Below are 53,876 nucleotides of genomic sequence, written 5' to 3'. Positions count from 1 at the left end.
GAGGGGGTAAGGCTCCCAGTAGACGACTGGGTTGATAGGCCGGAGGTGGAAGCATCGTAAGGTGTGGAGCTGACCGGTACTAATAGGCCGAGGACTTGACCACAAAGCTAGTGTTCTGCTGTGTGGTGTCGATTGTGTGTGGTGGTGTGCTGCCGCCCCGGTTCTCTTCGCCGGGTCCCGGGAGCAGGCGCGATCACCGCATGGTTTTGATCCTGCAGCAGGGCTGATTGCTCGCGTCCACTATGTAACTCAGAGGCAGCAAACTCTGGCCCGTGGCCTGGTTTGTGTGTTTCAAGGGGTTACGGCGGTCATAGCGGAAGGGAAACACCCGGTTACATTCCGAACCCGGAAGTTAAGCTTTCCAGCGCCGATGGTACTGCACCGGGGACGGTGTGGGAGAGTAGGACACCGCCGGACAAAATTTAATGCATCAGCAGGGAAGCCATCCACGTTGTGGGTGGCTTTCCTGCGTTTCAGGGCCGGTTCGTTCCAGGGCCAGTTCGTTCCGGGACTAGTCCGTTCCAGGCCTAGTCCCGGGACCGTTTTCCTGCGCTCCGCGACCATTTGGCATCCAGGACCATCGTCGTTCTGGACCGTCTTCCTTCTGGACTCTTTCTCCACTCCCGCTCCTTTCCGCGGCACGACTTCCAAGCGCACCCGCTCGTCCGCATCCGCTGGTCGGAGTTGTTCACAGGGGTGGGAGGGGCGGTACGGGGGGCGGGCGGTGGTAAGTAGGCTTCAGGTGTGGAATACCAGGCGGTCGAAAAGGCGATCTTGCAGCGTGGTGTGGAGTGGGACATCGACCCCACTCTGGACCGGATCAACGTCCTGATGGATCTGCTGGGTCAGCCCCAGCGGGCCTATCCGGTCGTCCACATCACCGGCACCAACGGCAAGTCGAGCACGGCCCGCATGATCGACACCCTGCTCCGCGAGCGCAACCTCCGCGTCGGCCGGTTCACCAGCCCTCACCTCACCTCGATGCGCGAGCGCATCACCATCGACGGAGAGCCGCTGAGTGAGGAGCGGTTCACCGAGGTCTATGAGGACGTTCAGCCCTACCTGCAACTTGTCGACCAGCAGCAGGGCAGGCTGTCGTTCTTCGAGACGCTCACGGCCATGGCCTACGCCGCCTTCGCCGACACCCCGGTCGACGTCGCCGTCATCGAGGTGGGCATGGGCGGCACCTGGGATTCGACCAGTGTGGCCCAGGGCGCGGTGGCGGTCGTCACTCCCATCTCTCTCGACCACGTCGACTACCTGGGCCCCGACATCGAGTCGATCGCGCGCGAGAAGGCCGGCATCATCAAGCCCGGCTCGATGGCCGTGCTGGCGCAGCAGCCGCTCGCGGCGGGCGAGGTCCTGATGCGGCGGGCCGCCGAGACGGGTTCGACGGTGGCGCGTGAAGGGCTGGAGTTCGGGGTGGTGCACCGGGAGCTCGCGATGGGCGGCCAGATCCTTCGCCTGCAAGGGCTCAAGGGCATCTACGAGGACATCTTCCTCCCGCTCTATGGCGAGCATCAGGCCGGCAACGCCGCCTGCGCTCTCGCGGCGGTGGAGGCGCTGACAGGCGGTGACGATCCTCTCGATGCCGACCTGGTGCGGCGAGCGTTCGCCCTGGTGACCTCGCCGGGCCGCCTTGAGGTGATCCGGCGGGGTCCGACGGTCCTCGTCGACGCGGCGCACAATCCCGGCGCGATGGAGTCGGTCGTCCAGGCCCTGGAGGAGTCGTTCGGGTTCACCAGGCTGATCGCCGTGGTCGCGGTGATGGCCGACAAGGACGTGGCCGGCGTGCTGGAGCTCCTCGAGCCCCTCGTCGAGGAGATCGTCGTGACCCGCAACTCCTCACCGCGCTCGATGGATCCCGAGGAGCTCGCCGCGCTGGCCGAGAGCATCTTCGGGAACGAGCGGGTGCATCAGGTGGCACGCATCGACGACGCCATCGATCTCGCGATCGGCCTGGCGGAGGAGACCGGCGAGTTCGCGGGAGCCGGGGTGCTGATCACCGGTTCCGTCGTCACCGTCGGCGACGCTCGCCTCCTGCTGAAGGCCGGCGGAGCACAGTGAGCCGGTGGCCTGTGGAAGTCAGGCCGGCGGAAGTCTGGGGGAGTGGCGGAGTGGAGGGATCGCGGGCGTGAACATCACCGTGACGCCGGGGATGCGGCGTCTGTGCGCCAGCGTGCTCGGCATGGAGGCCATCGTTCTCGGGCTGATCACTCCGGTGGCCATCATGGTCAACCGCGTCTCCCCGGCCGTGGCGGTCACCGTCGGCATCGGGCTCGCGCTGGCCTGCGTGGTGGTGACGGGCCTGCTCAAGCGGCCCTTCGCCTACATCGCCGGCAGTGTCGTGCAGGTGCTCGCCATCGCCACGGGGTTCCTCGTCCCCATGATGTTCTTCCTCGGCGTGATCTTCGCCGCGCTTTGGGTGACCGCAATATTCGTCGCTCGTCGTGTCGAGGGCGTGACTTAACGCTAAAGTCGGCCAGTATGGCCGTACCCCCCATCCAGGCCGCAGGCCTCGCGAGTCTGGGCCGCGTCAACCGTTTGCCGCTCGTGCTCGATGTGATCGTCGGGCTCCTGGCCGTGGTCGCGCTTCCACTGGCGATCGTCGCCGTGCCCAACACCATTTCCGTGGTCTCAGCGCTGCTGCCTCCCGACATCGCCGGAGTGTGGATCCTGAGAGCCCATGGGCTCGCCCTGCCGGTGATGCTCTGCACGGTGCCGCTCGCCGCGGCGGTGCTGAGGCGGGTCCCGGCGGCGCCGATGCTCGTGACGGGGCTCGCATGCCTCGCCGTGGCCGATGTGGCCGGAGGTTTCGCCGGCTCGACCCTCGGCGTCGGCGCGTTGCGCGCCCTGCATGGCATCGGCGCCGGCGTGCTCGTCCCGGCGACCCTCGCCGCGGTGGGTGAACGTCCAGGTGCGTCCCGGAACGTCCTGCTACCGGTCTGGGCGGGCGCGCTGGCCGTCGGCCTGCTGGCCGCCCAGGCGCTGGCCCTCTGGCCGCTCGACGAGGTGACGTCGTGGCGGGTCACCCTCCAGCCGTATCCGCTGCTGACCGGCGTGGCGCTCGCCCTGGCCGCGGTCCACTTCACGCTCTCGCGCCTGTCCAGGGAGCCGGGGCGGGAGGGCGGCACGCTCGCCCGCGAGATCGCGGAGACCACCGAGAGTGCGGAGACCGCGGCCGCCACCGTGGCGGCCGGCTCGCCGACCGCATCCGGGACCGCCGAGAGCGCCGCCCAGGCGTCCGGCTCGCGGAAGCCGGTGGACCGGGGTCATCTGGCGCTGGCGGCGGGGCCTTCCGCGGGCATCGCCGTCCTCGCCGTCGGCACCACCTTCGACTGGCCCTCGGGGCTGATCATGGTCGCCGCGGCGATCGGCGTGGTGACGCTGCTGGCGATGGCCTACCTCGGCCGCGTCGAGGGTCCCGGCGGCCGGCTCATCGCGTTCGTCATGGTCGCCGTCGGTCTCGTGGTGCTGCCGACCGCCGCGCAGGTGACCTACGTGGAGCTGGGCGGCCTCGGCGGGCCGGGGCTGTCTGGCCTGTGGATCCCCTTCGGGCTCGCCGCCTTGATCGCGCTCGCCGCCGCGTCGGTGGCCGCGCGGCTGAGTGCCGGGCTCGTGCCCAAGCTGGTCGGAGGCGGCTTGGTGGCCATGGTCGTGGGGCTGTGCGCCGTGCGACTGCTGGTTCCCTCCCCCTCGGGCATGCCGCTCGTCGTGCCGTTCGTGCTGCTCACGGCGGGCGCGGCCGTGGCGGTCACGTCGGCAGTCCGCTGCGCCGGATACCGGGCGGCGCTGTTCGGGCTGTCCCTCTGCTTCCCCGCCGTCCTGTCCGGCTTCCTGCTGGGCACGGGCATCCAGGTGGGCTGGCTGCGTGCCGTCAGCATGTCCGGAAAGGTGACCTCCGAGGCCATGGTCGAGGGGTTCGTCGGAGCGCTGCATATCTGGGCGCTCGCCGCGGGTTTCACGGTGGTCATCGTGTTGATCCTGGGCGCCGTGCTGGTCCGCCGGTCCTACGACAGCGCGCCCCCCGACACGGTGGAGTACGCCGAACCGCGCCACTCCGCCCCGTCCGATGTGAAGGTGGCGCCACGCGAGGCCACCGGCCCGGCGAGCCCTCCGGCCCCCGCGGCCGAGCCCGCGGACGGGGCATCCTCGGCGGCCGACTCCGGCACCGCGGCGCCTCCGGTCGTCCCTCCGCCCACCAGGTCTCCCGAGGGCGCCACAGGTGAGGACGGTGACGGGGCCGCCGCCCGGTAAGCTCGCACACGCTTCCCCTCATCCGCCGGTCGTCCTGTGCGACGGCCGGTGACACAACGAAGGAGATTACTCGTGTCCGAGCGCACGCTTGTCCTGATCAAGCCCGACGGTGTCCGCCGCGGCCTCATCGGTGACGTGATCGCCCGCGTGGAGCGCAAGGGCCTCAAGGTCGTGGCCATGGACCTCCGCACGCTGGACGCCGAGACCGCCAAGGCCCATTACGCCGAGCACGCCGAGAGGCCGTTCTTCGGGGAGCTCGTCGAGTTCATCACCTCCGGCCCGCTGGTGGCCATGGTTCTGGAGGGCCCGCGCGCCGTGGAGGCGTTCCGCGCCCTCGCCGGCGCCACCGACCCGGTGAAGTCGGCTCCCGGCACGATCCGCGGCGACCACGCGCTGGAGATCGGTGAGAACATCGTCCACGGTTCCGACTCGCCCGAGTCGGCCGCCCGTGAGGTCAAGATTTTCTTCCCTGACCGTTTCTGACGGCTGACCTAAGGCCCCGGCGCATCGCGCGTGCCGGGGCCATGAGGCATTTCAGGCAGGCATAAGCGCAGGTCGGCGGCTTGCCGGCCTGGAAAGCGCGACAACTTTTTCCTCGGCCGCACGGCTCGTTGCCCTCGCGAGTGGGTACGTCACGTTACGATTCGAATGCGAATCGTAATCTCTCGCGAACGACCTGAAGGAAGGTCTCCTTCCCCATGGGCAGCAAGCTGGCATTCCTCGGCCGTGACATGGCCGTCGACCTGGGCACCGCCAACACTTTGGTCTACGTGCGCGGGCGCGGCATCGTGCTCAACGAGCCGTCGGTGGTGGCGATCAATACGACCACCGGCAAGATCGTGGCAGTGGGCATCGAGGCCAAGAGGATGATTGGCCGAACGCCCGGAAACATCGTGGCGATACGCCCGCTGAAGGACGGCGTGATCGCCGACTTTGACGTGACTGAGCGCATGTTGCGCTATTTCATCCAACGGGTGCACAAACGCAGCCGTTTCGCCAAGCCCCGCATCATCGTGGCCGTTCCCAGCGGCATCACGGGAGTGGAGCAGCGCGCGGTGAAGGAGGCGGGTTACCAGGCCGGGGCGCGCCGGGTGTACATCATCGAGGAGCCCATGGCCGCCGCCATCGGCGCCCGGCTGCCCGTCCACGAGCCCACCGGCAACATGGTGGTCGACATCGGCGGTGGCACCACCGAGGTCGCCATCATCTCGATGGGCGGCATCGTGACGAGCCAGTCCATCCGCGTCGGAGGCGACGAGCTCGATCAGGCGATCATCGCCTTCGCCAAGAAGGAGTACTCCCTGATGCTCGGGGAGCGCACCGCGGAGGAGATCAAGATCGCGATCGGCTCCGCGTGCCCGACGGGGGACGACTGCCATGCCGAGATCCGCGGGCGTGATCTGGTCACCGGGCTGCCCAAGACGATCGTGGTCTCGGCCGACGAGATCCGCAAGGCCACCGAGGAGCCGCTCAAGTCCATCGTCGACGCCGTCAAGTCGACGCTGGACAAGTGCCCTCCGGAGCTCTCGGGCGACCTGATGGACCGTGGCGTGGCCCTCACCGGCGGCGGCGCCCTGCTCAAGGGCATGGACGACCGGCTGCGGGACGAGACCGGCATGCCCATCCACCTGGTGGAGAACGCCCTCGACTCCGTGGCGCTCGGCTCTGGCAAGTGTGTGGAGGAGTTCGAGGCCCTGCAGCAGGTGCTGGTGCCCGAGCCGAGACATTGATGGAGCAGAGACACTGATGAGGGATACCCGCCGTGCGCGGTTGATCCTTGGCCTGCTGCTGGCCGCGGCGCTCGTCCTGATCACCATCGATCACCGGCAGCGCGAGGACTCCCTGTTCGAGCCCGTCCGCGGGGTGGCGTCGTCGCTGTTCGGGGTCGCGGAGGAGGCCGGCACGGGCGTCGTGCGCCCGGTCGGCGATCTCATCGACACCTTCTCCTCCGCTCCGGAGTACAAGCGGCAGATCGCGGTGCTGCGGGCGGAGAACTCCCGGCTGAGACGCGAGGCGACCGCCGCCGGCCTCGACCGGCACAGGTCGGCCGAGCTGTCGCGCATGCTGGGTCTCTCGGGGCTCGGCGGGTACCGCGTGGTCGCGGCCCAGGTGATCGCCAGGCGAGGCGTCCCGGGGTTCGAGGACGCCGTCGAGATCGACGCGGGCCGCCAGGACGGCGTCCGGACGGAGATGACCGTGCTCAACGGGGACGGCCTGGTCGGGCGCGTCGTGCACACCGGCCCGTCCACCTCCACGGTGGTGCTGCTGACCGACCCCGCGTCGGCGGCGGGGGCGCGGATGGAGGGCGGCAACCAGATCGGCGTCGTCACCGGCCTCGGGCCGGCGGCCGAGGGGCGCCTCGTCCGGTTCCGGCTGCTGGATTCGGCGGCGACGCTGACGGCCGGGCGCCGCATCGTGAGCTTCGGCTCGCAGAACGGCACGCCGTACGCGCCGGGCCTGCCGGTCGGCACGATCGAGCGCGTGGAGGCGACGCCCGGTGAGCTGACCCGCGTGGCCTATGCCAGGCCGTTCGTCGACTTCACGGCGCTCGACGTGGTCGGGGTGGTCGCACGGGCGCCACAACGCGATCCCAGGGACGCGATGCTGCCTCCACCGCCCCCGGTGGCGACGCGGGCCCGTGCCACCCGGCCGCCCGCCGCGGCGCCCTCGGCTCCACCTCCCTCCTCGCCGGCGCCGTCGGCCGCGCCGTCGTCGTCGCCGTCCGCTTCGTCCTCGCCGTCACCGGACGAGGGAGCCGGCGATCGCGAGAGGACGCGCGGCATCGGGCGGCACCCGGCGCACATGCGCGGCCGGCCCGCTCACGCCGACCGGCGGACGGGCGGCGGCCCGCCCGCGCGGGCGGGCGCCGGGGCGGCGAATCGTACGGGCGCGGCGAGGCGTACGGACGGGGCGAGGCGTACGGGCGGGGCCAGGCGTACGGGCGGGGGCCATGGGCCTGGCCAGGAGAAGCGGGCGGACGGGCGAAAGCGCGACCGCCCGGGCGGCAGGACATGAGGCAGCGGGCATCCAGCGGGCGAAAGGACATGAGGGCGTGATGCGAGGGATGGCGGTGGTACTGCTCGCCGGCCTCATCATGATCGTGCAGGTGACCGTCGTGAACCGCCTTCCGCTGCCCGGTGGCGGCGCGCCCGACCTGGTGCTGATGGGCGTGGTGACCTTCGCTCTGGCGCGCGGCGCGGTGGCCGGCGCCCTGACCGGGTTCATCGTGGGCCTGGTCACCGACATCCTGCCGCCGGCCGCCCATGTCATCGGGCAGTACGCGCTGGTGTTCTGCCTGGTGGGCTACATGGTGGGACGCGCGGCCGAGCGGGCGCCCGGCTTCGGGGCGGTCACGGTGATCATCGCGGTGATGGTCGCGCCACTGCTGTCGGCGGGCGTCGGCGGCCTGCTCGGCGACCCCCGGGTCGACTGGACGGAGCTGCTCGGCGTGTGGCCCTCGCTGGTGATGTACAACCTCGCCATCGCGGCGCTGGTCTTCTGGGCGGTCGCCCGCGCCTCCGGCGAGCGCCGGAGGCGCGAGGCCGTGCCCACGGGGGCCTACCCGGTCCGGAGGCGCGTGTGAACCGTGTCCGCGCCCGGCTGGTCGTACTGCAGTTCCTCGTGTTCCTGCTGCTCGCGGTGCTCGCCCTGCGGCTGTGGCAGGTGCAGGTGGTGCGCGGGCCACAGTTCGTGGCGGCGGCCACCGAGACGCGCACCCGTGACGTCATCGTCCCCGCGGTGCGGGGGCCGATCCTGGACGCCAGCGGGCGGCCTCTGGTGCGCAACCGCACGGCGCTGGTCGTCTCCGTCGACCGCGCAGAGATGGAGCGCATGCGCGACGGCGGCGTGGCGGTGCTGAAACGGCTCGGCGCGGTGCTGGACCGTCCGGTGAAGGAACTGCGGGAGCGCATCCGCCCCTGTGGTCCCCATGTGACCCGTCCCTGCTGGCCCGGTTCCCTGTACTCGCCGATCCCCATCGACGACAAGGTCAGCCCTCGGCAGGCGCTGCAGATCCTCGAGCGGCAGGAGGACTTCCCGGGCGTGATGGCCGAGGTGCAGGCCGTCCGCGACTACCCGCTCGGCACGGGCGCCTCCCAGACCCTCGGCTACCTCCAGCCGGTCACCGAGGAGGAGCTGAAGAAGCGGTCCAAGCTCAAGGCCAACTTCTCCGGCGTCGACCTGGTCGGCAGGGACGGCCTGGAGTACGTCTACGACGAGGCGCTGCGCGGGTCGCCGGGGCTGCGCAGGGTCCAGGTCGACCGCATGGGCAAGGTGCTCGGCGTCGAGCGGCAGACCTCGCCGGTGCCCGGCGACATCCTGATCACGAACATGGACGCCAACGTGCAGAAGGCCGTCGACCAGGCGCTCGCGAACGCCATGAAGAACGCGCCCAAGGCCGACGGAGCGGCCGCGGTCGTGCTCGACGTCAAGACCGGCGGGGTGATCGCGATCGGCAGCATGCCCACCTACGACCCGGCCGTCTGGGCGGGCGGCATCTCCGAGAAGGACTACCAGCGGCTGCTGTCGGAGAAGACCGGGCTGCCGCTGATCTCACGGGCGACCCACGGCCAGTACGCGCCGGGTTCGACGTTCAAGGTCTCCTCGGTCTCCTCGATGGTCAGGGACGGCTACCCGCTGAAGGGCAAGTACGACTGCCCGGGGGTCTACGACGTCGCCGGCACGGCGTTCCACAACTTCCACGGCATCGGCATGGGAGTCATCGATCTCCACACGGCGCTGGTGAAGTCCTGTGACACGATCTTCTACCGGGCGTCCTACGAGATGTGGCAGCGGGACGGCGGCCTCAAGCCGGTGAAACATCCCAAGGAGCCGATGACCAACACGGCCAAGGCGTTCGGGTTCGGCAAGAAGACCGGCATCGACCTGCCGGGCGAGGTGCCCGGGCGCATCCCCGGCCGCGGGTGGAAGAAGCAGATGTGGGCGGCGACGCGGCATCTGAGCTGCACGCGGGCCAAGACCGGCTATCCCGAGGTGGAGAAGAAGGACCCTGGCCGGGCCGCGTACCTGAAGAGGCTGGCCAACGAGAACTGCCTGGAGGGGTTCGAGTGGAAGGCCGCCGAGGCCGCCAACCTCTCCATCGGACAGGGCGACGTGCTGGTGACGCCGCTGCAGCTGGCGGCCGCCTACGCCGCGCTGGTCGGTGACGGCAAGCTGCGCAGCCCCCGCATCGGCAAGGCGCTGGTGCGGCCCGACGGCACCCAGGTGCAGGAGATCAAGGCCCCGGTGACCGGCCGGCTGCCGATCGACAAGGGCACTCGTGACTACATCCGTGCCGCCCTGAGCGAGGTGACCTCCGACGGAACGGCCGCCGGTGCCTTCAGTGGCTTCCCGATGAACGTGGTGAAGATCGGCGGCAAGACCGGTACGGCGGAGGTGTACGGCAAGGAGGACACCTCCTGGTTCGCCTCGTTCGCGCCGGCGGCCGACCCGAGGTTCGTGGTGGTCGTCACGATCTCCCAGGGCGGCCAGGGCGCCATGGCCGCGGCCCCCGCGGCACGAGAGATCTACGAGGGCATCTACGGCATCAAGGGCCCGGCGGCGCTGCCCGGGGGCAAGCCCGTCGAACGCCTCCCGAAGATCAGTAAAGACGGGACGGTCGTGCATTGACGCCCGACCACGGCTTGGCGGCCGGAGATTCGCGCGCGCGGCCCTCCTTCGGGGCCTGCCGGTTCGCGGTTCACCGGCCGGGCGGCCCCGGCCCCTCCCCGCGCAGGCACCGCGCGCCGCACGGTGTTTCGAGCAGAAAGCACAGATCTCGCATGTCCCGCTTCGCCATCGCAGAACGCGCCGCCCCCAGCGGACGGGGCCGGCGCGACACGAAGGGCCCGGGCACCACCGCCCAGAAGGTCGGGGTCTCGGCCCCGGATGCCCCGTGAACCAGGCTCTCGTCCCGCGGAGCCGCTCCATCGTCCGCAGGGCCATGGGGGCGCACTCGGCGGTGTGGCGCGTCGACGGCGTCCTGCTCGTGGCCGTCATGGCGCTGTCGGTGATCGGCACGCTCCTGGTGTGGTCCTCGACCCGTACCTGGGCGGCCGGGGCGCCGACCGGCATGGTGAAGAAGCACATACTCAACCTCGCCATCGGCTGGGTGCTCTGCGGCATCGCCATGCTGGCCGACCAGCGCACGCTGCGGATCTACGCGCCCGCCGTGTACGGGGTGTCCCTTCTCGGCCTCCTTGCGGTGATCACCCCGCTCGGGTCGACGATCAACGGCTCCCATTCGTGGATCCTGCTGGGGGGAGGGTTCGCCGTCCAGCCGTCCGAGCTCGCCAAACCGGCGCTGATCCTCATGCTGAGCGCGCTGCTCGCCGAGCCCGCCCGGGGCGCCGACCGGCCGCGCCCGCTGGACCTGCTGCTCTGCGCCGCGGCCGCCGCCATCGCGATGGGGCTGGTGATGCTGCAGCCCGACTTCGGCACGACCATGGTCCTCGCCGTCATCACCGGAGCGTCCATGATCTTCGCGGGCCTCCGGAAGCGCTATATCGCCGGGCTCGCCGTGCTGGCGATGGCCGGGGCCGCCGCCGTATGGCTTTTCGGCCTGCTCAAGCCGTACCAGATCGCCCGGTTCACCGCCTTCATCAATCCGGCGAACGATCCACGCGGAGCGGGATACAACAGCACGCAGGCGCTGATCGCCATCGGCTCGGGGGAGCTCTTCGGCAAGGGGCTCTTCCAGGGAGGCCAGACCACCGGGCGATTCGTACCGGAACAGCACACCGACTTCATCTTCACCGTGGCGGGGGAGGAGTTCGGGTTCCTCGGCGCGGTCACCGTGGTGGCGCTGCTGGGCGTGGTCTTGGTGCGGGGCCTGCGCATCGCCCGCCAGTCCGACGAGCGGTTCGGCGCGCTGGTGGTGGCGGGCATCGTGTGCTGGTTCGCCTTCCAGACGCTGGTCAACGTCGGGATGACGATCGGGATCATGCCGATCACCGGAGTGCCGCTGCCCTTCGTGTCCTACGGTGGCACCGCCACGTTCGCCAACATGATCGCCGTCGGGCTGCTGCAGGCCGTCCACATTCGCGAGCGGCCGTTCTGAGCCGCCCGCCCTGATCCCCGCCCGCCTGATCCCACCCGAGATCGCCCACCCGGGTGGGGTCCGCTGGCGTGAGAGGCGGCGGGCAGCAACTAACCTTGTTCACATGTCTGTCGAGTCGCTGTTTCCCCGTCTGGAAGCGCTCCTGCCCAGCGTGCAGAAGCCGATCCAGTATGTCGGTGGTGAGCTCAATTCGACCGTCAAGGATTGGGACGAGGCGAGCGTCCGCTGGGCGCTGATGTACCCCGACGCCTACGAGGTGGGCCTGCCCAACCAGGGCGTCCAGATCCTCTACGAGATCCTCAACGAGCTGCCCGAGACGCTGGCCGAGCGCACCTACGCCGTCTGGCCCGACCTCGAGGCGCTCATGCGCGAGCACGGCTTGCCGCAGTTCACCGTCGACGCGCACCGCCCGGTGCGGGCCTTCGACGTGCTCGGCGTGTCGTTCTCGACCGAGCTCGGCTACACCAACCTGCTGACCGCGCTCGACCTGGCCGGCATCCCGCTCGACGCCGTCGAGCGCGGCGAGGACGACCCGATCGTGCTGGCGGGCGGCCATGCCGCGTTCAACCCCGAGCCGATCGCCGACTTCCTGGACGCCGCAGTGCTGGGCGACGGAGAGCAGATCGCCATCGCCATCTCCGAGGTGATCCGCGAGTGGAAGGGCGAGGGCAGTCCCGGCGGCCGTGACGAGCTGCTGATGCGCCTCGCGTCCACCGGCGGCGTGTACGTCCCGAAGTTCTACGACGTGGAGTACCACCCGGACGGGCGGATCAAGCGGGTCGCGCCGAACAGGTCCGGCGTGCCGTGGCGCGTGCAGAAGCACACCGTCATGGATCTCGACGAGTGGCCGTATCCCAAGAAGCCGCTGGTCCCGCTGGCCGAGACCGTGCACGAGCGCTTCAGCGTGGAGATCTTCCGCGGCTGCACCCGCGGCTGCCGGTTCTGCCAGGCGGGCATGATCACGCGCCCGGTGCGCGAGCGGTCGATCACCACGATCGGCGACATGGTCGAGGCGGGGATCAAGGAGTCCGGCTTCAACGAGGTCGGCCTGCTCTCCTTGTCCAGCGCCGACCACTCCGAGATCGCCGAGGTCGCCAAGGGGCTGGCCGACCGATACGAGGGCACCAACACCAGCCTGTCGCTGCCCTCGACCCGTGTCGACGCCTTCAACATCGACCTGGCCAACGAGTTCTCGCGCAACGGCCGCCGTTCGGGCCTGACGTTCGCGCCCGAGGGCGGTTCCGAGCGCATGCGCAAGGTGATCAACAAGATGGTCACCGAGGAAGACCTGATCCGCACCGTCACCACGGCGTACAGCCAGGGCTGGCGGCAGGTGAAGCTCTACTTCATGTGCGGCCTGCCCACCGAGAGGGACGAGGACGTCCTCGGCATCGCCGATCTGGCCAAGAAGGTCATCGCGGCGGGCCGCGCGGCCACCGGTTCCCGGGACATCCGGTGCACGGTGTCCATCGGCGGCTTCGTGCCGAAGCCGCACACCCCCTTCCAGTGGGCCTCCCAGTGCGACCACGAGACCGTCGACCGCCGGCTCAAGCAGCTCAGGGACTCCCTGCGCTCCGACAAGCAGTACGGCAAGGCCATCGGCTTCCGCTACCACGACGGGCAGCCGTCCATCGTGGAGGGCCTGCTGTCGCGCGGCGACCGCCGGGTCGGCGCGGTGATCAGGGCCGTGTGGCAGGACGGCGGGCGCTTCGACGGCTGGAGCGAGCACTTCTCCTATCAGCGCTGGATGTCCGCCGCCGAGAAGGCGCTGGCCGGCGAGCCGGTCGACGTCGACTGGTACACCACGCGCGAGCGCGACGAGGTCGAGGTGCTCCCGTGGGACCACCTGGACGCCGGTCTCGACCGCGAGTGGCTCTGGCAGGACTGGCAGGACGCCACCAGCGAGACCGAGGTGGAGGACTGCCGGTGGACTCCCTGCTACGACTGCGGCGTCTGCCCCACCATGGGGACCGAGATCCAGATCGGCCCGACGGGCAGGAAACTGCTGCCGCTGACGGTCGTCTGACCCGCCGGATGGAAGCAAACACCCGCCGTAACCGTTGACCAGATAGGACATCCGGTCCCGGTGGTCTAGCCTCGTGCCTGCGACGTGCGACCGGGTGGGCCGTGGTGGCCCCTATCCTGGGAAGACGACCACCGAGACAGGAAGGATGACTTAGCTGAAGAACCCCGTTCCTGATGGACCCCCGCCCGCGCCTGTGGTGCAGCGCCTTCGCGTGCGCTATGCCAAGCGTGGCCGCCTGCGGTTCACCAGCCACCGAGACATCTCGCGCGCCATCGAACGAGCTGTGCGCCGGGCCGGCATTCCGGTCGGCTTCAGCGCGGGATTCACCCCCCATCCGAAGATCTCCTACGCGGGAGCCGCCCCCACAGGAGTGGCCAGCGAGGCCGAATATCTCGAGATCGGCGTCGTCTCGCCGTGCGAGCCGACGCGGCTCCGTGACGATCTCGACTCATCGCTACCACCGGGGCTCGACGTGCTCGACGTCGTCGAGGCGGGTCCTGGGAGCCTGGCCGAGAGGCTGGAGTGCTCGGTCTGGGAGATCAGGCTGGCCGGCGCGGAGCCGGAGCGGGCGAAGGCGGCGGTCGAACGCTTCATGGCCGCCGAGCGTGTCGAGGTCGAACGCCTGACCAAGAAGGGCTTGCGCCGCTTCGACGCGAGGGAGGCCGTCGTCGCCCTGACGGCCGATGAAGGAACGGGCGAAACGGCGGGCCGGGAGCCGAGCCCGCCATATGCGATACTTCGTATGGTTGTTCGGCACGTTACGCCCGCCGTTCGACCCGACGACGTGCTCACGGGTCTGCGTCTTGTGGCTGATTTCGCGCCGCCGTCACCCCCCGCGGTGACCAGGCTGGCGCAGGGTCCGCTCGACGCGCGCACCGGTGGGACCGCCGACCCGCTCGACCTGGACCGCGACATTCGCGGCGGCGAGCCGGGACCGGCTGTGCAGCACGTCGGTGACCACAAATAGGACTTGGCGTCGGGCCCCGCGAGGCGGCCCGGCGCACAGCGAGAGACGAGAGCTCCCGCGCGGCGCGGCGACGTGCCCGGGAGCCTGACGGGAGAACGCCCGCATGCTCGACAACGAGCCCATTGTCGGGGCCTACGGCTCTGACGGGGATACAACAGCACAGCAAGAAGCGAAGCCGGTCCGCCGGCGCCGGGCGGCGAGCCGCCCGGCCGGTCCGCCGCCCGAGGAGGCGGAGCGTGCCGCCGGTCTGGTGAGCACGCCGGAGGAGACTGCGGCCGCCGGAGAGATCCCGGCCCCGAGGCAGGAGCCCGGAGCGGGCACCACGTCTCTCGCGGGGCAGGTCCCGGCCGCGAGGCCGGAGGCGGACGCGCGGTTCGCCGCGCCGGACGCCGCGCTTCCCGTGGCCGAGCCCGCCGGGGAGACCGAGCCGGCGACCGAGCCGGCCGAGGCCCCCGCGAAGCGCGCCACGCGGTCGCGCCGCGCCGCGGCCAAGGACACCGGCGCGCCCGCGACCACGCGGCGCACGCGCGCCAAGAAGGACACCGCCCAGGCCGAGGACGTCCCGGTCGCGCAGGCCGAGGACGCCGCGAGCCCTGAGGTCTCCGGCCCGGCCGAGCAGGCCGTGCGCGCCGAAGAGGCTCCGGCCGTGGAGTCCGCTCCTGTGCGGCGCCGGCGCACCAGGAAGGTCGCCGAAGCCCCCGAGGCCGCGGAACGACCCAGCACCGAGCCGGTCGCCGCTCCGGCGATCCAGGAGCCGCCGGCCGCGCAGGCGCAGGTCACCCCGGAGGTCCTCGAGTCGTTGCCGGAGGAGGAGCCTCTGGACGACGAGCCCGCCGGCGAGGACGTCGCCGAGGAGGCGCGGCCGCAGGGCGCGGTGTTCGCCGACCCGTTCGGCCTGACCGCCGTCGCCGAGGCCCGCGTCGCCCCGGCCGTCACCTTCCAGGCGCCCGCCGCGGTGTTCCAGCCGATCTTCCAGGCTCCCGAGCCGCGCGCGGCCGTGCCGCCCGTCGTGCCCGAGCCCCGGCAGCAGCCCGAGCCCGAGCCCGAGGCGGAGCCCGCCGAGGCCGAGGACGCCGCGGAGACCGACTTCGACGAGGACGACGAGCAGGACGACGCGAGCGGCCGCCGTCGTCGCCGCCGCCGCGGTGGCCGCGGCCGGGGCAAGCTACGCGAGCAGGACGAGGCCGAGGAGACCGGGGACGCCGGCGACGAGGCCCGCGCCGCCTCCGCCGACCAGGCGCAGCCTGCGGCCGAGGCCGAGACCGCGCGCGACCACGACCAGGAGGACGAGGAGTCCGGCTCTTCGCGTCGCCGTCGCCGCCGTCGCCGCAGGGGCGGGGACGACGGCGAGACGCCGGTCGACGACCCGCCGAACACGGTGGTGCGCATCCGCGCGCCCCGGGCCGGGCGCACGACCTCGGTCGACGAGGTCCAGGGCTTCCGCGGCTCCACCCGCCTCGAGGCCAAGAAGCAGCGCCGCAGGGAAGGCCGCGAGCAGGGCCGCCGCCGCCCGCCGGTGATCACCGAGTCGGAGTTCCTGGCCCGCCGCGAGTCCGTCGAGCGCGTGATGGTGGTGCGCCGCCAGGGCGGCCGCACCCAGATCGCGGTGCTCGAGGACGGCGTGCTGGTCGAGCACTACGTCGACCGTGAGGCCAGTCAGTCCTACGTCGGCAACGTCTACCTCGGCAAGGTGCAGAACGTCCTGCCGTCGATGGAGGCCGCCTTCGTCGACGTCGGCAAGGGCCGCAACGCCGTGCTGTACGCCGGTGAGGTCAACTTCGACACCGCCGGCCTCGAGGGCCAGCCCAAGCGCATCGAGTCGGCGCTGAAGTCCGGGCAGTCGGTGCTCGTCCAGGTCACCAAGGACCCGATGGGCCACAAGGGCGCCCGGCTGACCAGCCAGATCAGCCTTCCGGGCCGCTACCTGGTCTACGTGCCCGACGGGTCGATGACCGGCATCAGCCGCAAGCTGCCCGACAAGGAGCGCAGCAGGCTCAAGGCCATCCTGAAGAAGGTCATGCCGGAGAACGCCGGCGTGATCGTGCGGACCGCGGCCGAGGGCGCGTCCGAGGACGAGCTCAGCCGTGACGTGGCCCGCCTCTCGGCGCAGTGGGAGAACATCCAGCGAAAGGCCAAGTCGGCCAGCCCGCCCGAGTTGCTGTACTCCGAGCCCGACCTGACCGTCCGCGTGGTCCGGGACGTCTTCAACGAGGACTTCTCCTCGCTGGTCGTGGCCGGGGACGAGGTCTGGGGCACCGTCGACGAGTACGTCCGCTATGTCGCGCCGCACCTGGCCGACCGGCTGACCAAGTGGGAGGACGGCGACGTCTTCGCCGCCTACCGCATCGACGAGCAGATCTCCAAGGCGATGGAGCGCAAGGTGTGGCTGCCGAGCGGCGGCTCCCTGGTGATCGACCGCACCGAGGCGATGACCGTCGTCGACGTCAACACCGGCAAGTTCACCGGCCAGGGCGGCAACCTGGAGGAGACCGTCACCAGGAACAACCTGGAGGCGGCCGAGGAGATCGTCCGGCAGCTGCGGCTGCGGGACATCGGCGGCATCATCGTCATCGACTTCATCGACATGGTGCTCGAGAGCAACCGTGACCTGGTGCTCCGGCGCATGCTGGAGTGCCTGGCCCGCGACCGCACCAAGCACCAGGTGGCCGAGGTGACCTCTCTGGGCCTGGTCCAGATGACCCGTAAGCGGGTCGGCCAGGGCCTGCTGGAGGCATTCTCGACCCCCTGTGACTGCTGCAACGGCCGAGGCCTGATCGTCTCGACCGAGCCGGTCGAGTCCAAGGCCATCGAGCCCCGCCCCACGCAGGGCAAGATGGCGGTGGAGAAGGCCGTGGCCGAGAAGCTCGAGAAGACCGGTGCCGACAAGTCCCTCAAGGACGGCGGCATCCCGGTCGTCGCGAACGGCGAGGGCGGTCGTGATAGCGTGACGGATGCGCTAGACGGCTCCGCCGGCGACGACGGGCAGGCCGCACAGTCTTCCGCCCGGGGGCGGCGACGCACCCGAAAGGCGACCAGGCCGGCTGGGCCGGCCGAATAGACCCGCACCCGGCGTACCGTCCGGTTCGACCAGGGCACCAGCAATCCGGTATCCTAGTGAATCGGTGCGTCCGGTGGCGCGCCTAGCTTCGCGCGCCTACCCGGTTCGCCGGTCGTGTGTATCGACGGGAGCTGGATGCAAGAGGCGCAGCGTTCAGCGAGCAATTAGCCAGAAGAAGGGTTCCGCGGTGTACGCGATCGTTCGTTGCGGCGGCAGGCAGCAGAAGGTCTCCGTCGGTGACGTCCTCGAGGTAGACAAGGTCGCCGGTGAGGTCGGCTCCACGGTGTCGCTGGCGCCGGTGCTCGTCGTCAACGACGGCGATGTCACCACAGACGCTGCCACGCTTGGCAAGTTCGAGGTGACCGCCGAGATTCTCGGCGAGACCAAGGGCCCCAAGATTCGTATTCTCAAGTACAAGAACAAGACCGGTTACAAGAAGCGCCAGGGGCACCGCCAGCGGTACACCCAGGTGAAGGTGACCGCCATCAACCCCGGGAAGTAGTGGTAGCGAACCATGGCACACAAGAAGGGCGCATCGTCCACCCGGAACGGTCGTGACTCCAACGCCCAGCGGCTCGGTGTCAAGCGTTTCGGTGGCCAGCTCGTCAACGCCGGCGAGATCATCGTCCGCCAGCGTGGCACCCACTTCCACCCGGGTGACAACGTCGGCCGTGGCAGCGACGACACGCTGTTCGCGCTGATCGCGGGCCACGTGCAGTTCGGCAACAAGCGCGGTCGCCGCGCCGTGAGCATCGTCCCGGCCGCGGAGTAGATCCGCCGGTCGAGATGGGCCGCCGGGCCACGCGAGCGCGTGGCGGCGGTGGCCGAGACAGAACGTTGATGAGGCGGATCGACTTCTTCGATCCGCCTCATCGTCGTGAAGGGGCACCATCGCGCGGGGAGTGCGACGGTGGCACGGCGTGGGCCGGACGGCCACGCTGGAGGAGGAGTGACGGTGGCTGAGTTCGTCGACCAGGTTGTCCTGTACATCAAGGCCGGTGACGGGGGAAACGGCTGCGCCTCGATCCACCGTGAGAAGTTCAAGCCGCTCGGTGGCCCCGATGGGGGGAACGGCGGGCGCGGGGGTGATGTGATCCTGGAGGTCGACCCCAACACCTCGACCCTTCTCGACTACCACCACAGGCCGCACCGCAACGCCGCGAACGGCAAGCAGGGCATGGGGTCCAACCGGGACGGCGCCAATGGCGACGACGTGGTCCTCAAGGTGCCGAACGGCACCGTCGTGAAGGACGCCAAGACCGGTGAGGTGCTGATCGACCTGGTCGGCGCCGGCACGCGGTACGTCATCGCCCAGGGCGGGCACGGGGGGCTCGGCAACGCCGCGCTCGCCTCCGCCAAGCGCAAGGCCCCCGGGTTCGCGCTGCTCGGCGAGAACGGCCTCGAGCTCGAGGTCATCCTGGAGCTGAAGACGGTCGCCGACGTGGCGCTCGTCGGCTTCCCGAACGCCGGCAAGTCGTCGCTCATCGCGGCCCTGAGCGCGGCCCGGCCCAAGATCGCCGACTATCCGTTCACCACGCTGGTGCCGAACCTCGGGGTGGTCACGGCGGGGGAGACGGTGTTCACCGCCGCCGACGTGCCGGGGCTGATCCCGGGCGCCTCGGAGGGACGGGGGCTCGGCCACGAGTTCCTGCGCCACGTGGAGCGCTGCTCGACGATCGTCCACGTGCTCGACTGCGCGACGATCGAGCCCGGCCGCGACCCGCTGACCGACTTCTCGGTGATCGAGTCCGAGCTGGCCGCCTACGGGGAGCTGGACGACCGCCCGCGCCTGGCGGTGCTGAACAAGACCGACGTCCCCGAAGCGCGCGAGCTCGCCGACATGGTGCGGCCGATGCTGGAGGAGAAGGGCCTGACGGTCTTCACGATCTCCGCGGCGACCCGCGAGGGCCTGCGCGAGCTGTCGTTCGCCATGGCCGAGATGGTGTCGGCCGCCCGGGCCGCCAAGCCGGTCGAGGAGCCGACCAGGCTGGTGATCCGTCCGAAGCAGTTCGGTGACGCCGGCTTCACGGTCAAGCGGATCGACGCCAACACCTTCCAGGTCACCGGCGAGAAGCCCGAGCGCTGGATCCGGCAGACAGACTTCAGCAACGACGAGGCCGTCGGCTACCTCGCCGACCGGCTCGAGCGGCTGGGCATTGAGAAGGCCCTCAGCGAGGCCGGAGCCAAGGACGGCGCCGAGGTGGTCATCGGTTCGATGGACGGCGGTTACGTCTTCGACTGGCAGCCGACCCTGGACGCCGACGCCACGCAGGGCCCCCGCGGCTCCGACGACCGCCTCGGGTAGCCGGCGGGAGACGAGCGGGGCGCGGTCCGGGCGGCCACCGGACCGGCAGGTCGTGCGGATCACGGCATCCGGCGGCAGGTGAGCGAGGGAAGCGCGGGAGGAGTGCGATCGTGGTGGACCACACCGGCAGGAAGCAGGTGGCGGCCGCTTCACGCCTGGTCGTCAAGGTGGGGTCGTCGTCGCTGACGACCCCGCGGGGCACCATCGACATCGACCGGGTGGACGCGCTGGTCGACGTGCTCGCCGCGCGGAGCGGGACCGGCACGCACATCGTGCTGGTGTCCTCCGGCGCCATCGCGGCCGGCCTCGGCCCGCTCGGCCTGAGCGCCCGGCCGCGTGACCTGGCGACGCAGCAGGCCGCCGCCTCGGTCGGGCAGGGAGTCCTCATCGCCCGCTACACCTCCTCGTTCCACCGGTACGGCCTGCGCGTGGGGCAGGTGCTGCTGACCGCCGACGACATGATGCGCCGCTCGCATCACCGCAACGCGCAGCGGACCCTGCTGCGGCTCCTGGAGCTCGGCATCGTGCCCGTGGTGAACGAGAACGACACGGTGGCCACCGACGAGATCCGCTTCGGCGACAACGACCGCCTGGCGGCGCTGGTGGCCCACCTCATCCACGCCGACGCGCTCGTGCTGCTGTCCGACGTGGACGCCCTGTACGACGGAGATCCCCGCCAGCCCGACTCCCGGCGGATCCCGAACGTCAGGGGGCCCGAAGATCTCGAAGGCGTCGAACTGGGCAGGTCCGGCCGGGTGGGCACCGGGGGCATGATCACCAAGGTGGAGGCGGCGCGCATCGCCACGGGGGCCGGGGTCCCCGTCGTGCTGACGTCCACCGCCCAGGCCGCGCAGGCCCTCGCCGGGCGGGACGTCGGCACCTTCTTCCACCCGGACGGCCGCCATCCCGGCACCCGCCTGCTGTGGCTGGCGCACGCCACCACCGGCCGAGGCCGCCTGCACCTGGATTCCGGAGCGGTCGAGGCCGTGGTGAGCCGGCGCAAGTCGCTGCTGCCGGCCGGGGTGACACTGGTGGAGGGTGACTTCACCGCCGGAGACCCGGTCGACCTGTACAGCCCGCACGGCACGCCCGTGGCCCGCGGCCTGGTCAACTTCGACGCGGCGGAGATCCCCGAGCTGCTCGGCCGCTCGACGCGGGAGCTGGCGGCGACGCTCGGGCCCGAGTACGAGCGAGAGCTGATCCACCGCGACGACATCGTCATACTGGATCCCACCACCGAGAGCAGGAGCGCGAGGCATGTCTGAGGCCGAGGACTTTCTGAGGGTCGCCCACGCCGCCCGGGAGGCCGCCGCGGAGCTGGCCCCGCTCGCGCGTGCCCCCAAGGACGCCGCTCTGCGCGCCGTGGCCGACGCCCTGGTGGCGCGCACCGAAGAGATCGTCGAGGCGAACGCCCTGGACGTCGCCGCCGCACGCGAGAGCGGCACGCCCGAGACCATGATCGACCGCCTGCGGCTCGACCGCGAGCGGGTGGCGGCCATCGCGGACGCCGTCCGCGAGGTGGCCGACCTGCCCGACCCGGTCGGCGAGGTCGTCCGGGGCGGCACCCTGCCGAACGGCCTGGAGCTGCGGCAGATCCGCGTCCCGCTCGGCGTCGTCGGCATCATCTACGAGGGCCGCCCGAACGTCACGGTCGACGCCGCCGCCCTGTGCCTGAAGAGCGGCAACGCCGTCCTGCTGCGCGGCTCCTCCAGCGCCTACCGGTCCAACACCGTCCTGGTGAAGGTCATGCAGGACGCTCTGGCCGGCACCCACGTCCCCGCCGGAGCCGTGCAGCTGGTCCCGGGGACCACCCGCGACTCGGTGAAGCACCTGATGCGGGCGCGCGGGCTGGTCGACGTCCTGATCCCGCGCGGCGGCGCGTCCCTGATCAACTCGGTGGTGGAGGAGTCCACGGTGCCGGTGATCGAGACGGGCGTCGGCAACTGCCACGTGTACGTGGACGCGGACGCCGACCTCGACCTGGCCATGGAGATCCTGGTCAACGCCAAGACCCAGCGCCCGTCGGTGTGCAACGCGGCCGAGACCCTCCTGGTGCACGCGGCGGTGGCCGACGAGTTCGTGCCGGCGGCGCTGGCGCGCCTGGCCAAGGAGGGCGTGACCGTGCACGGCGACGAGCGCGTCGCCTCCTACGGCGCCGCGGTCGTGCCCGCCACCGAGGAGGACTTCGGCGAGGAGTACCTCTCCCTGGACATTGCCGCGGCGGTCGTGGACACGCTGGAGGACGCCGTCGCGCACATCCGGCGGTACGGCTCGGCGCACACCGACGCCATCGTCACCCGCTCCCAGAAGGCGGCCCGGCGGTTCGTCTCGCTGGTCGACTCCGCGGCGGTGGCGGTGAACGCCTCCACCCGGTTCACCGACGGCGCGGAGTTCGGCTTCGGCGCCGAGATCGGCATCTCCACCCAGAAGCTGCACGCCAGGGGCCCGATGGGCCTGCCCGAGCTGACCTCCACCAAGTGGGTCTACACCGGCGACGGCCACCTGCGCACCTCCTCCGGGACCGTGATCGCCGGAGCGTGACGATGCGGGGCGAGGGCGGGCGGTGACCTGCGCGCACCCCGGTCGCCCCGCCCGCGGGCCGGTTCATCCCTTACGTCGGTCTCAGCGGTGATCCGACCGGTATGCAGGGGTGTGCCGTCGCCCGTCCGGTCGAACCCGTGCCGTCGCTTCCGGCGCGTCGCCGATGCCCGGGGCCGCAATCAACGCTATGGTGGCGTCTCCTATGGGCGGACGGCGAGTGGGCGGGCTCGGGCGAGTCGGCCCGTACACCATGGTGGAGCGCCTCGGTCGTGGCGGCATGGGCGAGGTCTACCTCGCCATCGGCAGGCGCGGGGTGAAGGTCGCCGTCAAGATCCTGCGTGACCCGATCGGAGACGATCCCGAGTCGCGATTACGGCTCGACCGCGAGGTGCGGGCGCTGCGGCGGGTGGAGAGCCCGTACGTCGCCCGCGTGCTCGACGCCGATCTGTCCGGTGATCGCCCCTATCTGGTGATGGAGCACATCGAGGGGGAGACCCTCCTCGACGCGGTGCGGCGCGGCGGGCCGCTGTCGGGTCCCCAGCTGATCGACCTCGCGCGGGGGCTGGCCACGGCGATCGCCATCATCCACGCGGCCGGGGTCATCCACCGTGACGTCAAGCCGGCCAACGTGGTGCTGGGCCCCGACGGCCCGGTCCTGATCGACTTCGGCATCGCCCAGGTGTCCGACGCCACCCGGCTCACCATGACGGGCACCTTCCTCGGCACGCCCGGGTACTCCGCCCCTGAGGTGTTCGCCGAGGAGGCCGTCGGCGAGCCCTCGGACGTCCATTCCTGGGCCGCCTCGGTGGCGTTCGCGGCCACCGGGCGGCCGACGTTCGGCAGGGGCACGGTCGAGGCGCAGATGTACGCCGTGCTGAACGGGCGGGCCGACCTGGCCGGAGTGCCGGGCGCGTTACTGCCCTTGATCAGGGCGGCGCTGCACCGGGAGCCGGCCAAGCGCCCGACCGCGGCGCTGCTGTCCGACCGGCTGTCGCGCCTCGCCAGGGCCACGGCGCCCGCCGGTTCGCCGGCGGGGGGCACGCGCGGCGACGAGCCGCCGCCGAGCGCCCGCACCAGGGCCGACGGCACTCCGGCCGGCCGTGGCAAGGCCGACGACGCGGCCGGAGCCCGGGCCCGTGAGGACACCCCTGCCGGCGAGCGCGCCCGTGGGGAGGAGCCCGCGGCCGGCCGGCTCCGCGGCGAGGCGGCCGAGCCCGCGGGGAACCTCTCGCCGGCGGCGCGGAAGCAGACGCCCGCGGCGCGGCGCGTTCCGCGCACGGCGGCCACCGGTGAACGGGTGCGCGTCCGAGGGCCCAAGGCGGACGCCGCCGAGCGGCGCGCGAAGGCCGAGGGCGCCGAGCGGCGGGCGACGGGCGAGGGCGGCAGGGTGCGGCGTGCCGCCACCGATGTGAAGGAGTCGCTGCTCGCCGCCGAGGCGGTGCGGGGCGCGTCGGTCTCCTCGCCGCCGGGCAGCGCCGTCCTGATCATGCTGGCCATGCTCGCGGTGCCCTGCGTGGTCGCCTCGGTGATCTGGCCGCTGGCGACGTTCATCATCACGGCGGCCTTCTGCGTGCTGGCCCGCGCGTGGTGGAGCGGGCACTGGCTCGTCAGGAACCGCAGGTCGGCCCGGGTGCGGGCCTCGCTGCGGGTCGTGTCCTTCCCGGTGACGCTGGCCGGGTCCGTCCTCAGCGCGGCGGTGTGGCCGGGACTGCCCGCGTCCGCGATCGCCGCCTCGGCGTTCTGGGTGGCCGCGGGCGGGAGCATGGAAGGCGAGTGGTGGGTGCAGCCCGGCCCGATGACCGTCGCCGGGGTGGTGTTCGGGGTCGTGTGCGGCGGTATCGTCGGCCGGGAGGTCGAGCGGGTCGGCGTCCACGTACCCGAGTTGCGCAGGGAGGGTCTTCGGGCGCTGTCCGTCCTCGGCGGCTTCGTCGCCCTGTGCGCCGCGGCCGTCCGCGTCCTGGCGTGGGTCCTGCCACACGCCTTCTAACGGCGGCCGGGCTCCCCGGCCGCGAGCCGCGGCGGCACGTCAGGTGACCGCCCCCGTGCGCGGCTCGGCGGCGTCCGGATCGGCGCCGCGGCGCTCGGCCGCGGGTCCATCGCCGGGCGGCCATGGACCTCGCGCGTGCGTCAGTTGTCCCTGCGGGCGAACCGGTTGAAGATGCGCTCCCCGGCGTTGACCGCGCCCTCGGCGACATCGCGCAGGACGCCGATGAACGGGTCCTGGGACTGGGCCCACGACTCGCGGTAGGAGCGGGCGGCGGCCTTGACCTCCTCGGAGACCTTGGCGTTGGCGTCGTCCTCGCGGCGCGGGTAGTTACCCGCCAGGATCGCCTCATACTCGCCGTCCCGGCGCCAGCGGTCCAGCTCGGCCACGCGCATCACCGCGAACGGGTGGGTGCTGCCGAGGAGGTTGAGCACCTTGAGCAGGCCGTCGCGCACGTCACCGGCGGTGTCGTACTCGCGGGCCTGGTCGAGGAAGGCCTCGATGTTCATCTCGTGGAGGCGGGACCCTCCGGCGAGCTTCATCAGGGCGCGCATGGCGGCCTCGGGGTCCTGGCCGCAGAGCAGGCCGCCGCGGTCGGCCGACAGCTCGGCCTTGCGGTGCCACTCCTCCAGCGCGGTCACGATGATCCGCAGCCCGATGTAGCCGAGGGGGATCCACGCCACGCGGGTGGCGAGCCGGGTGAGGATCGCCAGCATCGTGCCGTACACCGCGTGGCCGGACAGGATGTGGGCGGTCTCGTGCCCGACGACGAAGCGGAGCTCCTCCTCGTCCATCAGGTCGAGCAGGCCGGTGTTGATCACGATGAACGGGTCGTCGAAGCCGATGGCCATGGCGTTCGGCCGGGGGTCCTGCTGGACGTAGATCTCGGGAATGCGGTGGAGGTCCAGGAGGTAGGCGCTGTCGCGGCCCATGTCGTACAGGGAGCGGAACTGCGTCTCGCTGGCCCGCACAGAGGAGGCGAGGAACATCAGCCGGAGGCGGCGCTCGCTGAACAGGCCCGACATGCGCTTGAGCACCGAGTCGAATCCCGACAGGGAGCGCATCGCGACCAGGGCCGACCGGTCAGCTGGATGCTCGTAGGCCCGGGAGCTGATGCCGGGCAGCTGTACACGGTTGCGATCCGGGGTGGTGGTGGTCATGGTCGGCATGCTACGTCGGGGCGGATGCCCGCGCGCGGCCTTGCAGCATGCTTCCTGCCGCTCGAGCCCCTGTACGGGGTCCTGCCTGGGGTTGCCGGAGGGCGAGGGGGCGGGGACCTCGCGCGCGGCGCGGCACGTTAGGGTTTCCTCGCATGAGGAACGGGACTCCCACCAGGCGGCTTGGCATCATGGGCGGGACGTTCGACCCGATCCACCACGGTCACCTTGTCGCGGCCAGCGAGGTCGCCCATCACTTCGACCTGGACGAGGTGGTGTTCGTCCCGACCGGGCAGCCGTGGCAGAAGGCCGAGCAGCAGGTCTCCGCGGCCGAGGACCGCTATCTGATGACGGTCATCGCCACCGCGTCCAACCCCCGGTTCTCGGTGAGCCGGATCGACATCGACCGCCCGGGGCCGACGTTCACGATCGACACGCTCCGCGAGATCGCCGGCAGGTACGAGCCCGATGTGGAGCTGTACTTCATCACCGGCGCCGACGCTCTGGCGCAGATTCTCAGCTGGCGTGATGTCGACGAGCTGTTCACCATTGCGCATTTCGTAGGCTGTACTCGTCCGGGTCATCTGTTGCACGACCCGGGGCTCCCCGAGGGAAAGGTCAGCCTCATCGAGATACCGGCGCTCGCGATCTCCTCCTCGGAGTGCCGGCAGCGTGTGGCCGCCGGAGAACCCATCTGGTATCTCGTTCCCGACGGGATTGTTCAGTACATCAACAAGCGGGGTCTTTACCGGGCATCCTCATAATGGGAATGCTGACCTCGTACCCTTCACAGGAGGAACAACCCACATCGTGACAGCATCCGAGAGATCCCAACAGCTCGTCCGGCTCGCCGCCGAGGCCGCGGCCGAGAAGCTGGCGGATGACATCATCGCCTACGACGTGAGCGAGCAGCTCGTCATCACCGACGCCTTCCTGCTCTGCTCCGCCTCCAACGACCGCCAGGTCCGCGCCATCGTCGACGAGATCGAGGAGCGGCTGCGCATCGAGGCCCACGCCAAGCCGGTCCGCCGTGAGGGCGAACGCGAGGGCCGCTGGGTGCTCCTCGACTTCCTGGACATCGTGGTCCACGTCCAGCACGAGGAGGACCGCACCTTCTACGCCCTGGAGCGCCTGTGGAAGGACTGCCCGATCATCGGGCTCCCGGACAGCGTCACGCAGGTCCGAGCTCAACGGGCCCGCGGGACGGCAGGTGAGTGAGGGGAAGCGCGGCGGCCGTCGCGTCGTCTTCTGGCGCCACGGCCAGACGCTGTGGAACGTCGAGCAGCGGTTCCAGGGGCACACCGACATCCCGCTCGACGAGACGGGCATCGCCCAGGCCGAGCGGGCGGCCTCGCTGCTCGCGTCCCTGCGGCCATCGCTGATCGTCTCCTCGCACCTGCGGCGCGCCCAGGACACGGCCGCCGCCCTCGGCGCGATCGCCGGGCTCGACGTCCTGGTCGACAAGGACCTGCGCGAGCGCGGCGGCGGCGAGTGGGAGGGGCTGACCCGGGCCGAGATCGCCGCGGGCTGGCCGGTCCAGTACGCCGAATGGGAGGCGCCCGGAGGCGAGGCGGTGACCGACGTCGCCGACCGCGTGGCCGCCGCCACCCGGCGCTGGGTGACCAGGCTCGAAGACGGAGGGCTCATGGTGGTGGCCTCCCATGGGGCCGCCATCCGGCTCGGCCTGGCCCGCATGCTCGGCCTACCCGAGGAGCTGTGGCCGGCCCTCGGCGGGCTCGGCAACTGCTCCTGGTCGGTCCTGCAGGAGGGCCGCAAGGGCTGGCGCCTCCTGGAGCACAATGCGGGAACGCTCCCAGAACCGGTGAACAGCGACGACCGGCCCGATTCCGCCCCCGCGGCCGTCTAGACACCCCGAAGGGCGGGGCGGTTGGACGGTGGCACAACCGATGGGGGTCCGGTTCGTCGTGGAGGCCGAAGAACCGGAGGGGAACGGAAGCCTAGCGTTCGGACATGCCTCGCCTTTCCCCCAGCGATCTCTACCGTCTCGCGGTGCCGGGCGCCCCCCGGCTACGCCCGACGGCAGCGCCGTGAACCGGGAATCCGACGCGAAACGGTCCGAGATCTGGCTGGTCGCAACGAAAGGATCCTCCAGTGGCTGGAGCAGTGGATCCCGCTCGATGGCACGCCCGCCTCGGCGAGCTGATCGCCGAGTACGAAATCCCCGGCGCGAGCCTGGCCTTCCTCCACGAAGGAGAGGTACACGAGTTCGCCGCGGGCGTGCTCAACGTGGCCACCGGTGTGGAGGTGACCACCGACTCGCTCTTCCAGATCGGCTCGGTCACCAAGGTGTGGACCGCGACCCAGATCATGCTTCTCGTCGAGCGGGGCGAGCTGACGCTCGACACCCCGGTCGCCGACGTCCTGCCCGAGTTCCAGGTCGCCGACCCGGAGGTGACCAAGACCGTCACGATCAGGCACCTGCTCTCGCACACCTCAGGCATCGACGGGGACCTGTTCCTGGACACCGGCCGGGGCGACGACTGCGTCGAGAAGTACGTCGCGGCCTGCGCGGACCTCGCGCAGAACCATCCGCTGGGCGCCACCCAGTCGTACTGCAACTCCGGTTTCATCATCGCCGGGCGCGTCGTCGAACGCCTCACCGGCAAGGTGTGGGACGCGGCGCTGCGCGAGCAGATCATCGAGCCGCTCGGCCTCACCCACACCTGGACGCTGCCTGAGGACGCGCTGCGCTTCCGCGCCGCCATAGGGCACCTGGAGGGGCGGCCCGCCCCCGCGTGGGGGCTGATGCGCTCCTGCGGGCCGGCCGGGCTGGTCTGCGCGCGTGCCGCCGACGTCGTCGCCTTCGCCCGCGCCCACCTGGGCACCGGGCTGCTCGCCGACCCGCGGGCGATGTGGGAGCCGCAGGTGGACATCCCGAACCCCCACACCCTCGGAAAGCAGTGGGGGATCGGCTGGATCCTGGACGAGTGGCAGGGCCGCCGGATCATCTCCCACGGGGGCAACACCATCGGCCAGGCGGCCATGCTGTGGGCGGTCCCCGACGCCGGAACGGTGGTGTGCGTGCTGGCCAACGGCGGTTATGCCTCCGCCTTCCAGCACGCCCTGGCCACCGAGCTCTTCGGCGAACTGCTGGGCCTCGCCGTGCCGCCCAAGCTGGGACCGCCGGCCGAGCCGTTCGAGACCGACGTCGAGCGATACGCCGGTGTGTACGAGCGGGCCGGCATGCGGTTCACGCTCACGGTCCGTGACGGCCGGCTCTCGTTGTACGGCGAGGCCACCGGAGCGCTGGCAGAGGCGCAGCCACCCCTTGAGTTCGAGCTCGTCCCGGTGGACGACACCACCTTCGTGGGCCGTCCGGAAGGGCAGCCCAACTGGTTCTCGGCCGTCTTCTACCAGCTCGCGGACGGTACGCCGTACATCCACCTCGGCGTGCGGGCCACGCCCAAGGTCGCCTGAGGGGAACTCGGCATCGATTATCGTGAGGGGATGATTGCCCGGCCACGTGCCAGCCTGCGGCGGATCCTGGAAGATCTGGGCAGCACGGTCCTGGACGTGGCCGCCTCACCCGGTGAGCTGGACGCCGAGGTCACCGGGGTGCACATCTACGACCCCCTCGACGAGCTGCTGCTCGCGGAGGGGAGCCTCGTGCTCGCCGTCGGGGTGCAGTCCGCCGAGCGCGTCTGCGCCCTGCTCGACGCGGCCGGGCCCGCGGCGGGCGTCGTCGTCAAGCAGCCGGTGGACGTCGACGACGCCGTCCGCGCGAAGGTCCGGGAGACCGGGGTGGCGGTGCTGGGCCTCACCCGCGCCGCCTCCTGGGCGCAGGTCGCCGCGCTGCTGCGGTCCCTGCTGGCGGAGGGCGACCTCGCCGAACCGGGCGAAGCCCCGCCGGACGGCCTGTTCTCGCTGGCCAACGCCGTGTGCGCCCTGCTGGACGCGCCGGTCACCATCGAGGACCGCTCGTCGCGGGTGCTCGCCTACTCCGAGCGGCAGGACGAGGCCGACGCGGGCAGGGTGGCGACCGTGCTCGGCCGCCAGGTCCCGGAACGGTACCGGCGGATGCTGGTGGAGCGGGGGTTCCTCCGTGAGCTCTACCAGAGCCGCGAGCCGATCTACATGGAGCTGGACGACGACAGCATCAACCGGGCGGCGGTGGCCGTCCGGTCCGGGGACGAGATCCTCGGCTCCATCTGGGCCGCCGTGCGGGAGCCGCTGAGCGAGCAGCGTCAGCGGGCCCTCGCCGAGGCCGCGAAGATCGTCGCGCTGCAGCTGCTCAGGGAGCGCGCCGTGGCGGACACCAGCAGGCGGCTGCGCGCCGACCTGCTGTCGACGGTGCTGGCGGGCGGCAAGGACGCGGCCGAGGCGGCCGGGCGGCTCGGCGTGGCCAGCGAGCGGCTGTGCGTGCTCGCCGCCCAGCTCATCGACGGGTCCCACGCCGACGCCGCGCGCCTGGAGAGCGACAGGCAGCGGTTCTGCGACGCCCTCGCCGTGCACGTCGGCGCCATCCATCCAAGGGCCGCCGCCGCCCTGGTCGGCTCGGTGGCCTACGCCGTGCTGCCCCTGCACGCCGGCGGAGAGGAGGAGGCGCGGGCCGTACGGGTCGCCGAGAGCTTCCTCGCCCGGGTCGGCCCCCGGCACGCGGCCAACATCGGCGTGGGCCGCCTGGCGGTCAGCCTGACGGAGGTGTCCAGATCGCGGGCCGACGCCGACCGGGCGCTGCGGGTGCTGCGCGCCCGTGAGACCTCCGGCGCGGTCGCCTGCTACACCGGCGTGCACTTCGAGGCGCTGCTGCTGCAACTGTCCGACCTGGTGAAGGCCGAGGAGCAGGTCCCCACCGGGCCCTACGAGCGGCTCATCGCCCACGACGCCGAGCACGGCAGCGAGCTGGTGGCCACCCTGCGGGCCTACCTGGACGCGTTCGGCGACGTCAACGCCGCCTCGGCCAAGGTGCACGTGCACGCCAACACCTTCCGCTACCGCCTGAAGCGGCTCACCGAGATCAGCGGCCTGGACCTCGCCGATCCCGACGCGCGGCTGTCCGTGATGCTCCAGATGCGGATCTTCGGCCGGTAGCACGAGGCGTCGCGGGCTTTCGTGGCAGGGAACGAAGAAGCACCGCCGGGAAACGGCGAATGTGGGGCATCACCCCCCTTCCTGGAGTCCCGATGAAATCCACAGGAGCGGCGGCCGTGCTCGGTGCCCTCAGCTGGCGAGCCTCCGGTCGCCGACGAGATCACCTCCGCGCTGGACGGCCGAGAGCCCCCTGCCCCCGGTCAGCGTGGTGGTTCTGCATCGGGCACCGCGGCAGTGGGAAGGGGGCGGCGGCGCCGTCGCGCGGTGAGAAACCGGTGGGGCCGGCGCTAGAGGGTGATCCATTCGGTCGAGGTGGTGACCTCGTCCAGGATTTCGGGGAGCGGGTCGACGCCGATGCCTGGGCCGGTGGGCACGGTCAGGTGTCCGTCCCGCAGCTCGAAGGGCGCCGTGAGGTCGGTCGCGTAGTAGCGCCGGGAGCCGGAGGTGTCGCCGGGCAGGGTGAAACCGGGCAGAGCGGCCAGGGCGACGTTCGCGGCGCGGCCGATGCCCGTCTCCAGCATGCCGCCGCACCAGACGGCGACGCCGTGGGCGCGGCACAGATCATGGATGCGCCGCGCCTCCAGGTAGCCGCCGACACGTCCGGGCTTGATGTTGATCACCGAGCAGGCGCCCAGGGAGATGGCCGCGGCGGCGTGCTCGGCCGACTCGATGGACTCGTCCAGGCAGATCGGGGTGGTGATCCGGCGGGCCAGCCGGGCGTGCTGGACCATGTCGTCGTCGGCCAGCGGCTGCTCGATGAGCAGCAGCCCGAACTCGTCCAGCCTGGCCAGGTGGGGCGCGTCGGTGAGCGTGTACGCGGCGTTGGCGTCCACCTGGAGCGGCACGTCGGGGCCGAAGCGCTCGCGTACGGCGCGGACCGGCTCCAGGTCCCAGCCGGGCTCGATCTTGAGCTTGATCCGGATGTACCCCTCCTCCAGATAACCGGCGACGGCGTCGAGCAGTTCAGGGATCGAGTTCATGATGCCGACCGACACCCCCGCCGGGACGCGGTCGGCCGCGGCGCCCAGGAAGGAGGCGAGCGACTGGTCGGCGGCGCGCAGCCGGGCGTCCAGCACGGCCGCCTCCAGCGCCGCCTTGGCCATGCGGTGGCCCTTGAACGGCCGCAGGGCGCGGCCGACGGCGTAGGCGTCGGCGCTCGGAGGGAGCGCCGGGATCAGGAAGCGGCGCAGCACGTCGGCGGCGCCGTCGACGTACTCGGCGGAGTAGAGCGGGCCCGACATGGCCACGCACTCGCCCCAGCCCTCGGCATCCGGCGTGACCACGCGCAGCAGCAGCACGTCGCGCCGCGTCTCGGTGCCGAAGGAGGTACGGAACGGCGCGACCAGCGGCATCGCGATCCGCCGCAGCTCGATTCCAGTGATCTTCATGGTGATGTGCGGCCTCGGCCGCTTCTCCCTTCGATGCCGGCGCCGGTCAGGCGACGTGGTGCAGGATGCGGCGCGGCTGGCGCCACGAGGGGTCGTCCGGGGGCGCCGCCGTCCCGGCGCACGCTCCGGTGGCCGTACGGGTGGTCGTACAGGTGGCTGTACAGGGTGGTCGTACGGGGCGTGCCGGACGCCGGGGGGCGGGCTCGGCCCGCCGGTGGGATCAAGGGGTCCGCTCCACGATGTAGCAGGATCTGTCGTGGAAGCCGGTGACCCGGGCGCCCTTGCCCAGGAGATCGCCGAGCACGTCCCGCATGGCCAGCCGCCAGTCCCTGGCCGCCGCCGGATCCTTGGCGCGCAGGGCCTCGATGTCCTCGGGTACGGCCACGAGCACCGTCGCGGCGTCGGTCCGTCCCGTCACGGGCCTGCCGTCCCGGTCGCCGAGCCCGACCACCGCGTCCGGAGGGATCTCCGTCCGGCACGGCTCGCGCCGGACCGCGGAGAGCACGCGGGGTTCCGACAGCCGCCAGACGGCGAGCAGCCGGTCCGACTCGTCCCCGGAGTTGATCGCGTCTTCCATGGCGCCGTAGAAGGACGGCAGGTACTCCTCCGGGCGGGCCCCGAGCTTGACCAGGTTGAAGTGCGCGTTGCGCCGCACCAGCGGGTCGTAGGTCCAGGTGATCACCTCCAGGCCGCGGGCCAGCGCCCACGCGCGCTGGTGCAGCTTCAGGGCGAAGCCGATCCCGCGACCCGCCAAGGCGCCGGTGACGTGCGAGTGCAGCGCCCGCCCCGCCGGGGCCGCGAGGAAGCCGACCGACGCCCCGACCAGCCGGTCGCACTCGTACGCCCCGGCCACGTAGTTGCCCGCGTGCGACAGCGCCCGCATCATCTCCACCGTGACCGGCGCGCCGCCCGGCTCGGGGTGCCAGATGCCGTCGAACAGCCGGAAGACGTCCTCGAACTCCGCCACGGAGTGGAGTTCGCGCAAGACCACGTCACTCATCCGCGCACCGCCCGGATCAGGCCCGCCAGCAGTGCCGCCCGGCCGGGCATCTCGGCCACGACCACGTGCTCGCCGTCGGCATGGGCGCCGCCGCCCACCGCGCCGAGCCCGTCAAGCGTGGGACATCCGGCGCCGGCGGTGAAGTTGCCGTCGGAGGCGCCTCCGACGGCGGCCGGGGAGAGGGGGGCGAGCCCGAGATCGGCGGCGATCCGCTGGGCGAGGGCGAACAGCCCGGCCGACGAGGCGGGCTCCAGGGGCGGGCGGTTCGGGCCTCCCCGGACCTCCAGCCGGGTACCGGTGATCCGGGGCGACAGGGCCCTCATCAGCTCGTCCACGCGCTTCTGTGCGGCGAGGGTCGGCACCCGGACGTCCACGGACAGGCGGGCCAGCGCGGGCACGGTGTTGACCGTGGTCCCGGCGGACAGCACCGTCGGCGTGATGGTGGCCGGCCCGAGGGAATCCGCCGGGCCGGCGTCGGCTCGGCTTCCGTTCACCTGGCCGGCGTCCGCTCGGCTGCCGTTCACCTGGCCGGCGATCGCGGTGACGGCGAGGATCTGGTGGGCGAGCTCGATCGAGGCGTTCGCGCCCTTGCCGGGGTCGAGCCCCGCGTGCGCGGCGCGGCCGTGCACCAGGAGCTCGTACACCGAGATGCCCTTGCGTTCGGTCTTGAGCGCGCCGCCGTCCGCGCTGGCCTCCAGCACGAACGCCGCCGCGCAGCCGCGTGCCGACTCCTCGACCAGCGCGCGCGAGGTCGGTGACCCGAGCTCCTCGTCCCCGGTGACCAGCACGCACACGCCGTCCGGCGACGGCAGGGTGGCCAGAGCGTGGAACATCTGGACCAGCCCGGCCTTCATGTCGAACACCCCCGGCCCCCGGGCGATCCCGTCGGCGACGGACCAGGGACGGGTCCGCAGGGAGCCGATCGGCCAGACCGTGTCGTGGTGGCCGACCAGCAGCACCTTGGGCGTGCCGAAGCTCCACCGCAGGTGGGTCACCCCGTCGATCACGAGCGTCTCGGGAGGGCTGCCGAGCATTCTGCGCCCCTGGTCGGCGACCACCCGGGCGCTGCGGGCCACCGCCTGGTGGTCGGCGGAGAACGACTCGCTGACGACGAGTTCTTCCAGGTCGGCGAGCATGGTGTCGAGGATCACCGGGGCCGCCCCAGCTCGGCGCGGAACAGCCGCCGCACGTTGCCGCCGAGGATCTTCAGGAGGTCGTCCTCGGCGAAATCGTGCTTGATCAGGGCCTCGGTGACCAAAGGGAGGCCGCGCGGGCCGTCGAGGCCGGGCAGGACGGCCATGGGGTCGATCTCGCCGTAACCGAGGTCCTCGCAGCACGGGGGAGTGACGTCGTGCAGGACTTCGCGGACGAAGTCCGGGCCGAGGCCGACATGGTCCATCCCGCCGACGTCCGCGATGTGGGCGATGTGCTCCACCAGCCGGTCCACGGTGTAGTCGACCGGGTCCTCCGACAGGAAGGCCGGGAAGAAGTTGACGCACACCACGCCGCCGGTCGCGGCGACGCCGCGGATCTGGTCGTCGGTGAGGTTGCGGTGGTGGTCGCGCAGGGCGCGCGCCGAGGAGTGGGTCGCCATCACCGGACGGGTCGCGAGTTCCAGCACATGCTCGACCCCGCGGGCGCCCAGGTGGGAGACATCGAAGATCATGCCGAGCCGTTCCATCTCCCGTACCGCCGCCACCCCGGCCTCGGTGAGCCGGCCGCCGGTGGCGTCCTCGCCGCTGCCGTCCGCCAGCGGCGTGCGGCCCCAGTGGGCGATCGAGGCGACCCGTACGCCCAGCCGGTGCAGGATGGGCAGCAGTTCGACGGAGGCGTCCAGGCCGGGCATGCTCTCCATGGCGAGGACCAGGGCGATCCTGCCCTCCGCGAGGGTCTGGTCGACCTGCGCGCCGTCGAGGCAGAGCCGCACCGCGTCGGCGTTGCCCTCGGCGAGGACGTGCGCGCATTCGATCATGCGGAGCGTCTGCCGGAGCGCGCCCTCCGGCCGGTACCGATCGTCGATGAAGACGGGCAGAACCTGCAGGTCCACCCCGCCCTCCCGAAGCTGGGGCAGCCACCGTTCGCGGAAGAACGACGCCCACCGCTGCGGCGGGCGCTCGGCGACCGCCATGAGTAGGTCGTTGTGCGTATCCGCGACGACGGCGCCGTGGTGGAGCTCAACGGACAAGTGTCACCCTCCGATCCATGGTTACCGCGACCGTATGACAGGTCGAGGGCGGGGGATTCGTCCGGTCGCACTAATAGCGGCGGCTTGTTCGTGCGTTCGTCCAAGATCGCTTCCCTGCGGGGTCGCCGGCGGTGGTTCAGGCCGAGGCGGCGCCGGAGGTCCCGGCCCGGTGTGGCCGAGGACGGCCCGTGCCGGTCGCCGGAACTCCGGGCGGCCGGAAGATATCGATTAGGTCAACGGGAGGGTGTCGCTATATGCTCTCCGAGCGCCGCGAGGGGAACACCCCGAGCGGTGACCAGGGGCTATGGCGCAGCTGGTAGCGCGCCTCCATGGCATGGAGGAGGTCTGGGGTTCGAATCCCCATAGCTCCACAGGTGAAAGGGCCACTTCCGGTGATCGGAGGTGGCCTTTTGCCGTTCGGGCGGATCCGGCCGCTGCGATGCCCGCCTGGGCCAAGGGCAGGGGGCGCGCGGCGAATCCTTCGCGAATCCTTACGTCTACAGTCAGTGTCCAGAGGGCGCAGTTGCCGGGCAAGAGTAGAGGGAAGCCGCAGTTGACGCAGAGGCTGACTAATTGGGCGGGGAACGTCGCGTTCCAGGCGGAACACGTCGATCTGCCCGCATCACTCGACGAGCTGCGGAGCCTCATCGCGCGCAGCGCCAAAGCGCACATCCTCGGCAGCGGGCACTCCTTCAACCGCATCGCCGACTCGCCCGGAGCCCTGGTCTCGCTGGACGGCCTGCCGCAGGCCGTGGAGATCGACGTCGCCGCGTCCACCGTCCGGGTCTCCGGAAGCGTGCGGTACGCCGAACTGGGCCGCCGGCTGCACGACAAGGGCTACGCGGTGCGCAACATGGCGTCCCTGCCGCACATCTCCGTGGCCGGCTCCTGTGCCACGTCCACCCACGGCTCCGGTGACGCCAACGGGAGCCTCGCCACCGCCGTGTCGGCCATAGAGATGGTCACCGCCGACGGCGAGGTGGTGGTGCTCGACCGCGACCGGGACGATGACCCGTTCCACGGGGCCGTCGTGGGGCTCGGCGCCCTCGGCGCCGTCGTCGGCCTCACGCTCGACATCGTGCCCGCGTTCGACGTACGGCAGTACGTCTACGAAGGGCTGCCCGTCGAAGTCCTGGACGATCACTTCGAGGACGTCGTCTCCCGCGCGTACAGCGTCAGCATGTTCACCGACTGGCGGACCTCCCGCATCAACCAGGTCTGGGTCAAGGAACGCCTCGACGAGGCCACCGGCTCACCCGAAACCGGAGGTACGGGTTCTTCGCCGGCCGAAGGCCTCTTCGGGGCGATGCCGGCGGACGGCCCCAGGCATCCCGTGCCCGGCATGCCGACCGTCAACTGCACCGAGCAGATGGGCGTCCCGGGCCCGTGGTTCGAGCGCCTCCCGCACTTCCGGCCCGACTTCACCCCGAGCAGCGGGGAGGAGCTGCAGTCGGAGTACATGGTGCCCCGCCGGCACGCCGTGGCCGCGCTGCACGCGCTGGAGGGCCTGCGCGACCACATCGCCCCCATCCTGCAGATCTCGGAGATCCGGACGATCGCGGCGGACCGGCTGTGGCTCAGCCCCGCGTACGGGCGCGACACCGTGGCGTTCCACTTCACCTGGGTCAAGGACCCTGACACGGTGCTCCCCGTGCTCGGCCTCATCGAGGAGCGGCTGGCGCCGTTCGAGGCCCGCCCGCACTGGGGCAAGCTCTTCACCGTCCCGCCCAAGGTGCTGGCCGCGCGGTACGAACGGCTCGCCGACTTCCGCACCCTCGCCCGGCACTACGACCCCGAAGGCAAGTTCACCAACGACTTCATCACCCAGCACATTCTCCAAGAGAACTGACCCTTGGCCGCACTACGCGCCCGTTTCGCAGGGCGCTACGCGTGACTTCCCCGTCTCCGGCCCGCCGGTGCGGCAGCGGTAGTGGTTCAAGGGCGGCGCCCAAGGACGGGTGATGGGAAGGCGATGCGGTTCTCGCCGGTGTAGACGTTCATGGAGTCGCCGCGCAGGAAGCCGATGAGGGTCAGCCCGGACTCCGCCGCCAGTTCGACCGCGAGGGACGAGGGGGCCGAGACGGCGGCGAGGGCGGGAACGCCCGCCATGACGGCCTTCTGGACCAGCTCGAACGAGGCACGCCCCGAGACCATGAGCACCGTGGACCGAAGGGGCAGCCTGCCGTCGCGCAGAGCCCAGCCGAGCAGTTTGTCCACGGCGTTGTGGCGGCCGACGTCCTCCCGCACGCACAGCGGCTCCCCGTCGGGGGTGAACAGCCCGGCGGCGTGCAGGCCGCCGGTGCGGTCGAACACCCGCTGGGCGGCGCGCAGCCGATCAGGCAGCGCCGCGATGACCCCGGCCGTCAGCCGGACGGGGTCGTCCTCCACCGGCCAGCGGGCGACCGTGCGGACCGCCTCCAGCGACGCCTTGCCGCAGACCCCGCAGGAGGAGGTGGTGTAGAAGTTGCGCTCCAGCGAGGTGGTCAGGGCCACGGCTCCGGGGCCGAGCCGCACGTCGAGCACGTTGTAGGTGTTGCCGCCGTCCACGGTGGCGCCCGCGCAGTAGCGGATCGAGCGGATCTCGCCGGGCGAGCCGATGGCGCCCTCGCTGACCAGGAAGCCGGCGGCCAGGTCGAAGTCGTCCCCAGGGGTGCGCATCGTTACCGTCAGCGGCTTGCCGTCCAGCCGGATCTCCAGCGGCTCCTCGGCCGCCAGCATGTCGACCCTGCGCGTCAGCGCCGTGTCCCGCAGCCGGAGGATGGGGCGCCGTACGGTCACCCGGCTCACGTCCTGCCTCCCGTCGCGACCTCGGTGGCGTCGGCGCGGGGCGGGGCGGTGCCGGGAGAGGTGATGTCGCCGGCCGACGTGGCGCGGGGCGTGCCGGAGGTGCCGGGGGAGGGGAGGTTCTGGACGTGCTGGTAGCCGAAGCGGCCCTTGATGCAGAGGTTGCCGTGGGTCACGGGGTTGTCGTGTGGCGAGGTGACCTTGACGATCTGGTCGTCCTGGACGTGCAGGGTCAGGTTGCAGCCCACCCCGCAGTAGCTGCAGATGGTGGTCGTCTGGGTCTGCCGTGACTCCTCCCAGGTGCCCGCCTGGCGCATGTCGAACTCGCTCTTGAACGACAGGGCGCCGGTCGGGCAGACCTCGACGCAGTTGCCGCAGTAGACGCAGGCCGAGTCGGTGAGCGGGGCGTCGAACTCGGTGGAGATCGTGGCGTCGAAGCCTCGCCCCGCGACCGTGATGGCGAAGCTGTTCTGCCACTGCTCGCCGCAGGCGTCGACGCACTTGTAGCACAGGATGCACTTGTCGTAGTCGCGCACGTAGAGGTCGTTGTCGACCTTCACAGGCTGCTCGACCTTCGCGGCGTCCTCGCCGAAGCGGCCGGGCCGGGCGCCGTACTCGGCGAGCCATTCGGCCGCGCGGGGCGTGGTCGACAGGTCGACCGAGGAGCCGAGAAGCTCGAGGACGACCTTACGGCTGTGCCGGGCCCGCTCGGTGGAGGTGCCGACGACCATGCCGGCCTCCGCCTTACGGGAGCACGCCGGGACGAGGGTGCGCGAGCCCTCCACCTCCACCATGCACACCCGGCAGGCGTTCTTCGGGGTCAGCGTGTCGCCGTAGCAGAGGGTGGGGATGTCCTGGCCGGCTCCGCCGCAGGCGTCCAGGATCGTGGACCCCTCCGGCACCCGTACAGGGGCGCCGTCCACGGTCAGCTCGACGAGCCGCCGGGGCGGGGGCAGCGGGACGGTCATGACGCCTCCGGGGGAGAGGGGACGGGCAGGGCGACCGGGGCAGCCGGAGAAGCGGCGCGGACCAGGGACGGCGCGGGCGAGGCCGCCGAACCGGCGCCGACGGAGGCGGTGAGGGGGGCTGAGGGGAGCGGGAAGGCGCCGAGGCGGTCGATGGCGGACTCGACCGCGTTCCAGGCCGTCTGGCCGAGCCCGCAGATGGACGCGTCGCGCATGGCCTGGCCGACCTCGCGGAGCAGCGTGAGGTCCTCGGCCTTCGGGGCGCGGCTGAGGCGGTGCAGGGCCTCCTCCTGCCGCACGGTGCCCACGCGGCAGGGCACGCACTGCCCGCAGGACTCGTCGCGGAAGAACTCGGCGATGCGCACGAGGATGCCGGCCAGGTCGACGCTGCCGTCCAGGACCAGCACCACGCCGGAGCCCAGGGTCGCCCCCGCCGCCCGGGTGCCCTCGAAGGTGAGCGGGATGTCCAGCTCGTCGGGTCGGACGAACGCGCCCGCGGCCCCGCCCAGCAGCACGGCCCGCAGGTCGGCGGGCGGCCCTCCCGCGAGGGCGAGCAGTTCGCGCAGCGTCGCGCCGAACGGCAACTCGTAGACCCCGGGCCTGGCCACGCCGCCGGAGACGCAGAACAGCTTGGTGCCGGTGGAGCCCTCGGTGCCCGTGCGGGCGTAGGCGGCGGCGCCGTTCAGGAGGATGGGGAGCACGTTGGCCAGCGTCTCGACGTTGTTGACCACGGTGGGCATGCCGAAGAGCCCCCTGTCGACCGGGAACGGCGGCTTGCTGCGCGGCTCGCCGCGGTAGCCCTCGATCGAGTTGAAGATCGCCGTCTCCTCGCCACAGATGTACGCGCCGGCGCCCCTGCGGATCTCGATGTCGAAGGCGAACCCCTGGCCGAGGATGTCCTCGCCCAGCAGGCCGCGGGCGTGGGCCGTGGCGATCGCGTGCCGCATCCGGGCGGTGGCCCGGGGGTACTCCGCGCGGATGTACAGGTAGCCCTTGGCGCAGCCGGTGGCGTACCCGGCGATGGTCATGGCCTCGACGAGGGCGTACGGGTCGCCCTCCATGAGCACCCGGTCTTTGAAGGTGCCGGGCTCGCTCTCGTCTGCGTTGCAGACCAGGTAGTGCGGACGGGCGGGCCGGCTCGCCACGGCGGCCCACTTGCGCCCGGCGGGGAACGCCGCGCCGCCGCGGCCGACGAGCCCTGACTCGGTGACCTCCTGGACGACCCCGAGCGGGCCGAGCTCGAAGGCCCGGCGGAGCGCGGCGTACCCTCCGGCCGCCCGGTAGTCGTCCAGGCTGGCCGGGTCGACCGCGCCGACCCGGCGCAGCAGCACCAGGGACGGGTCACCCGCCTGCGGCACGGCGGAGGCGGCGGAGGGTTCCTCCCGCCCGAGCAGGATGCGCGCCCCCTGACCGCCATCGCCCCCCGGGCCGCGGGCGCCGCCGGTCGCAGGACCGTCGGGCCGCTCGGTCTGCGGATCGTGGAGCTGGACGTTCGCCTGGCCGGCGGCGCTGTCGGTGTCGCCGGCATTGGCTCCGCCGGCCGCCCGGCCGCCGGCCCGGGTGCCGCTGGCGGGGCCGCCGTCCGGGAGGGCAGGCGCGTACACGGTGGACTTCGGGGTCTCGCCGGCTTCCAGGGCCAGGGCGGCGGGGGCCCGCTCGCACAGGCCAAGGCACGGGCTCGGTGTCCAGGACGTGCCGGGCGGGCCGAGCCGTTCCTGGACGTGCCGCCGCACCTCCTGCGCCCCGCGGGCCTGGCACGCCAGGTCGGTGCAGACGTGCAGCACGCGGGCGGGGCGCGGCTTGAGAGACAGCAGCGAGTAGAAGCTCGCCACCCCGTAGGCCTCGGCGGGCGGGACGGTGAGGCGGCGGCAGATGTAGTCGAGCGCGCCCTCGCTGATCCATCCGACGCGGTCGTTCACGGCGTGCAGAGCCGGCAGGAGCAGGTTGCGCTGATCGCGCGCCTCGCGTCCTCCCGCGGCGAAGTGCAGGTCGTCCTCGGTGCGCAGGCCGCCGTGCCAGGAGGAGGGCGGCGGCCCGAGGACGGCGTCGACGGCGGCGCGCTCGTCATCGGTGGGCTCGGCGTCGCGGAACCGGAGGTCCACCGCGCCTCACCTGGCCTTCGCGGCGAGGAACTCGCCTGCGCCGGCGGCGACCTGGCCGCTATGGGAAAGGGCCGCCCCGCCGTCGCCGGTGAGCTTGTCGACGCGGACGGCGGCGGCCTTGAACTCGGCCGTGCCGGCGATGGGGCAGGTGGCCTCGATGGTCAGGGCGTTGGTGTCGACCTCGTCGGGGAAGTGCATGGTCATGAAGACCAGGCCGGGACGCAGCCCCGGGTCGATGTGGACCGGGGCGACGACCGACCCGCGCCGCGAGCTGATCCGGACCTCCTCGCCGAGGGTGAGGCCGAGCCGCGAGGCGTCCTCGGGGGAGAGCTGGACGCGCTCGCCGGCGCGCAGCGGGGAGGCGAAGCCGGACGACTGGACGCCGGTGTTGTAGGAGTCGAGCGTGCGGCCGGTGGTGAGACGCAGGGGGTACTCCTCGTCGAGCAGGTCCACGGGGGGCGAGTGCCGCAGGACGGCGAACGGCGCGGGAGCGCCCCTGCGTGCCGGGTCGGTCTCCCACAGCCGCCCGTGAAGGAAGGGCGGCTCGACGGAGTCCTCCGAGGGGCACGGCCACTGGATGCCCTGCAGGTCGGCCAGGCGCTGGTAGCTCATGCCGGCGTGCGCGGGCGACATCCTGCGGATCTCGTCCCACACCTGCTCGGAGCTCTCGTAGTGCCAGTCGTGGCCGAGGCGGCGGGCCAGCTCGCACAGGATCCAAATGTCGTCGCGGGCCTCGCCCGGCGGTGACACGGCCTTGCGCACGCGCTGCACCCGGCGCTCGCTGTTGGTGAAGGTGCCCTCGCTCTCGCACCAGGCCGCGGCGGCCGGCAGTACGACGTCGGCCATCTGGGCGGTCTTGGTGAGGAAGATGTCCTGGACGACGAGGTGGTCGAGCATGCTCAGGCGCTTGACGCAGCTCAGCGAGTCGGCCTCGGACTGCACGGGGTTCTCGCCGATGAGGTAGCAGGTGGTGACCTTGCCCTCGGCCATGGCCTCCAGCATGCCGGTGAGCGTCAGGCCGTAGCCGGGCTGGATCGGGGCCTGCCACTCTTGCTCGAACCTGGCGCGGATCCCCGGATCGAGGATGTCCTGGAACCCGGGCAGCCGGTTGGGGATGGCGCCCATGTCGCCGCCGCCCTGGACGTTGTTCTGCCCGCGCAGCGGCGACAGGCCGGAGCCGTACCGGCCGACGTGCCCGGTGAGCAGGGAGAGGTTGATCAGCGCGCGCACGTTGTCGGTGGCGTTGTGATGCTCGGTGATGCCGAGCGTCCAGCAGAGCTGGGCGCGGTCGGCGCGGGCGTAGGTGTGGGCGAGCTCCCGGATCGCGTGCGCGGGCACGCCGGTAACCTGCTCGGCGGCGGCGAGGGTCCACGGCTCCACCGAGGCGGCGAACTCCTCGAACCCCTCGGTGGCCCGCTCGATGAAGGCCGTGTTGTGCAGACCGGCGTGGATGATCTCGCGTGCGACCGCGTGGGCGAGCGGGATGTCGGTGCCGACGTTGAGCCCGAGCCATCGGTCGGCCCATTGGGCCGTCCCGGTCCTGCGGGGGTCGACGGCGAACATGCGGGCGCCCTTGCGGATGCCTTTGAGCACGTGGTGGAAGAAGATCGGGTGGGCGTTGCGCGCCGCGGACCCCCACATGATGATGACGTCGGTGTCCTCGATCTCCTGGTAGGAGGAGGTGCCGCCGCCGCTGCCGAAGGCGGCGGACAGCCCGGCGACGCTCGGCGCGTGGCAGGTGCGGTTGCAGGAGTCGACGTTGTTGGTGCCGGCGACGACGCGGGTGAACTTCTGCGCCACGTAGTTCATCTCGTTGGTCGAGCGGGCGCACGACAGCATGGCGAACGCGTCGGGGCCGTGGCGGGCGATGTTGCGGCGGAAACCCTCGGCGGCGCGCTGGAGTGCCTCCTCCCAGGTGGCCCGCCGCAGGACTCCGTCCTCACGTACGAGGGGATGGGTCAGCCGGTCGTAGTGCTCGGCTCGCTTCTTCTTCACGTCCGTGTCCTCCGAGCGGGCGGGGAATACTGTATGCGATTTACCGTATGTGGTTCTACAGCGTAGGGACAAGGCCGCGGCGCACCTGCTCGTCGAGCAGGTCGGTCACGGCGTGGATCGACCGAAGCGTGGGGACCTGCGCGCCGGTGAGGTCGGCCAGCTCGACCACCGCCGCCAGGAGCACGTCCAGCTCAAGGGGTTTGCCCTTCTCCAGATCCTGGAGGGTGGAGGTCTTGTGCTCGCCGGCCCGCTCGGCTCCGGCGATGCGGCGCTCGATGGAGATCCGGGGGTCGCAGCCGACCCGCTGGGCGACATCGACGGTCTCGCGCATCATCGCGACGACGAGCTCGCGGGCGCGGCGGTGGCGGCAGATGCCGGCCATCGTCGCCCGGGCGAGCGCGCTGATGGGGTTGAACGCGATGTTGCCCATGAGCTTGACCCAGATGTCGTGCCGCAGGTCGGGCTCGACCGGGCATTTGAGGCCGCCCTCGATCATGGCCGCGCTGAAGGCCGTGCAGCGGCCCGACGTCGAGCCGTCGGGCTCGCCGATCGAGAAGCGCGTGCCCTCCAGGTGGCGGACGACTCCGGGCGCCTCGATCTCGGTGGCGGCGTACACGACGCATCCGATCGCGCGCTCCAGCGGCAGGGCGGCCGTGACGCTCCCGCCGGGGTCGACGCTCTGGATGCGGTAGCCCTCGTAGGGCCCGGGCAGCCGGTGGAAGTACCACCAGGGGATGCCGTTCTGGGCGGCCACGATGGAGGTCGTCTCGTGCAGCAGGGGCAGGATCATCGGCCCGGCGGCCGCGTAGGCGTTGGCCTTCAGGCCGAGGAACACATGGTCCACCGGGCCGACCTCATGGGGGTCGTCGGTGGCGTGGGGATGACCGGTGAAGTCACCCCGGGGGCTCAGCACGCGCACACCGGACCGGCGCATGGCGGCGAGGTGCTCGCCGCGGGCGATGAGATGCACCTCGACGCCCGCCCTGCACAGGGCGGCGCCCACATACGCACCGATGGCGCCGGCGCCAAGAACAGCGATCTTCACGAACAGCTCCGTCCTCGCGTCGACGATTGTATTCGGTATACAGTATGGAAATCCGAGGGTCAAGGATCCGTGTCCGCCGGCCAAAAGAGAGCGGCCGTCACCGAAAGGGTCTGGACAAGGTGCGACCACCGGGTTAACGATTGGCTTCATACGGTATGCAGTATGCACTTTGAGAGGACGGCCTCTGATGCCCGAACCAGCGACCCCGCCCGCCGAACCCGCCCCCGAGCGCATCTCGGGCGGCCATCTCGTGGCCAAGGCCCTGAAGGCGGAGGGCGTCGATGTGATCTTCACGCTCTGTGGCGGCCACATCATCGACATCTACGACGGCTGCGTCGACGAGGGCATCGAGGTGATAGACGTACGCCACGAGCAGGTGGCGGCGCACGCGGCCGACGGCTACGCGCGGGTCACCGGCAAGCCGGGGTGCGCGGTCGTGACGGCCGGGCCGGGCACCACCGACGCGGTGACCGGCGTCGCCAACGCCTTCAGGGCCGAGAGCCCCATGCTGCTCATCGGCGGCCAGGGGGCGCTGAGCCAGCACAAGATGGGCTCACTGCAAGACCTGCCGCACGTCGACATGATGACGCCGATCACCAAGTTCGCGGCCACCGTGCCCTCCACCGAACGGGTGGCCGACCTGGTGTCCATGGCGTTCCGCGAGTGCTACCACGGCGCGCCCGGGCCGTCGTTCCTGGAGATCCCGCGTGACGTCCTGGACGCCTCAATTCCGCTGGACAAGGCGCGCATCCCGCAGGCCGGGCGCTACCGTGCCTCCACCCGCCAGGCCGGCGACCCCGCGGCCATCGAGCGCCTCGGCGACCTCATCGCCCACTCCGAGAAGCCGTGCGTCCTGCTGGGCAGCCAGGTGTGGACGTGCAGGGCCACCGCCGACGCCATCGACTTCGTCCGCGCGCTCAACGTGCCGGCGTACATGAACGGCTCGGGGCGCGGCACGCTGCCGCCCGGCGACCCCCACCACTACCAGCTCTCCCGCCGGTACGCCTTCTCCAACGCCGACCTGATCATCATCGTCGGCACGCCGTTCGACTTCCGCATGGGGTACGGCAAGCGGCTCTCGCCCGAGGCGACCGTGGTGCAGATCGACCTCGACTACCGCACGGTGGGCAAGAACCGCGACATCGACCTCGGCATCGTCGGCGACGCCGGGCTGGTGCTCTCCGCCGCGGCCGCCGCCGCGACCGGCCGGGAGGACAACGGCAGCGCCCGGCGCAAGAGGTGGATGGAGGAGCTGCGCGAGGTCGAGACCAAGGCGTACCAGAAGCGCCTGCCCCGGCAGCTGTCGGACGCCCGGCCCATCGACCCCTACCGGCTCGTCCACGAGATCAACGAGTTCCTCACCGAGGACACCATCTACATCGGCGACGGCGGCGACATCGTCACCTTCTCCGGCCAGGTCGTGCAGCCCAAGTCGCCCGGCCACTGGATGGATCCCGGGCCGCTCGGCACGCTCGGCGTCGGCGTGGCCTTCGCGATGGCCGCCAAGCACGCCCAGCGCGACAAGGACGTGGTCTGCCTCTTCGGCGACGGCGCGTTCAGCCTCACCGGCTGGGACTTCGAGACCATGGTCCGCTTCGACCTGCCCTTCATCGGGATCATCGGCAACAACTCCTCCATGAACCAGATCCGCTATGGCCAGGCCGCCAAGTACGGCGAGGCCAGGGGCAGGGTCGGCAACACCCTCGGCGACGTCCGGTACGACGAGTTCGCCCGGATGCTGGGCGGCCACGGCGAGGAGGTCCGCGACCCGGCCGGCATCCGGCCGGCGCTGGAGCGGGCCCGCGAGTCCGGCAAGCCCGCGCTGATCAACGTATGGATCGACCCGGACGTGTACGCCCCCGGGACCATGAACCAGACGATGTACAAGTAGGGGAACCCCGCGATGAGCAGAGCACTCGAAGGTGTCCGCGTCCTCGACATGACCCACGTGCAGTCCGGACCGTCCTGCACCCAGATCCTCGGCTGGCTCGGCGCCGACGTCGTCAAGCTGGAGTCGCCCTCCGGCGACATCACCCGCAAGCAGCTACGCGACGTCCCGGACGTGGACAGCCTTTACTTCACGATGCTCAACTGCAACAAAAAGAGCATCACTCTCAACATGAAGAGCGACCGCGGCAAGGAGATCTTCACCGAGCTGGTCCGCGAGGCCGACGTCCTGGTGGAGAACTTCGGCCCCGGCGCCGTCGACCGCATGGGTTTCACCTGGGAGCGCCTCCAGGAGATCAACCCACGCCTGGTGTACGCCTCGATCAAGGGGTTCGGGCCCGGGCGTTACGCCGGGTTCAAGGCCTACGAGGTCGTCGCGCAGGCGATGGGCGGCTCCATGAGCACCACCGGCTTCGAGGACGGCCCGCCGCTCGCGACCGGAGCGCAGATCGGCGACTCAGGCACGGGCATCCACACGGTCGCGGGCATCCTGGCCGCCCTGTACCAGCGCGGCACCACCGGCAGGGGGCAGCGGGTCCAGGTCGCCATGCAGCACGCCGTGCTGAATCTGTGCCGGGTCAAGCTGCGCGACCAGCAGCGGCTCGCGCAGGGGTCGCTGGCCGAGTATCCGAACAAGGCCTTCGGCGACGAGGTGCCCCGGTCGGGCAACGCCTCGGGAGGCGGGCAGCCCGGCTGGGCGGTGAAGTGCGCCCCCGGCGGCCCCAACGACTACATCTACGTGATCGTCCAGCCACCCGGCTGGCGGCCGATCGCCCGCATCATCGGCCGGCCCGAGCTGGCGGACGACCCCGAGTGGGCGACGCCGGAGGCCCGGCTGCCGAAGCTGGACAAGATGTTCCAGCTCATCGAGGAGTGGACCCGCCTGCACGACAAGTGGACGGTGCTCGACGCGCTCAACGCCGAGGACATCCCGTGCGGGCCGATCCTGTCGACCAAGGAGCTCATCGAGGACGAGACGCTGAGGGAGCAGGGCGTGATCGTCGAGGTAGAGCATCCCGAGCGAGGCACCTTCGCGACCGTCGGCAGCCCCATCCAGCTCTCCGACTCCCCGGTCACGGTGACCACCCCGCCCCTGCTGGGCGAGCACAACGAGGAGATCTACGCGGGTATCGGCCTCTCGGCCGACACGGTCGCGGAGCTGCGACGGAACGGAGTGATCTGATGGCGGGAAGCGAAGAGACGGTCCGCGAGGTCCTGGAGAAGGCCCGCGCCGAGGGCCGCACGGCGCTGACCGCGCCCGAGGGCAGGAGGCTCTGCGAGGCGTACGGCATCACCACACCCGGCGAGGGCCTCGCCACCTCACCGGAGGAGGCCGCGCGGATCGCCGCCGACATCGGGCTGCCGGTGGTCATGAAGATCGTCTCGCCGGACATCCTGCACAAGACGGAGGCCGGCGGCGTCATCGTCGGGCTGCGCACTCCCGAGGAGGTGCGCGCCGCGTACGACCGCATCACGGCGGCCGCCCGCGCCTACGATCCCGACGCGGCCATCGACGGCGTCCAGGTGCAGCGGATGCTCGACGGCGGGCACGAGGTGATCATCGGAGCGGTCACCGACCCCACGTTCGGCAAGGTGGTCGCCTTCGGCCTCGGCGGCGTGCTGGTGGAGGTGCTGAAGGACGTGACGTTCCGCCTGGCGCCGCTCACCCACGGCGAGGCGCTCGGCATGCTCGACGACATCAAGGCGGCGGAGGTGCTGCGCGGCGTGCGCGGCGGCGAGGGAGCCGACCGGGAGGCGCTCGCCACCATGATCGAACGAGTCGGCGCCCTCGTCGCCGACTTCCCCGAGATCTCCGAGGTCGACCTCAACCCCGTGTTCGCGAGCGCGTCCGGGGCGACCGCGGCGGACGTGCGCATCCTGCTCGACCCCGAGCCGGTGCGGCCCGTCGAGCGCTTACCTCGCGAGGAGATCCTCGCCTCGATGAACCGCATCTTCAAGCCCAGGTCCGTCGCCGTGATCGGCGCCTCGGCGGAGAACGGCAAGATCGGCAACTCGGTCATGCGCAACCTCATCGACGGCGGCTACCAGGGTCAGATCTTCCCGATCAACCCGAAGGCCTCCGAGATCATGGGGCTGCCCGCCTACCCGAGCGTCGCCGACGTGCCCTACGAGGTGGACGTCGCGGTGTTCGCGATCCCGGCGAAGTTCGTGGCCGGCGCGCTGGAAGAGGCCGGAGCCAAGGGTGTCGGCGGCGCCATCATGATCCCTTCCGGCTTCGGGGAGACGGGCAACCACGAGGGCCAGGCCGAGATCGTCGAGATCGCCCGCCGGCACGGCGTGCGGCTGCTCGGCCCCAACATCTACGGCTACTACTACACGCCGGAGAACCTCTGCGCCACGTTCTGCACCCCCTACGACGTGAAGGGGAGCGTGGCGCTCACCTCGCAGAGCGGCGGCATCGGCATGGCCATCCTGGGCTTCAGCCGCACCACCAAGATGGGCGTGTCGGCGATCGTCGGCGTCGGCAACAAGGCCGACATCGACGAGGACGACCTGCTGACCTTCTTCGAGCAGGACGACAACACCCGCTGCGTGGCCATGCACATGGAGGACCTCAAGGACGGGCGGGGCTTCGTCGAGGCGGCGAGGCGGGTCTCGCGCCATAAGCCGGTGATCGTGCTCAAGGCCGGGCGCACCGCCATGGGCGCGCGGGCGGCGGGCTCGCACACCGGCGCGCTGGCCGGCGACGACAAGGTGTACGACGACATCCTGCGCCAGGCCGGGGTCGTCCGGGCTCCCGGGCTGAACGACATGCTGGAGTACGCCCGCTCGCTCCCGCTCCTGCCCACCCCGCAGGGGGAGAACGTCGTCATCATCACCGGGGCGGGCGGCTCGGGCGTCCTGCTCTCCGACGCCTGCGTCGACAACGGGCTTTCCCTCATGGACATCCCGCCGGACCTGGACGAGGCGTTCCGCGCCTACATCCCGCCTTTCGGGGCCGCGGGCAACCCGATCGACATCACCGGCGGCGAGCCGCCGAGCACGTACGCGAACACCGTGCGGCTCGGCCTCTCCGACCCGCGCATCCACGCGCTGGTCCTCGGCTACTGGCACACCATCGTGACCCCGCCCATGGTCTTCGCCGAGCTCATCGCCCAAGTGGTGGCCGAGGAGCGGGAGAAGGGCCACGTCAAGCCGGTGGTCGCGTCGCTGGCCGGTGACACCGAGGTCGAGGAGGCCTGCGACTACCTCTTCGACCACGGCATCGTCGCCTACCCCTACACCACCGAGAAGCCCGTGGCGGTCCTCGGGGCGAAATACCGCTGGGCCAGGGCGGCCGGCCTGCTCGGCTGAGCGGGCGCGGCGGAGGCGTGCTCCAGGCGGTGGATCATCTGGCGGTCCACCGCCCGGCCCGCCCTGCCGTGACGGCCCCTGATGGAACGTGTCCGGACCGCTCCGCCCAGCGGGGCGGGAGAGGAGGCCGCATGCCGGCACGCACCTGAGCACGACCCGGCCACAAGGCCGGGGAGCGATGCCGCGCGCGGTACGCCGCGCCGGCCGAGAACGACGACGGGGGAACAGAGGAGCACTGGTCAGCGCCGAAGAAAGCGATTCTCATGACCACTGTAACACCAGGTTTTCGGGAGATCACCGACAGTAATGGCCGCATCTATCGGATGGGCGAGAGCCCGCGTGACATCATGGGCCGGCCACGCTGGCTGATGGTGCTCCTGCCGTGGATCGGCATGATGGGCATCAGCGTCTCGGAGTACGCCTTCGGCTCGGCGGAGGAGACGCTGCACGAAGCACACGGATGGTCGTCGACCAACATCTTCTGGCTGCTCAGCGTCTGGGTGTTCTTCCAGGCTGCGGTGGCCTTCCCGGCCGGCTACCTGCGGGAGAGCGGCAAGCTCTCGGCGCGGGCGGCCATGATGCTCGGAGCGGTGGGAGCCTTCCTCGGCTTCCTGGCGCTCAGCCACGCCCCGAACATCTTCTGGGCCTACCTCGGCTTCGGCCTGTTCGGCGGTGGGGGCGCCGGCCTGGTCTACGCCACCTGCGTCAACATGGTCGCCAAGTGGTATCCAGAGCGGCGCGGCGGCAAGACCGGCTTCGTCAACGGCGGTTTCGCCTACGGCGCCGTGCCCTTCGTCTTCATATTCACCTCGTACATGCATCCCGAGAACTACCAGTCGGTGCTGGATCTCGTGGGCGTGTACGTGCTGGCCGTCGTGTTCATCGCCGGGCTGTTCCTCAAGGACCCGCCGAAGAACTGGTGGCCGGGCCACGTCGACCCGCTGAAAGGGCAGGTCGACACGCGCGCCCTGCGCAAGAACCCGCCCGCGGTGCGGCAGTACACGCCGCTGGAGGCCGTCAAGACCGGCATGCTGCCCCTGATGTGGGTGTGCCTGCTCTGCACGGCGGGCGTGAACATCTTCGGCATCGCCTTCCAGGTGCCGTTCGGAAAGGAGATGGGGTTCGCCGGGGGCATCGTCGCCCTCGCGATGAGCCTGAAGGCGATAGTGAACGGCACCGGCCGCGGCGTGATCGGCTGGATCTCCGACCTGGTCGGCCGGCGGCAGACGCTCACGATCGTGTGCGTGGTCCTTGGTCTGGCGCAGTACGCCGTGCTGTGGTCGGGGTCGATCCACAACATGCCGCTCTTCCTGCTGGCGTCCATGATCTCAGGGTTCGGCGGCGGAGCGATCTTCCCGCTGTTCGCGGCCATGACCGCGGACTTCTTCGGGGAGAACAACAACGCGACGAACTACGGCCTGGTCTACTCCTCCAAGCTGGTCAGCGGCCTGCTCGGGTCGGGGATGGGCGCGGTCGTGATCGGCTCGTGGGGGTACGGCGGGGCGTTCATCATCGCGGGCACGACCAGCCTCGCGGCAGGCCTGCTCTCGCTGGCGCTGCGCCAGCCCGGGCGGTCAGGCCGCTCCGAGCCGGCCGCCGTGCCGGCCGGTGCGACTCTGGCACCCGCGTCCGAGCAGGCCTCTGGCTGACCTCTCGGACGTCGCCCCGCCCTCGCTCGCCCCGCCCTCGCTCGGCACGTCAGCGGCCGGACGGATGGGGGTGACGGGTCCCCAGGTGGGTGACGGGTCCTCAGGTGAAGGTCGCGTCAGCACCGGTAGGTGAGAACAGTACGGGCGTGTGGCGACGCGTTCGCCGTCCCGAGGCGTCCCCGGCCTCGGCGGCGGGCGCGTCGCCACACGTGTTCCGTGGAGACAAGCGATTTCGCCCTCGTGGTTAATCTCCTTCCGGAATGTTTCGCCGGAGCGAGCTGTGGATGACATCTGCGTCAACTTCCGAACGAGGCGGGCGCCCGCCGCTTCCTGCGCTTGCTGGGGATCGGCTCGACCGGCTCCTCCTCGCCGAGCTGGCTCAGGTACAGATGGCGGGTCTGCTCGGTGTGGTTCTTCATGATCTCGCCGGCCAGGCCGGCGTCGCCGGCGGCGATCGCGTCGATCAGCGCGGTGTGCTCCTCCCAGGAGGCCCGGCCGCGCTGGCGGGCCACCGGCGTGTGGTACCACCGGACCCTGCGGGAGACCTGTGCGGCGAGGTCGCCGAGGACGGCGTTGCCGGACAGCTCCATGACCGTGGCGTGCAGCTGGGAGTTGGCCGTGACCGCGCCGTCGACGTCGTCGGCCTCCATGGCGGCCATGCCGCGCGAGCAGAGCGCGCGCAGCCGGGCCAGGCCCTCGTCGGTGCGGTTGAGGGCCGCCAGACGGGCGGCCTCGGTCTCGAGGAGCGCCCGTACGGCGAGGAGCTGGTCGGCCTCCTCGGCGGTCGGGGCGTGCACGAACGCGCCGTGGCCGGGATGCAGGTCGACCCAGCCCTCGCCGCTGAGGAGCTGGAGCGCCTCTCTGATCGGCTGGCGGGAGACCCCGAGCATCTCGGCGAGTTCGCTCTCGGCGAGATGCTGGCCGGGGCGGAGGTGCCCGCTGATGATCTGCTCGAGCAGCGCCTCGAAGACGCTTTCGCGTAGCGGGACGGGACGCGCGATCTTGGGTGCGGCTGTGGTGCTCGCCAGATCGGGCCGGGACATTTCCTCAACTCCAGAAAGGGATGTGACAGGGCCCGCAGTGTCACGGGCCCGCTGAAAAGTTTTTCGTCAACTGCCTACAGCATACAGTCTGACGCTGTACCGGCCTGGGTGAACTCGATCACACCTGGGTCGGGAGCGTGGCCGGACGCCCCGGCACGCGCAGGCCGAGGCTCGCCGCGGCGGAGAGCAGGGCGACCGCGGCCATGAGGACGAAGGCCGCCGCGGGGCTCGCGGAGATCGCCGGCAGGGCCGCCAGGCCGATGCCGAGCACGCCCGCCACCGCCTTGGCGCTGTAGACCACGCCGTGGATCTCCGCCGTGCGCTCCTCGCCGAAGAACTCGCGCACCAGGCCGGCGATGAGCGGGTAGAACGCCCCGCCTCCCGCGCCGGCGAGCACGGCCCCGAGGATCACCAGCGGCGCCGACCGCGCCGCCAGGCCGGCCGCCAGCACGAGCTGGCCGGCGCCGAGCAGCGCCAGCACCGCGCCGAGCACGCGCCTGCGGCCGACCCGCTCGGAGACCAGCATCGCGCAGGCCCGCCCGGCCCCGTTGAGCGTGATCAGCAGGGTGAGCGCGATCCAGGGTGCGGCCTTCCCCGCTGTGGCGAGCGCCACGACGTCGAAGAGCGACACCGCTCCGGCGCAGGCCAGGATCGCCGCCAGGCGGGACAGCGCGCCGGTCCGAAGCGCCTGGCCCATGGAGAACTGCCGCACGGCCGGAGGCGTCCTGCGCAGGATCAGCCGGTCGAGGGCGTGGCGGCGGGGGTCCACCTCCGAGGGCCACCAGTGCGGCGGGGGAAGCCGGACGAAGTGCGCCGCCACTCCTACGGCCGCCAGCGCGATGACGGCCGAGACGGCGAACGCCGGCTGGAGGCTATGGGGGTCCAGCCCGGCGACGAGCGCGAGCGGCGCGGCGCCGTAGGCGTAGGCGCCGGTCACGAAGCCGACCCGCGTCGCCGGCCGCTCGGGATACCACCGCGCGACGGTCTCGGTGCAGACGCCGTACACCAGGCCGCCTCCGGCCCCTCCGAGCAGCGCGTACCCGATCAGGACGGCCGGGGGGCCGCCGGCCGCGGCGACCGCGAGCAGCGCCGCGCCGCTCAGCGCGGCGCCGGCCCACAGCGCCCCGCGCGGGCTGAGCCGCCCGCGCCGCACCAGATGGATGGCGGGGACGGCGGTGACGGCCTGGCAGACGATCCAGGCGGCCAGCGGCAGCAAGGCCGCGAGTGCCGAGCCGCCGCGGAGGGTGATCAGGGCCGGCGTGGCGGCGGCGTACCCGTACTGCAGGGGGGCGATGGCGACCATCGCCGCCCATGGCAGCCAGAACATCCAGTTCCTCGGCCGCCCGGTGAGATCGCGTGCGTCGGGGCCGACGAGGTAGGGGCGTCCGCGCCAGTCGCGGACCAATCGCGGTTTCTCCATACAGTATGGAATATACCGAATGCAGTTTCCTGTCGAGGCCTGGACGGCTGTTCTTCCATACGGTATACCGTATGGAAGAAGCGCATAAGGAGACGCGATGGACCTGTACGAGTACCAGGCGAAGCAGCTCTTCGCGCGGCACGGCGTCCCCGTCCCGCCGGGCCGGGTCGCAGCCACGCCCGAGGAGGCCCGGTCGGCGGCGACGGAGCTGGCCGGGCCCACCGTCATCAAGGCCCAGGTGAAGACCGGCGGCCGGGGCAAGGCGGGCGGAGTGCGCCCCGCGCCCGGCCCCGCCTCGGCGCACACCGAGGCCGCCAAGGTGCTCGGCATGGACATCAAGGGCCACACGGCCGAGACCGTGCTCGTCGAGCGCGCCACGGTGGCCTTCGAGGAGTACTACGCCGCCTACCTCGTCGACCGGGCGAACAAGACGTTCCTCGCCATGGTGTCGAGCGAGGGCGGGATGGACATCGAGGAGGTCGCCGCGACCAGGCCGGAGGCGCTGGCCATGATGCCGGTGGACCCGGCACGCGGCGTGGACGCCGAGACCGCCGGGCTGCTCGCCGCACGCGCCGGCCTCCCCGCGGAGGTCCACGCGGCCGTCGCCGACGTCCTGGTGCGCCTGTGGCGCGTC

41 protein-coding genes, 1 tRNA gene and 2 rRNA genes (1 of these 44 running past the window's edge) are annotated in these 53,876 nt (G+C 71.4%); 32 read left to right on the top strand and 12 right to left on the bottom strand.

Going from position 1 to position 53,876, the window contains the following annotated elements; genetic code table 11:
• The 20 genes from MYF83_RS04825 to MYF83_RS04730 all read left to right on the top strand — a co-directional run.
• Nucleotides 1-103 (top strand): 23S ribosomal RNA (locus tag MYF83_RS04825); the annotation flags it as partial.
• Nucleotides 104-300: 197 nt separating this feature from the next.
• A 5S ribosomal RNA gene (gene rrf / locus MYF83_RS04820) occupies nucleotides 301-417 on the top strand.
• Nucleotides 418-744: 327 nt separating this feature from the next.
• Nucleotides 745-2,067 (top strand): bifunctional folylpolyglutamate synthase/dihydrofolate synthase, encoded by a 1,323-nt coding sequence (locus tag MYF83_RS04815; protein ID WP_248958924.1) that lies wholly within the window; start codon nucleotides 745-747, stop codon nucleotides 2,065-2,067.
• A 67-nt stretch (nucleotides 2,068-2,134) separates the two neighbouring features.
• The gene (locus MYF83_RS04810; protein ID WP_248958923.1) at nucleotides 2,135-2,470 is read left to right on the top strand and encodes a DUF4233 domain-containing protein; all 336 of its coding nucleotides are present in this window, start codon (nucleotides 2,135-2,137) and stop codon (nucleotides 2,468-2,470) included.
• Nucleotides 2,471-2,487: 17 nt separating this feature from the next.
• Nucleotides 2,488-4,257: a hypothetical protein gene (locus MYF83_RS04805; RefSeq protein WP_248958922.1), complete on the top strand. Its 1,770-nt coding sequence runs from the start codon at nucleotides 2,488-2,490 to the stop codon at nucleotides 4,255-4,257.
• Nucleotides 4,258-4,329: 72 nt separating this feature from the next.
• Entirely contained in the window at nucleotides 4,330-4,740 is a 411-nt protein-coding gene (gene ndk, locus MYF83_RS04800; protein ID WP_248958921.1) for a nucleoside-diphosphate kinase, read from the top strand.
• 215 nt (nucleotides 4,741-4,955) lie between these two features.
• The gene (locus MYF83_RS04795; protein ID WP_248958920.1) at nucleotides 4,956-5,987 is read left to right on the top strand and encodes a rod shape-determining protein; all 1,032 of its coding nucleotides are present in this window, start codon (nucleotides 4,956-4,958) and stop codon (nucleotides 5,985-5,987) included.
• 16 nt (nucleotides 5,988-6,003) lie between these two features.
• Nucleotides 6,004-7,272 (top strand): rod shape-determining protein MreC, encoded by a 1,269-nt coding sequence (mreC, locus tag MYF83_RS04790; RefSeq protein ID WP_248958919.1) that lies wholly within the window; start codon nucleotides 6,004-6,006, stop codon nucleotides 7,270-7,272.
• Between the two features lie 40 nt (nucleotides 7,273-7,312).
• Complete coding sequence (gene mreD, locus MYF83_RS04785; protein WP_248958938.1) at nucleotides 7,313-7,840, top strand: rod shape-determining protein MreD; 528 nt, start codon at nucleotides 7,313-7,315, stop codon at nucleotides 7,838-7,840.
• Nucleotides 7,837-9,885: a penicillin-binding protein 2 gene (gene mrdA, locus MYF83_RS04780; protein WP_248958918.1), complete on the top strand. Its 2,049-nt coding sequence runs from the start codon at nucleotides 7,837-7,839 to the stop codon at nucleotides 9,883-9,885. The genes mreD and mrdA overlap by 4 nt, the downstream gene beginning before the upstream one ends.
• Before the next feature lie 265 nt (nucleotides 9,886-10,150).
• The gene (gene rodA, locus MYF83_RS04775) at nucleotides 10,151-11,314 is read left to right on the top strand and encodes a rod shape-determining protein RodA (RefSeq protein WP_308201400.1); all 1,164 of its coding nucleotides are present in this window, start codon (nucleotides 10,151-10,153) and stop codon (nucleotides 11,312-11,314) included.
• Between the two features lie 103 nt (nucleotides 11,315-11,417).
• Nucleotides 11,418-13,340: a TIGR03960 family B12-binding radical SAM protein gene (locus MYF83_RS04770; RefSeq protein ID WP_248958917.1), complete on the top strand. Its 1,923-nt coding sequence runs from the start codon at nucleotides 11,418-11,420 to the stop codon at nucleotides 13,338-13,340.
• Between the two features lie 211 nt (nucleotides 13,341-13,551).
• Nucleotides 13,552-14,307, top strand: coding sequence for a TIGR03936 family radical SAM-associated protein (locus MYF83_RS04765; RefSeq protein WP_248958916.1), 756 nt, complete (start codon nucleotides 13,552-13,554; stop codon nucleotides 14,305-14,307).
• A gap of 103 nt (nucleotides 14,308-14,410) precedes the next feature.
• Nucleotides 14,411-17,365 carry a ribonuclease E/G gene (locus MYF83_RS04760; protein ID WP_248958915.1) on the top strand — a complete coding sequence of 985 codons (2,955 nt, stop codon included), beginning with the start codon at nucleotides 14,411-14,413 and terminating at the stop codon, nucleotides 17,363-17,365.
• 187 nt (nucleotides 17,366-17,552) lie between these two features.
• Nucleotides 17,553-17,867, top strand: a complete 315-nt coding sequence (rplU, locus tag MYF83_RS04755) for a 50S ribosomal protein L21 (RefSeq protein WP_248958914.1) — start codon at nucleotides 17,553-17,555, stop codon at nucleotides 17,865-17,867.
• 12 nt (nucleotides 17,868-17,879) lie between these two features.
• Complete coding sequence (gene rpmA, locus MYF83_RS04750) at nucleotides 17,880-18,137, top strand: 50S ribosomal protein L27 (protein ID WP_248958913.1); 258 nt, start codon at nucleotides 17,880-17,882, stop codon at nucleotides 18,135-18,137.
• Between the two features lie 183 nt (nucleotides 18,138-18,320).
• Complete coding sequence (obgE, locus tag MYF83_RS04745) at nucleotides 18,321-19,670, top strand: GTPase ObgE (protein ID WP_248958912.1); 1,350 nt, start codon at nucleotides 18,321-18,323, stop codon at nucleotides 19,668-19,670.
• A 110-nt stretch (nucleotides 19,671-19,780) separates the two neighbouring features.
• A complete protein-coding gene (gene proB, locus MYF83_RS04740; RefSeq protein ID WP_372500088.1) occupies nucleotides 19,781-20,935 on the top strand; it encodes a glutamate 5-kinase in 1,155 nt (384 codons plus the stop codon).
• On the top strand, nucleotides 20,928-22,211 hold the full coding sequence (locus tag MYF83_RS04735) for a glutamate-5-semialdehyde dehydrogenase (RefSeq protein WP_248958911.1): 1,284 nt from the start codon (nucleotides 20,928-20,930) through the stop codon (nucleotides 22,209-22,211). The genes proB and MYF83_RS04735 overlap by 8 nt, the downstream gene beginning before the upstream one ends.
• A gap of 202 nt (nucleotides 22,212-22,413) precedes the next feature.
• Complete coding sequence (locus MYF83_RS04730) at nucleotides 22,414-24,198, top strand: serine/threonine-protein kinase (protein ID WP_248958910.1); 1,785 nt, start codon at nucleotides 22,414-22,416, stop codon at nucleotides 24,196-24,198.
• Between the two features lie 140 nt (nucleotides 24,199-24,338).
• Here the strand turns inward: MYF83_RS04730 and MYF83_RS04725 are convergent, their stop codons facing one another.
• Nucleotides 24,339-25,355: a M48 family metallopeptidase gene (locus tag MYF83_RS04725; RefSeq protein WP_248958909.1), complete on the bottom strand. Its 1,017-nt coding sequence runs from the start codon at nucleotides 25,353-25,355 to the stop codon at nucleotides 24,339-24,341.
• A 152-nt stretch (nucleotides 25,356-25,507) separates the two neighbouring features.
• Between MYF83_RS04725 and nadD the strand changes: the two genes are divergently transcribed.
• The 5 genes from nadD (at nucleotide 25,508) to MYF83_RS04700 (ending at nucleotide 30,404) form a co-directional block, all read left to right on the top strand.
• Entirely contained in the window at nucleotides 25,508-26,116 is a 609-nt protein-coding gene (gene nadD / locus MYF83_RS04720; protein WP_248958908.1) for a nicotinate-nucleotide adenylyltransferase, read from the top strand.
• 46 nt (nucleotides 26,117-26,162) lie between these two features.
• Nucleotides 26,163-26,570, top strand: a complete 408-nt coding sequence (gene rsfS / locus MYF83_RS04715; protein ID WP_248958907.1) for a ribosome silencing factor — start codon at nucleotides 26,163-26,165, stop codon at nucleotides 26,568-26,570.
• Entirely contained in the window at nucleotides 26,563-27,219 is a 657-nt protein-coding gene (locus MYF83_RS04710) for a histidine phosphatase family protein (protein WP_248958906.1), read from the top strand. Before rsfS ends, MYF83_RS04710 begins: the two co-directional genes overlap by 8 nt.
• A 245-nt stretch (nucleotides 27,220-27,464) precedes the next feature.
• Complete coding sequence (locus MYF83_RS04705) at nucleotides 27,465-28,790, top strand: serine hydrolase (RefSeq protein WP_248958905.1); 1,326 nt, start codon at nucleotides 27,465-27,467, stop codon at nucleotides 28,788-28,790.
• Nucleotides 28,791-28,820: 30 nt separating this feature from the next.
• On the top strand, nucleotides 28,821-30,404 hold the full coding sequence (locus MYF83_RS04700; protein WP_248958904.1) for a PucR family transcriptional regulator: 1,584 nt from the start codon (nucleotides 28,821-28,823) through the stop codon (nucleotides 30,402-30,404).
• Nucleotides 30,405-30,691: 287 nt separating this feature from the next.
• Here the strand turns inward: MYF83_RS04700 and menC are convergent, their stop codons facing one another.
• From menC to MYF83_RS04680, 4 genes are all read right to left on the bottom strand, one after another.
• A complete protein-coding gene (gene menC, locus MYF83_RS04695) occupies nucleotides 30,692-31,792 on the bottom strand; it encodes an o-succinylbenzoate synthase (protein WP_248958903.1) in 1,101 nt (366 codons plus the stop codon).
• Nucleotides 31,793-32,012: 220 nt separating this feature from the next.
• The gene (locus MYF83_RS04690; RefSeq protein WP_248958902.1) at nucleotides 32,013-32,792 is read right to left on the bottom strand and encodes a GNAT family N-acetyltransferase; all 780 of its coding nucleotides are present in this window, start codon (nucleotides 32,790-32,792) and stop codon (nucleotides 32,013-32,015) included.
• Entirely contained in the window at nucleotides 32,789-33,943 is a 1,155-nt protein-coding gene (locus MYF83_RS04685) for a M20 family metallopeptidase (RefSeq protein WP_248958901.1), read from the bottom strand. Before MYF83_RS04685 ends, MYF83_RS04690 begins: the two co-directional genes overlap by 4 nt.
• Complete coding sequence (locus MYF83_RS04680) at nucleotides 33,940-34,977, bottom strand: dipeptidase (RefSeq protein WP_248958900.1); 1,038 nt, start codon at nucleotides 34,975-34,977, stop codon at nucleotides 33,940-33,942. The genes MYF83_RS04685 and MYF83_RS04680 overlap by 4 nt, the downstream gene beginning before the upstream one ends.
• Nucleotides 34,978-35,275: 298 nt before the next feature.
• On the opposite strand from MYF83_RS04680, the gene MYF83_RS04675 reads away from it, so the two are divergent.
• Nucleotides 35,276-35,348 (top strand) — tRNA-Ala (locus tag MYF83_RS04675).
• A gap of 182 nt (nucleotides 35,349-35,530) precedes the next feature.
• Nucleotides 35,531-36,826 (top strand): D-arabinono-1,4-lactone oxidase, encoded by a 1,296-nt coding sequence (locus MYF83_RS04670; protein WP_248958899.1) that lies wholly within the window; start codon nucleotides 35,531-35,533, stop codon nucleotides 36,824-36,826.
• 86 nt (nucleotides 36,827-36,912) lie between these two features.
• On the opposite strand, the gene fdhD is transcribed toward MYF83_RS04670, so the two are convergent.
• The 5 genes from fdhD to MYF83_RS04645 are packed head-to-tail and all read right to left on the bottom strand — an operon-like array spanning nucleotide 36,913 to nucleotide 43,868.
• Nucleotides 36,913-37,764, bottom strand: a complete 852-nt coding sequence (gene fdhD / locus MYF83_RS04665) for a formate dehydrogenase accessory sulfurtransferase FdhD (protein ID WP_248958898.1) — start codon at nucleotides 37,762-37,764, stop codon at nucleotides 36,913-36,915.
• Entirely contained in the window at nucleotides 37,761-38,729 is a 969-nt protein-coding gene (locus MYF83_RS04660; RefSeq protein ID WP_248958897.1) for a 2Fe-2S iron-sulfur cluster-binding protein, read from the bottom strand. The genes fdhD and MYF83_RS04660 overlap by 4 nt, the downstream gene beginning before the upstream one ends.
• On the bottom strand, nucleotides 38,726-40,828 hold the full coding sequence (locus MYF83_RS04655; protein WP_248958896.1) for an NAD(P)H-dependent oxidoreductase subunit E: 2,103 nt from the start codon (nucleotides 40,826-40,828) through the stop codon (nucleotides 38,726-38,728). The genes MYF83_RS04660 and MYF83_RS04655 overlap by 4 nt, the downstream gene beginning before the upstream one ends.
• Nucleotides 40,829-40,834: 6 nt before the next feature.
• Complete coding sequence (locus tag MYF83_RS04650) at nucleotides 40,835-42,823, bottom strand: molybdopterin oxidoreductase family protein (RefSeq protein ID WP_248958895.1); 1,989 nt, start codon at nucleotides 42,821-42,823, stop codon at nucleotides 40,835-40,837.
• 55 nt (nucleotides 42,824-42,878) lie between these two features.
• Nucleotides 42,879-43,868 (bottom strand): 2-dehydropantoate 2-reductase, encoded by a 990-nt coding sequence (locus MYF83_RS04645; RefSeq protein ID WP_248958894.1) that lies wholly within the window; start codon nucleotides 43,866-43,868, stop codon nucleotides 42,879-42,881.
• A gap of 187 nt (nucleotides 43,869-44,055) precedes the next feature.
• On the opposite strand from MYF83_RS04645, the gene MYF83_RS04640 reads away from it, so the two are divergent.
• The 4 genes from MYF83_RS04640 (at nucleotide 44,056) to MYF83_RS04625 (ending at nucleotide 50,779) form a co-directional block, all read left to right on the top strand.
• Nucleotides 44,056-45,759 carry a thiamine pyrophosphate-binding protein gene (locus tag MYF83_RS04640; protein WP_248958893.1) on the top strand — a complete coding sequence of 568 codons (1,704 nt, stop codon included), beginning with the start codon at nucleotides 44,056-44,058 and terminating at the stop codon, nucleotides 45,757-45,759.
• A gap of 12 nt (nucleotides 45,760-45,771) precedes the next feature.
• Entirely contained in the window at nucleotides 45,772-46,998 is a 1,227-nt protein-coding gene (frc, locus tag MYF83_RS04635) for a formyl-CoA transferase (protein ID WP_248958892.1), read from the top strand.
• Entirely contained in the window at nucleotides 46,998-49,130 is a 2,133-nt protein-coding gene (locus tag MYF83_RS04630) for an acetate--CoA ligase family protein (RefSeq protein WP_248958891.1), read from the top strand. The genes frc and MYF83_RS04630 overlap by 1 nt, the downstream gene beginning before the upstream one ends.
• A gap of 263 nt (nucleotides 49,131-49,393) precedes the next feature.
• On the top strand, nucleotides 49,394-50,779 hold the full coding sequence (locus tag MYF83_RS04625; protein WP_248958890.1) for an OFA family MFS transporter: 1,386 nt from the start codon (nucleotides 49,394-49,396) through the stop codon (nucleotides 50,777-50,779).
• 296 nt (nucleotides 50,780-51,075) lie between these two features.
• Here MYF83_RS04625 and MYF83_RS04620 read toward each other — a convergent pair whose 3' ends face one another.
• Complete coding sequence (locus MYF83_RS04620; RefSeq protein WP_248958889.1) at nucleotides 51,076-51,822, bottom strand: GntR family transcriptional regulator; 747 nt, start codon at nucleotides 51,820-51,822, stop codon at nucleotides 51,076-51,078.
• A gap of 118 nt (nucleotides 51,823-51,940) precedes the next feature.
• Nucleotides 51,941-53,242 carry an MFS transporter gene (locus tag MYF83_RS04615; protein ID WP_248958888.1) on the bottom strand — a complete coding sequence of 434 codons (1,302 nt, stop codon included), beginning with the start codon at nucleotides 53,240-53,242 and terminating at the stop codon, nucleotides 51,941-51,943.
• Nucleotides 53,243-53,339: 97 nt separating this feature from the next.
• Between MYF83_RS04615 and sucC the strand changes: the two genes are divergently transcribed.
• On the top strand, nucleotides 53,340-53,876 hold the 5' portion of the coding sequence (sucC, locus tag MYF83_RS04610) for an ADP-forming succinate--CoA ligase subunit beta (protein ID WP_248958887.1). The gene runs 633 nt beyond the window's last position; 537 of the gene's 1,170 nt are visible here — the first part of the coding sequence; the start codon lies at nucleotides 53,340-53,342; its stop codon lies off the right edge, out of view.

This window comes from Sphaerisporangium perillae, from assembly GCF_023276435.1.
Classification (GTDB): Bacteria; Actinomycetota; Actinomycetes; order Streptosporangiales; family Streptosporangiaceae; genus Sphaerisporangium; species Sphaerisporangium perillae.
The sequence above is the reverse complement of the archived record's forward strand: the minus strand, read 5'-3'. Positions and strand labels throughout refer to the sequence as shown.

Bases quoted from the DNA above. Each gene is read 5' to 3' on its own strand.
- MYF83_RS04725 (WP_248958909.1), bottom strand. From the start codon at position 25,355: ATGACCACCACCACCCCGGATCGCAACCGTGTACAGCTGCCCGGCATC.
- MYF83_RS04640 (WP_248958893.1), top strand. From the start codon at position 44,056: ATGCCCGAACCAGCGACCCCGCCCGCCGAACCCGCCCCCGAGCGCATC.
- mreC (WP_248958919.1), top strand. From the start codon at position 6,004: ATGAGGGATACCCGCCGTGCGCGGTTGATCCTTGGCCTGCTGCTGGCC.
- menC (WP_248958903.1), bottom strand. From the start codon at position 31,792: ATGAAGATCACTGGAATCGAGCTGCGGCGGATCGCGATGCCGCTGGTC.
- MYF83_RS04700 (WP_248958904.1), top strand. From the start codon at position 28,821: ATGATTGCCCGGCCACGTGCCAGCCTGCGGCGGATCCTGGAAGATCTG.
- MYF83_RS04660 (WP_248958897.1), bottom strand. From the start codon at position 38,729: ATGACCGTCCCGCTGCCCCCGCCCCGGCGGCTCGTCGAGCTGACCGTG.
- frc (WP_248958892.1), top strand. From the start codon at position 45,772: ATGAGCAGAGCACTCGAAGGTGTCCGCGTCCTCGACATGACCCACGTG.
- MYF83_RS04770 (WP_248958917.1), top strand. From the start codon at position 11,418: ATGTCTGTCGAGTCGCTGTTTCCCCGTCTGGAAGCGCTCCTGCCCAGC.
- MYF83_RS04615 (WP_248958888.1), bottom strand. From the start codon at position 53,242: ATGGAGAAACCGCGATTGGTCCGCGACTGGCGCGGACGCCCCTACCTC.
- MYF83_RS04730 (WP_248958910.1), top strand. From the start codon at position 22,414: ATGGGCGGACGGCGAGTGGGCGGGCTCGGGCGAGTCGGCCCGTACACC.
- MYF83_RS04805 (WP_248958922.1), top strand. From the start codon at position 2,488: ATGGCCGTACCCCCCATCCAGGCCGCAGGCCTCGCGAGTCTGGGCCGC.
- rpmA (WP_248958913.1), top strand. From the start codon at position 17,880: ATGGCACACAAGAAGGGCGCATCGTCCACCCGGAACGGTCGTGACTCC.
- MYF83_RS04735 (WP_248958911.1), top strand. From the start codon at position 20,928: ATGTCTGAGGCCGAGGACTTTCTGAGGGTCGCCCACGCCGCCCGGGAG.
- MYF83_RS04625 (WP_248958890.1), top strand. From the start codon at position 49,394: ATGACCACTGTAACACCAGGTTTTCGGGAGATCACCGACAGTAATGGC.
- MYF83_RS04620 (WP_248958889.1), bottom strand. From the start codon at position 51,822: ATGTCCCGGCCCGATCTGGCGAGCACCACAGCCGCACCCAAGATCGCG.
- MYF83_RS04760 (WP_248958915.1), top strand. From the start codon at position 14,411: ATGCTCGACAACGAGCCCATTGTCGGGGCCTACGGCTCTGACGGGGAT.
- MYF83_RS04795 (WP_248958920.1), top strand. From the start codon at position 4,956: ATGGGCAGCAAGCTGGCATTCCTCGGCCGTGACATGGCCGTCGACCTG.
- nadD (WP_248958908.1), top strand. From the start codon at position 25,508: ATGAGGAACGGGACTCCCACCAGGCGGCTTGGCATCATGGGCGGGACG.
- MYF83_RS04630 (WP_248958891.1), top strand. From the start codon at position 46,998: ATGGCGGGAAGCGAAGAGACGGTCCGCGAGGTCCTGGAGAAGGCCCGC.
- MYF83_RS04690 (WP_248958902.1), bottom strand. From the start codon at position 32,792: ATGAGTGACGTGGTCTTGCGCGAACTCCACTCCGTGGCGGAGTTCGAG.
- mreD (WP_248958938.1), top strand. From the start codon at position 7,313: ATGCGAGGGATGGCGGTGGTACTGCTCGCCGGCCTCATCATGATCGTG.